Here is a 56,457-nt window from a genome sequence, read left to right on the forward strand (position 1 = left end):
AGATTTCCCAATTAGTAAGACCCCTTGAAGACGACGAGGTTGATAGGTTCGGGGTGGAAGCACAGCAATGTGTGGAGCTGACGAATACTAATCGGTCGAGGGCTTATCCTACTACAGCTTAAGATAATTCATTATTTCGCATCCAGTTTTCAAGGCGCAAGCTTTGAATATATTCCCTGATAGCTCAGTTGGTAGAGCACTCGACTGTTAATCGAGTTGTCACAGGTTCGAGTCCTGTTCGGGGAGCCATATATAGAGAGGTGTCCGAGTGGTCGAAGGAGCACGATTGGAAATCGTGTAGGCTCTAACCGGGTCTCGAGGGTTCGAATCCCTTCCTCTCTGCCATAATTTTTTCTTACATAGCAGATCGCTACGTAATAAGCAAGGCCCGTTGGTCAAGGGGTTAAGACACCTCCCTTTCACGGAGGTAACAGGGGTTCGAATCCCCTACGGGTCACCATTTTTACAAAAAGAAATAAAAAAAAGTTCTTGCCAAGCTGACTTGAATGTGATATATTATAAAAGTCGCTCGAGAGAATATGGAGGCTTAGCTCAGCTGGGAGAGCATCTGCCTTACAAGCAGAGGGTCGGGGGTTCGATCCCCTCAGCCTCCACCATATAGATTTTACAATGACGCGGGGTGGAGCAGCTCGGTAGCTCGTCGGGCTCATAACCCGAAGGCCGCAGGTTCAAATCCTGCCCCCGCAACCAAAACTTTACCTTCGGTTATACCGAGAATTCGATGTGGAGCTGTGGTGTAGAGGCCTAACATGCCTGCCTGTCACGCAGGAGACCGCGGGTTCGAATCCCGTCAGCTCCGCCATTTAATCAAACATCAGGCTCGGTAGCTCAGTCGGTAGAGCAGAGGACTGAAAATCCTCGTGTCGGCGGTTCGATTCCGTCCCGAGCCACCATCTTTGATGGTTGGAATAATTCATATGCCGGTGTAGCTCAGTTGGTAGAGCAACTGACTTGTAATCAGTAGGTCGTGGGTTCGACTCCTATCGCCGGCACCATTTTACGGAGGGTTAGCGAAGTGGCCAAACGCGGGAGACTGTAAATCTCTTCCTAACGGTTCGGTGGTTCGAATCCATCACCCTCCACCATTTAGGGGCATAGTTTAAAGGTAGAACAAAGGTCTCCAAAACCTTTGGTGTGGGTTCAATTCCTGCTGCCCCTGCCAGATAATTTTTTAAGTGAATATGGCGGTCGTGGCGAAGTGGTTAACGCATCGGATTGTGGCTCCGAGATTCGAGGGTTCGATTCCCTTCGATCGCCCCATTATTTACTTGAAAGAAGATTTACTGTTGGGGATTAGCCAAGCGGTAAGGCAACGGACTTTGACTCCGTCACTCCAAGGTTCGAATCCTTGATCCCCAGCCATTTATGCGGAAGTGGCTCAGCGGTAGAGCATCGCCTTGCCAAGGCGAGGGTCGCGGGTTCGATTCCCGTCTTCCGCTCCATAATATGGTGGCGCCATAGCCAAGTGGTAAGGCAGAGCTCTGCAAAAGCTTTACCCCCAGTTCGAGTCTGGGTGGCGCCTCCACAATTATTTCAATAAGATGTGCCCTTAGCTCAGCTGGATAGAGCGTTTGACTACGAATCAAAAGGTCAGGAGTTCGAATCTCTTAGGGCACGCCATATTTACAAAATGCCGGTGTGGCGGAATGGCAGACGCGCGCGACTCAAAATCGTGAGGGAAACCGTGGAGGTTCGAGTCCTCTCACCGGCACCATATATTGAAATGATTGCGCTGATCGTACTTTGTACAGTCAGCGTTTTTTGATTATAATCAACATTTATGAACACCCGGCGGACCAACTTCCGCCGGGTGTTTTTTTGTTTATATCGATTGGTGTATGACCATACTGATTACTATCAAATACGGGTGAAGTGATGCAGCATGAGCCAGATCGATATTTCAGCGATTAAAGAAAAACTCGGAAATAGCAACGATATTGTTTTTAAGGAATTCCAAATCGAATATGCCGACAGGTTACGGAAAGTTCATTTGTTTTATGCGGATGGACTTGTAAATACGGGATCCGTTCAGGATTTTATATTGGAGACTTTAATGGTGGAGTTTCCGACGCTTGATACAAGCCAGCATCCTGTTCTGGACTTGTTGACTGCGGGGGACGTAGAAGAAGTGACATCGACGGATACGATGTATTATAACCTGTTTTCCGGTCATGTCATTCTTATATGGGATAGCACTAAAATATTGTCGATTGCCATGAATGGGATTAAAGACCGCGCTGTATCAGAAGCAATGACGGAAACGGTAAGCCGCGGTCCCAAAGAATCGTTTACGGAATCGATCCGCACAAATACGGCATTAGTCCGAAGGAAGATAAAGAACCCCGATTTGTGGCTGGAGAATATGCGGATCGGGAAAGTGACTCAGACCAGCGTCTCCATGATGTATATAAAAGGGATTGTAACCGATAAGATCGTGGATGAGGTGCGTGACCGATTATCCAGGATAGATATAGACGGGGTTCTGGAAAGCGGCTATATCGAAGAGCTGATTCAGGATTCCGCCTATAGTCCATTTCCGACTATGTACAACTCGGAAAGGCCGGATGTTATCGCTGCCGAACTTCTTGAAGGCAAGGTTGCGATATTCGTGGACGGAACACCTCATGTGCTTGTAGTTCCCGCATTGTTTATTTCTTTTATGCATTCGGCGGAGGATTATTACCAACGAGCCGATATAAGCTCGCTTATAAGGATTCTCCGCTTTATGGGGATTTTTATTGCTCTGTTAGGGCCTTCGCTTTATATAGCCATAACAACCTTCCATCAAGAGATGCTTCCTACTCAGCTGCTTATTGGTCTTGCGGCACAACGGGAGGGGATACCTTTTCCCGCTTTTATCGAAGCGCTAGTTATGGAAATTACGTTCGAGATTCTGCGCGAAGCCGGAGTGCGGATGCCAAGAACAATGGGGCAAGCCATTTCAATTGTTGGCACTTTGGTTATTGGACAAGCCGCTGTCGAAGCAGGGATTGTTTCAGCTGCGATGGTTATTGTCGTATCTATTACGGCTATATCAAGCTTTGTTGTACCCGCAATGAATATGTCAATCTCCATCAGGATGATCCGCTTTGTGTTAATGGGTCTGGCCGCATCGTTTGGTTTATACGGGATTATCCTGGGCATTTTTGCGCTAGTGCTTCATTTGTGCAGTCTTCGCACCTTCGGAGTACCGTATATGAGCCCGTTTGGACCGTTTATTGCGGAGGATACGAAGGATACCTTATTCCGCCTGCCGCATTGGGCCATGCGGAAACGCTTGCGTTTAATAAATCAGAATAATGTTACCCGGGGCAACAACAAGGCTCCCGGACCGAAGCGTTAGTCGAGAATAAAGGCAGCGAGATGAGGAATTGCGATGATGCGAAGACTATTAGTTTCCTTATTGTTTGTTTCGATAGCTATGACGCTGACAAGCTGCTGGAATCGGCGCGAGCTTAACGATCTGGCTATTGCTGTGGCAATTGGAATCGATAAGGACGGGGAGAATCAATATCAGGTGTCGGTTCAGGTCGTAGATCCGGGAGAGGTTGCCGCAAATAACAGAACGATGACCCGGACTCCCGTTACGTTCTATCAGGCGAAAGGGAACACCATTTTTGAAGCCATAAGAAAAATGACTACAATATCGCCGAGACCTATTTATTCCGCCCACCTTCGGATGTTGATCATTGGCGAGCAGTTAGCCAAAGAAGGGGTTGGGGATGCTCTTGAGTACATGTCGAGGTATTATGAGCACCGCACCGATTTTTACATAGCGATAGCAAGAGATACAACCGCTGCAAGCACATTAAAAATTTTAACCCATTTGGAAGCTATTCCTGCCAATCAGATGTACTCCTCTTTGCTTAACTCGCAGAAGGAATGGGCTCCGACTGCATCCATTACGCTGGATCAACTCATAATGGATATCGTCAGCAAAGGCAAAGAGGCGATTGTCACGGGACTTCGCCTCAGAGGCGACCGGGAAACAGGGGAAAGCCGGGCAAACGTTGAACGCATTGCTTCGACAGCTTACCTGCAATACTCGGGCTTGGCTGTTTTTAGACAGGATAAGCTTGTTGGCTGGCTGAATGAAGCCGAGAGCAGGGGCTACTCCATTATCCACAACGATGTTCATAATACGGTTGGGGTTATTGAATGCCCCGACGGCGGGAAAATGACTATTGAGGTCATTCGCTCTAAAACGACGCCTAAAGCCAAGATGGTTAACGGAGAACCGGAAATGCATTTAGGGGTCCGTACCGAGGTCAGCATTGGTGAAGTGCTGTGTAAAATCGATCTGACTAAGAAGTCGTCTATTTATGAACTGGAGCATATAGGCGAGGAAACCATTAAGGGCTTTATAGAAAAAACAATCCATCAGGTTCAAGAGAAGTATAAGGTTGATATATTCGGCTTTGGAGAGGTCGTTCATCGAGCCAAGCCCGCCTATTGGAAAGGGGTCGAAGATAAGTGGGATACTGTCTTTCAGTCGATGCCCGTCAAGGTGGATGTCGTGCTCAATATCCGACAGACCGGTACGGTCAATAATTCGTTTATGCAAGAAATGAAATAAGAAGGTAGCAGCTATGATGAAATATATATGGTTAATCGTAGTCGCAGCCGTAATTATTCTGATTGAAGTGCCGTCGATGCGGAAGAGAAAACTGATAAGGGATCTATGGGTATTCTCTTTTCTGCTGGGGCTAGGCATTGTTCTGGTGATTATGAGGTTCCTCAATTTGCATATTCCTAATCCGGTGAACGGGCTCGATTATATGCTGAGGCCTTTGGCCGAAGCCATTTTTCAATATCTAGGAGGGGGATAGCGGGGGATGCTTGAAAAAGGAAAAATAAGTCACCGGCAGCTGACCGTTCTCACGCTGTTGTACACGATTGGCACTTCTATTCTAATTGTTCCGTCTATCATGTCGGCGTACTCCAGACAAGACGGATGGATTGCGTGCTTGGTGGGAATAGGTGCCAATCTTTTAAGCATTTTAATCTACAGTGAGCTAGCTCGTCGTTATCCCTCTCTTAGCCTTGCGGAATATAGCGAGAAGATTCTAGGCAAATGGCTGGGAAAGGCACTTTCGTTGTTTTTCCTATCGTTTATCTTTTTGCTGTCTGCTTTGCTGCTTCGAGTCTTGGGAAATTTCATGACGACTCATATCATGCCAAACACGCCCATCGAAATTACCATTATTCTATTTATGACTGTGGTGGTTTACGCTGTTCGGCTTGGTCTTGAGACAACGGCTAGGGCAGCGGAGATTTTCTTGCCTTTTGTGATCGCCTTGTTTCTTTTTCTGGCTTTCTTCCTGCTGCCTCAGATTGAATTGGACCGAGTTGAGCCTATCTTTGAGGAAGGAATAAAGCCGATAATCCTGGGCGCGTTTTATTATTTCAATCTTCAGGAACAGGTTATTCTAATGATGCTGGTCCCTTATACGAACCGGCCTGAGAAAGCAAGAAGCGCCTTGGTCTCTGGAACGCTGCTGGGCAGCGTGGTTATTCTCGTCAGCGTTCTGCTGTCAACGCTGGTACTGGGAACGGAATTTACGCAGAGGAATATGTATGCCAGCTATACGCTGGCGAAGCAAATCAGCGTAGGGAACTTTCTGCAGAGGGTCGAGGCCATGCTGGCGATTATATGGTTGATCACGATTTTTTTCAAGACGGTGATTTGCGTGTATGCCGTAACGCTTGGGACAGCCCAGACGCTTCAGTTGAAGGACTACCGTACGCTGACCCTTCCGTTTGCCCTGCTGCTTGTGTTCTTGTCTCTTCTTGTCTATGACAATATCGTTAGCTTTATTTCATTTACGCCCAAGGTCTTTTCCGTATACGCGACCATCTTTATGGTTCTTATCCCGGTGGGGCTGCTTGGCATAGATGCTTTCCGTTCCGGCTTCAAGGGGAACCAATCATCATCGTGAGGTGCTGACTCTTGCTTAGGGTATGGCGCCTTTTTTGCATTTTGGACAGGATTCGACCCTTAAGGCGGAAGAGCGACTCGACCTAGGTCTAGCATAGAAACCGTCGGTGGTCCGTTTTAGAAAGCGCGGATTCGATCTACAATAGGAACATAAGCAAGAGAGCTTCACAAGAAGAGAATAAACAAAGCAATCTTTGAGAGGCGGTGGAAGAAGCAATGGATGGTAAAAAGGCGTTAGGCTTATTGCTTGCTGTTGCAGGCGGTATCATGGTACTAAAATTCTTCGGCATTCATCTTGGTGCATTGGTAGGTACCCTGTTCGCAATCGTATTAATTGGACTTGGGGTAGTTGCCTGGAGAAGCAATAAAAAGATAATCGGCGGTATTGTTGGCGCAATCGGTATTTTGATGCTGCTGCCGGCATTGTCCAAACTGATTATGCTGGGTATTGCGGTTGTGCTGATCCTGTTCGGTATTTCGATGGTGAAAAGCAATAACAATAATCGACATTTCTAATAAAAAAGTTGGGAGGGCCATACATGAGCATTATGCGGCGAGTGCGCGACATTACAGTTGCAACATTAAATGAAAGACTGGAAAAAGCAGAAGATCCGGTTCGCCTGATTGACCAGTTCCTCTGGTCGACAAGGGAAGAAATCATTCAAGCGGAGCGGCTGCATCAGCAATATCTGGCACATAGCAATCATCTGAAAGCGCAGTGGCTGCAAGCAGAGCAGCAGAAGGAAAAGCGCGAGCAGCAAGCGCTGACCGCGCTGAAAGCCGGCGAGGAGCAGCTTGCGAGAATCGCTCTTCACGAGAAGACAACAAGCGAAGAACGTTCGAATCAGTACCGCGAGCTGTATGAGCAAAGCCGTCAGAATACGATGGACCTGGAAGACCAGCTTCGCGAAATGCGAAGCGAATACCAGCTCGTCTATGACAAGCGCGAATATTACGCGGCAAGAATGGAGTCGCTCAGACTCCAGCAGCGCATGAATGCACGGTACACGGAGGGCGGCCAGGCGGGCGGCATTCAGCCTGGCTCGATGTTCCGCAGACTGGAAGACCGGATCGGCGATATGGAGATGGAGGCAAAAAGCCTGCATGATCTGCGCCGGATGGGCAAAGAGTTCATCAGCGAAGCAGGCAATCAAGTGCAATCCGTTATCGAACGCGAGCTGCAGCAATTAAAGAAGAAGCTTGAGAAGGAAGGATGGTCGTCTTGAAAAAACTGTACCGGTCCACCCGCGACAAGAAGCTGTTTGGTCTCTGCGGCGGACTCGCGGAAATGATCAATGTTGATGCGACCCTTATCCGTATCCTGCTAATCGTGGTTACCATCTTTACGAGCGGATTCGCAATCCCTGTCTACATCATCGCCGGCCTTATCGTTCCTAAGGAACCAACGTTTTATAACGGTCACGGCTTTGGACCCGGAGGGTTTGGAGGCGGCTACGGCGGCAGCGGTTACGGCAACGGCTATAACGGCGGTCAAGGCGGCCAAGGCGGATTTGGTTCCTCCTTCGGTGGTCCTTACAAAAACCCGCCGCAGGGACAATGGGACAACTTCTCGCAAGGACGTCCCGGCCAGCAAACCTCGTCGTCGCAATTCGATAGCATGATGGATGATCTGGAGAAAAAAGCACTCCGCAAAGAAATCGAAGAATTACGCGCCAAATTGGCTAAATATGAGAAGGGAGAGATTTAACAATGGGAATCTTTAAAAGAATGAAGGATCTGACTAAGGCATCGGTGAATGAGGTATTGGATAAAATGGAAGATCCGGTGGTTATGCTGAATCAATATCTGCGCGACATGGAATCGGAAATTCATCAAGCCGAAGTTACGGTAGCGAAACAAATGGCCAACGAACGCCGTCTGAAACAACGTCTGGATGAAGCGGTACGCAGCATCGCCGACCGTGAGTCGAAGGCAGAAGCAGCACTTCGCGCCGGCCAGGAAGAGTTCGCTCGCAAGCTGCTCGAGGAGAAGCTTTATTTCGACCAGAAAGTGAACGAATACAGCGATCTTCATGCACAAGCGAAAACGCAAGCAGAAGAGCTGATGCAGCAATTGCACGGCATGAAGGATGAGTTCTACCAGCTTCGCAACAAACGCAATGAGCTCGCATCCCGCGCTCAGATCGCTAAAGCGCAAAAGCAAATGGCTCAAATTTCTTCGAACCATACGATCGACAGCGGTACGGCGTCGAGAGGCTTCTACCGTATGGAAGAGAAAATCATGCAGCTTGAAGCGGAAGCGGATGTTCTTCGCACACCTTACTCTGCAGCATACACCGGTACTGGCACCAATACAGGATCCTTTAGTGCCGCTGATATGGAGAAAAAGCTGAAGGTTGACGAGCAGCTTGAAGCTTTGAAAAGCAAGCTGAACAAACCGGAAGAAGTATAAATCAACTAGAAGTATGCTAAGACGGAGGAGCGGACCTGGTAACCGCAAGGTCATTAAGCCTAGCTTAATGACCTTGCGGGAGACGGTCTGCTCTTCCCTGCGTACGTATTAGAAGGAGTTGGACCTGGATGGCTGAGGGACAAGCGAATGAGCACCATCGTGCGGAGAGGCCCAATAAAGAAGCAAGACGCAAAAATGTGACCGAGACCGTATTGTGGCTCATTATTATCGTGAGTCTTGTCATCATTGTGCTGCAGGCGATTGGTTACGTGCGGCTGTATACTTTCCAAGGCAAGTGGGCTATCTTAGGACTTACCGTAATCGGGGCAGCAATGGCAGCTGCAGCGATCGTCGGCTTTCTGCAGAATTCCAAGCTCAAGCAAGCGGTTGAACGGCTTAGCGAACAGCAGCGCAGACGCAGCTATCGGGTGACGCTGACTTCGGGGGAGGAGGAAGGCGGTGTTCCGGTGTCCGAACAGGAGCAAAGCGATGCGATCTGGACGGAGAAGGTCAAATTCTCGGCAGTTATCGAGGAACGACAACGGCTTGCAAGAGAGCTGCATGACGCGGTTAGTCAGCAGCTGTTCGCGATCTCGATGACGGCAACGGCTGTCAGCCGCACGATTGAGCGGGACTGGGAGCGGGCGAAAAGACAGGTACAGCTCATCGAGGAGATGGCTTCCGTAGCGCAATCCGAGATGCGCGCCCTGCTGCTGCATTTAAGACCCGTTCATCTGGACGGCAAAAATTTGGCTGCCGCTTTAACCGCGCTGGTGGACGAGCTTAAGCAAAAGGTTCCGATGACGATTGATCTTGATGTTGATGATTCGATTACGATGAAGCCCGAGGCGGAGGATCATTTGTTCAGAATCGCGCAAGAAGCCTTGTCGAATACCCTTCGGCATGCAAAAGCGGAAAGTATGGAAATTAAGCTGCATCGGAAAGGCCCCGAAGTACGTATGTTATTAAAAGATACCGGCATCGGGTTCGACCTGGAAGCGAAGAAACAAACCTCTTACGGATTATTAACGATGGAAGAGCGTGTGAATGAGCTTGGCGGCTATTTACATATGATCTCAAAACCGGGAGAGGGAACAAGCATAGATATCCGGGTTCCGATTGACGGCGAAATAGAAAAGTAGACAACCATGTACATGTTGAAGGAAGCGGTGAATAAGGTGGAACCGATCGAACAACTGAATGAACGGATTAAAGTATTGTTAGTCGATGATCATGAAATGGTGCGTATCGGACTGGCTGCGGTGCTCGATACGGAAGAGGGTATCGAAGTCGTAGGGGAAGCAAGCAACGGTTATGACGGAATCCGGCTGGCTCAGGCCTATAAGCCTGATATCGTACTTATGGATCTTGTTATGGACGGCATGGATGGCGTGGAAACAACGCAAAAGCTGCTTGAGCTGTATCCGGAGTGCAAGGTTATCGTATTAACCAGCTTTATTGACGATAGCAAGCTGTATCCGGTTATTGAAGCGGGCGCGTTCAGCTACCTGCTCAAGACGGCAAGAGCAACGGAGATTGCGGATGCGATCCGCGCAGCGGCGCGCGGCCAGTCGGTACTGGAGTCGCAGGTTGCCGCCAAGATGATGAACCGGCTCCGCAAACCGAAGCAGCCGGTACAAGCGGCGCTTCACGATGATTTGACGGAGCGGGAGATGGACGTTCTGAAGCGGGTAGCGCAAGGCATGTCCAATCAGGAAATAGCGGACGAGCTGTTTATCGGCGTGAAGACCGTCAAGTTCCACATTACGAACATCTTTAATAAACTTGGCGTTGAGGACCGTACGCAAGCGGCGATTTACGCGCATAAGCAAGGGATTGCGGAGTAAGAAGCAGGTTGGAGATCGGAGCGGGGCTTGCCTGAAGTTGAATTTCAGGGGAGCCCCCTTTTTTTGTTGACGGCTGGAGGGGAAGTCCAGTTTTTGCTAAAATAAGTTAAAGGCGGCGGTTAAGAAGCATTCCGCTAGAAGGAAAAGGCCAATACGTTGCCATCGAATTGTAGTAACAGCTATAGGGCTGCAGGAGCGGGATATCCTTGCGCAGCAAATCCAGTACTTTTGCGGAAAGAGGCTCTTCAAGCGCTTTGTGAAGACAAGCGAGCCAGCCTTTTGGACCGGTGAGCAGCTGAACAGAGGATTCGTTCATGCAGGACTCCGGAAGTTGGATCTGCCAGGTACCGTTCACAAGCATCAGTCCATATTTAACCGCGGCGGGATGGGACATGGCTTGTTCAAGAGTCGACCTAAGCTGCGGATTCAGGAGGGCTTCAGCCTCTTTGAGGAAAGCAAGCAGTCCGTTTACGGCTGCAGCTGTCTTTCGCAGCTCTTCCTCAATGACAGACAATGAAGGATTTTGCTTGATTGTTCGGGCGGAGAGCCGGATCTTGAGCTGGGCTTGTCTGCTGTGCCGAAGCCATCCTGCCGCCGTTTGGGCAGCATGACGGTAAGGGGCGCCCCAATCGAAGCTGTCAAATAAAGCAGATCCGGGAGGCAGCCTCGCAGGCTCTTCTTCTCGGAATGAACTTTTGCCGTAAGGCCGAACCGGAGCAGCGGCATAAAGCCGATCGGTTCGTCTGGCAGGCGTTATAGACATCATTCGCATTTAGACTGCCTCCTTTATGGTTGATATGTCAAGCATATTATGCTTTTGCGGCAAAGGCTGGCGAATGGTGTCTGTCAGAACAAAAGAAATAAAAAAGCAATAAGCGCAAAATCAAGCGTAATCAAATCGCGGAACGGATAGTACGGGCGAGGCTCGTAGTCGTAAGGGTCAAACGGGTAGGATTGCGTTTGCACGGGCTGCTCCGGCTTGCTTGATTTGCCTTGCGGACGGACCTTGGATTTAGGGCTTTTCTTGCTCTTCTTCGAGGATTGTACCGTTGCAGCCTCCGGCTCGTCGGCAGCGGAAACGTTAGGATCTTCGTTGAGCGTAAGCTTTCCGCCCGAGCATCTGCTCAGCATGCCGATATGCCTCGTTCCATCCTTCATAATGATATACACAGGCATGCCGCAAAATCGCGATACGATATCTTCCTCGAGAGGATAAATCTGTTCCATTCAGGCTCCTCCTTATGTTTACTTGCATTAGGCTTTGCAACCAGTGTATTCACCCAGAGGCGAATAGGTATGGTCAAACACCTAGCGGTAATAAATGGTCAAAGGGAGGTTATGGTCATCGCAGCGAATCGATTTGTTCAAAAGACGGCCGAGCAATCCAGCCGTAAGAAAGCGCGGCGCGCGGTTTTTTTGGCAGCAGTTGTTCTGGTAGTCGGCATGATCTGGGCAGTCTTCAACAGGGACCAGCTCCGGTCCGACGAGAATCCGGGCATCGTTGCCCATGATCTGGCGCTGCTATGGCAGTGGACGGACAAGCTCTACAGCAACGGCGCGGCCGATACCGAATGGACCATAAGATGGGATCTTGAAGGGGAAAACCTGGAGCAGGCGGAACAACAGCTTCAAGCGGATGAAAAGGGACAGAAGCAGGGAACACTGTCCATATTCCCGCTAACGTCGGATCATAAGGCCATGCTTGTATTTACGACCAATCAGAAGGCGGACAAGAAGCAGCTGCTTGCGTTCGTAAACCGTACGGAAGCCGTATTAAAGAAGGCGGGCGTTTCCTATTCCGGAGGTATGACGGTTCGCGGTAAGACGGAATACAATAACGCAGCGGAACGTCTGGCAAAGGCCGCGGGCGGCAAACGGATTGACCGGTACAAGGACGAGAGCGGAACGGTCAGCGAAGCTTACTACTCGGAAAAGCTCTTCTCTTCGGTGGAAGCGGGAGCGGGAAAGAAGGCGAATCTGCAAGTTGCCGAGCATCGCGAAACCGAGTCCGGGGCGCTTTCCTTAATCGTCGGAACCCCGTTAATAACGGGAGATTACACCGTTTCCGAAGCAGGAAACGATTAGAAGAAATATGATGGCTAATTAGTTTTTTTTATGATTGGATGAATAGCAGTTTAAGGATTAATATGCTAAACTACATAAATAAAAATAAAAAAATATATGGAAAGAATGAGGGAACTGACTGTTATGAACGTTGAATCATCAAATGCGCAAGGCGCTATTTATTATATCTTCGGGGCGACAGGCGATTTGGCGAAGCGCAAGTTGTTTCCTGCCTTGTTCAGCTTATATAAAGAAGGAAAGCTGTCTGAAAATTTCGCCGTTGTAGGCCTCGCGCGCAGAGAGCGCACAAACGAACAGTTCCGCGCCGACCTGTACGAGTCGATCGTGGAATTCTGCCGTTATAAAGCAGATGACGTAGAGCTCTGGAACCGCTTCGCAGAGCACTTCGAATATATGCCGCTTGATATTAACAACGTAGAAGCATTCCGCGGTCTGGCAACACTGTCCGATCAGCTGGATGCCAAATTCAATATTCCGGGCAACCGTCTGTTCTATCTGGCGCTTGCACCGTCGCTGTTCGGCCCCGTATCGTTCAGCCTTCGCGACGGCGGACTGCTCGAATCCAAGGGCTGGCACCGCGTCGTCATCGAGAAGCCATTCGGCTATGATCTGGAATCGGCGCAAAAGCTGAATGACCAAATCACGCAAGTATTCAAAGAAGAAGAAATCTACCGTATTGACCACTACCTCGGCAAAGAGATGGTGCAAAATATTCAAGTGATCCGCTTTGCGAATGCGTTTTTTGAGCCGCTGTGGAACAACAATCATATCGCAAACGTGCAGATCACGCTTTCTGAAACGGTTGGCGTAGAAGAACGCGGCGGTTACTACGATAAATCCGGCGCCCTTCGCGACATGGGTCAAAACCATATGCTTCAAATGCTGACGATGATTGCTATGGAGCCGCCTAGCCGCCTGCATGGCGAAGACATTCGCGACGAGAAGGTTAAAGTGCTTCGCTCCCTTCGTCCGTACAAATCGAGCGACGAAGTACGCAACCTGGTTGTACGCGGCCAATACAGCGAAGGCTCTCTCAATGGGAAAGAGCTTCCCGGTTACCGCCAAGAGGATTCGGTAGGCGAGAACTCCACGACGGAAACTTATTTTGCCGCAAAGCTGGCGGTTGACAATTTCCGCTGGGCGGGAGTACCGTTCTACATTCGCACAGGCAAACGACTTCCGGTGAAAACGACGGAGGTTGTTATCGAATTCAAATCGATGCCGCAAAACGTTTTGTTCGCGCAGCGTCATGATCTGCAGCCGAACTTGCTCGTTATTCGCGTTAACCCGATGGAAGGCATCTATATTAAAGTAAATGCCAAGACTCCGGGCGAAGACAATTCGGTACAGCCTGTAAATATGGAATTCTGCCAAAGCTGCCAAATCGGCATCAATACGCCGGAAGCTTACGAGCGCCTGATCCATGATGCCGTTCGCGGGGATTCGACGTACTTCACCCGTTGGGATGAAGTGGCTCAAGCTTGGGAATTCGTTGACCGCATCGCGGCTGCATGGCGCGAAGATTCGTCCGATCTGCAGCACTATCCTGCAGGCTCGTGGGGCCCGGAGAAAGCTGAAAAGCTGCTGGCGCAAGACGGCTTCAAATGGTGGCCGGTTAACGGGCAAGAAGAAGATAATGTGATTTGGGTATCGAATAGCGGCAAGTAATTTAGTACCAGCACACCGCTGACGGAGGGATACGCCTTTATGTTTAAGGTTTACGATATTTCGATGACCATCGAAAAGGGCATGCAAGTATGGGGCAACCATGACGGCAAGCAGCCTGAAATCATCTCCCAGCCTACCTCTCCAGACGGCGTTAACGAATCGCGCATCGATATGGATGTCCATTGCGGCACCCATGTCGATGCGCCTCTGCATATGCTGGAGGATGGCTCAACCATCGAGACGATTGGTCTTGAAGAACTTGTCGGCAATGCCCGGGTTCTGGACTTCACGGACGTGAACGACAGCATTACGAGAGAAGACCTGGAGAAGCACGGCCTGCAAAAGGGCGAGTTCATTCTTGTAAAAACGAAAAATTCATTTACGGATTCCTTTGAATCCGATTTTGTATTCCTGCGGGATGATGGCGCCCGTTACCTCGTTGAGGTAGGGGTTCGCGGGATCGGTACGGACGGACTTGGGATTGAACGCTCCCAGGCGGAGTATCCAACCCACCGGACGTTATTCCGCAACAATGTCATTATTATAGAAGGGCTTCGCCTGAAGGAAGTGCCGCCCGGCTCTTATTTCATGGTGATTGCGCCTTTGAAATTGACCGGTATTGAAGCGGCGCCGGCACGCGCGCTGCTGATCGGGAATGGATAAAGGAGCGTTGCTTCGCGGCGACGCCATGAAGGGAAGGCAAGCATGAGCCAAACATTAAGTAATGAAATCACACAGGAAGTAGATAAGCGCCGTACCTTTGCGATTATCTCTCACCCTGACGCCGGTAAAACGACATTAACAGAGAAGCTCCTCTTGTTTGGGGGAGCTATTCGTCTTGCAGGCTCGGTAAAAGCCCGCAAAGCGAGCCGCCACGCTACATCCGACTGGATGGAGATCGAGAAGCAGCGCGGTATCTCCGTTACGTCCAGCGTGATGCAGTTCGATTATTTGGGGCACCGGGTTAACATTCTGGACACGCCTGGTCACCAGGATTTCTCTGAAGACACGTACCGTACGCTGACCGCGGCGGACAGCGCCGTTATGCTGATCGACGTTGCGAAAGGCGTCGAGGCGCAGACGATCAAGCTGTTCCAGGTTTGCCGCAAACGCGGTATTCCGATCTTTACGTTTATTAACAAGCTGGACCGCGAAGGCCAAAGCCCATTCGAACTGATGGAAGAGCTGGAGCGGGTACTCGGCATTCGTTCGGTGCCAATGAACTGGCCAATCGGCATGGGCCGCGAGCTGTGCGGCGTATACGACCGGATGAAAAATCAGGTTGAGCTGTTCCAAGGCAATGACCACAGCACGATCGAGGTTCGCAAAGTTGAGGATTATAATGATCCGGTCATTCGCGAAATGGCTGGCGACTACCTGCATGATCAGCTCATACAGGACTTGGAGCTTCTTGATGTAGCAGGCGATCCATTCGACTTTGATAAGGTTCGGGCAGGCGAATTGACGCCAATCTTCTTCGGAAGCGCCGTGAACAACTTCGGCGTTCAAACGTTCCTTGAGAACTTCCTGGAACTTGCTCCAAAGCCGGCTCCGCGGATGAGTACTAACGGTTCGGTTGACCCAACAAACGAGAAGTTCTCCGGTTATGTCTTCAAAATCCAAGCCAACATGAACCCGGCGCACCGCGACCGTATCGCCTTCCTTCGGATTTGCTCCGGACGTTTCGAACGCGGCATGAGCGTCCGCCATGTTCGTGCAGGCAAAGACATTAAGCTGTCCCAGCCTCAGCAATTCCTGGCGCAGGACCGCGATATTGTCGAGACGGCTTATCCGGGCGATATTATCGGTTTGTTCGACCCGGGTATTTTCCGGATTGGCGATTCCTTGTCGCAAGGCTCCGAGGTCGTATTCGACGAGCTGCCTACGTTCTCTCCGGAGATCTTCGCCAAGGTTACCGTTAAGAACGCATTGAAGCATAAGCAATATCAGAAGGGTATTGACCAGTTGACCGAGGAAGGCACTATTCAGGTGTTCTACTCTGCCAGCGGCTTTGCTGACGAAACGATTCTTGGCGTAGTCGGCCACCTGCAGTTCGAGGTATTCGAGTACCGGATGAAGGGTGAATACGGCGTTGATATTCAGCTGCACCGCATGCCGTTCCAATTCGCGCGTTGGATCGTTGACGATAAGATTGATCCTTCGAAGTTCCGGATCAACTCTACCCTTGTGAAAGACAAAAAAGGCAATTACGTTGTTCTCTTCGAGAATGAATATGCGATGCGTACCGCGATGGATAAGAATCCAACGATGAAATTCCTGGAGACTGCTCCATAAGCGTAACTAGACTTAAAATAAAAGCCCCCGATCTCAATGATCAGGGGCTTTTTTGCGCTGCTATTGCCTATAACGGATAATTTGCTCAATCAAATCCCGTTCAACTTCCTTGTTGTACTCTTTGACCATGCGGGAGATCAGGAAGAGATCCACGATAACCCAAATGAACAAGGCAGCGGCAGGCAGGGCAAATAGGATGATGCTAATAATTAGAAAGGCCTTTTGTTCAGCTGCGGAAGCAATACTGAGTAATATATAGGCTGGAGTTGCGATGAGGAATAGAATCAGCTGGATAATCGCTGTCTTCTTGCGCTTCAGGTAAAAGCGGTGTACACCGAGGTGACCGCCAAGAAGCATCAGATAAGCGATAGCGGCTGACTTCTCGCTACTCCGCATCTCGGAATTAAAGACCATCAGTTCATTAAGCGTGAGGTCTTGACGATTCATGAAGACCTCCTAGAATGAGCCACTGTGAAAATGCTTGTGAGCCAAAATTTCATCAATAAGCTGACCTTCGACAGCGCGGTTGCGATCTCTTACCCATTGGTGCAGGAGGAAAGCATCGACGATCCACCAAATAGAGGTCACAATCACGCCGATAACGGAAATGGTAAGAATAAGCTGTGCAATTGCGGAGCCTGTACGCCCGAGATAGAAGCGGTGACCGCCAAATACGCCGAGGAAATACCAGAGCACATAAGCGATGATCATATTCTTGCCGCGATCCTTCACCTCTTGCTCCAGCAGAAGTAGCTCCCTTGCGTCGAGTTGGCTTTTTTGCGCGATGTTAAATGACATGTACTGCTCCCCTTTATCTAATTTGTAGTCCACCAGCTAAAGTATAGGGGTTATGTAAAAATCATACAACCCAAATTTTCGTAAAAATAGTGGAAATCTTTATTGGCTTATCCGGTTGACGAAGCAGCGCTTTCATGACATAATGTACGCGTGTACATTACAGATTTAACAGCAGCGAATGAAAGAAGCAATAAATGCAATAACAGGAGGCGCCGACTATCAGCAGGAAAGAAGTAGCGAAGCTGGCCGGTGTATCGGAAGCAACGGTATCCCGGGTACTTAACAATGTAGGGCCTATTAAGGAAGAGACTCGTATCCGCGTGCTGGAGGCCGCCAAAGAGCTGGGTTATGTGCCTAATGCGCTTGCCCAGCGTTTTGCCAGAAGGAAAAGCGGGAACGTTGGCGTCATTCTGCCGTTTGTGCCGAAGGTTCATCTGTTCTCGACCTATTACTTCGCGGAAATATTAAGCGGGATTGGCGAGGCGGCGAAAGCCTGCAACTATGATCTGCTGCTCATTTTCCGGGAGCCGGACAGTCCGCGTGATTACGCAAAGCTGTTCCGGACGCAGAAGGTGGATGCCTGTATCGTGCTTGGCGCTCAAAATGTTGCCGAGGAACGTGCCGCGTTAGCCGAGCTTAAGGAGGAAGGTTATCCATTCTGCCTCGTGAACCAGCGGTTTGACGAGGAAGGATACCTGACCGTTGATGCGGACCATGAGTCGGGAAGCTACACCGCCGTTCAGCATCTTATTGCAAACGGATTCAAGCGGATTGCCTTCCTGAACGGGCCAGAAGCCTTCTCGAGCAGCGGGGACAGGCTTGCCGGCTATAAGCGTGCGCTGGAGGAAGCGGGAATTCAGCATGTGAGAGAGAGAGTCTTCACCGGCAATTACAGCAGGAAGAGCGGTTATGAGGCAGCGACACGGATAGCAAATGGAATCAAAGGCGAACAGATCGACGCTGTCTTTGCGGCAAATGACCGGATGGCGATTGGCCTGATGGACGGCCTTCGGGAGCACGGCATTGAAGCGGGCAAGGATATCGGCCTGATTGGTTACGATGACTCGGACAGCTCGAGAATCGTAACGCCCAAGCTGTCGACGGTATCGGTTCCTTTTTACGAGATGGGACGAAAAGCAGCCATGAAGCTGCTGGCAACGGAAACCGAAGAGCCGGGGAATACGATTCTTCCCGTTCAACTCGTTAAGCGAGAAACAACCTAAAATACGTATTCGAGAGGCGGTAGTTAAAGAATGAGCAAACTTCGTGTCGGAATGGTTGGATATAAATTTATGGGCAAGGCACACAGCAACGCGTACCGCGCGCTGCCGATGTTTTTCCCGGAAACCGCGTTACTGCCTGAAATGACGGCGATCTGCGGCCGTGATCCGGTGGGTCTCGAGAAGGCGCGGACGCAGTTCGGCTGGCAAAGCAGCGAGACGGATTGGCGCAAGCTGGTCGCGCGCGAAGATATCGACCTGATCGACATTAATGCGCCAAGCGATGCTCACAAGGAGATTGCCATTGCGGCCGCTCAAGCGGGCAAGCATCTGTTCTGCGAGAAGCCCCTCGCGCTGACGCTGGAGGATGCAAACGAGATGCTGGTTGCCGCCGAGAAAGCAGGCGTGAAGCATATGGTTGGCTTCAACTACCGTTTTGCTCCGGCTGTCCAATTGGCGAAAAAGCTGATCTCGGAAGGCCGTATCGGTAAAATCCATCATTTCCGCGCCGTCTTCCTGCAGGACTGGATTCTTGATCCGGAATTCCCGCTGGTATGGCGCCTGAAGAAGGAAATCGCAGGTTCCGGCTCGCATGGCGACCTTGGCGCTCACTTGATCGATATGGCCCGTTTCCTCGTTGGCGAGTTCCAGGAAGTCATCGGGATGGAAGAGACCTTCGTCAAGGAACGTCCGGTGTCCGAATCGATGACGGGCCTTAGCGCAACAAAGAGCGGTGCGGATGCGCCTCGCGGCGAAGTAACCGTTGACGATGCCACTCTGTTCCTGACAAGGTTCGAGAATGGCGCGCTTGGCAGCTTTGAGGCGACCCGCTTTGCGGCAGGCCACCGTTGTACAAATGCGTTCGAAATTAACGGCAGCAAAGGCAGCATCAAGTTCGACTTCGAACGGATGAACGAGCTGCAGGTGTACTTCACGGAGGATGCCGACGATGTGCAAGGCTTCCGCCGCGTACTGGCAACGGATGCTTCCCATGCTTATATGGATGCCTGGTGGCCTGCCGGTCACACAATCGGTTACGAGCATACGTTCACCCATGAGGTTCATGAGCTGATGACGGCAATCGCGGAGGACCGCCAGCCGGTGCCAAACTTCCATGACGGCGTGAGATGCCAAGAGGTTCTTGTTGCGGTAGAGCGTTCGATTGCGGAACGTCGCTGGGTTGCTTTGAAAGAGTTCCAATAATTCTGCGGGCAGAGGAGACTAACGAAGACGATGAGAAAAGCATTGATCGTATGGGGCGGCTGGGACGGCCATCAGCCGAAGGAAGTTGCAGGTATTTTTCAAGACGTGCTGGCGAAGGAAGGCTTCGAGGTTGAAGTATCGGATACGCTGGACGCGTTTGCGGACGGGGAAAAGCTGAAGGGCCTCGATCTGATCGTTCCGATCTGGACAATGGATAAGATTAAGCCGGAGTATGTGCAAAACGTATCGGAAGCCGTTCAAAGCGGCGTTGGCCTTGCCGGCTGCCATGGCGGCATGTGCGATGCTTTCCGGGAAAACGTAGACTGGCAGTTCATGACCGGCGGACAATGGGTAGCGCATCCAGGCAATGACGGTACGGATTATGTCGTGAACATCAAGCATAGCTCCAGCCCGCTGACGGAAGGCATTGAGGACTTTGAAGTCAGCACGGAGCAGTATTACATGCACGTCGATCCGGCTGTTGAAGTGCTTGCAACAACCCGGTTCCCGGTTGTCGAAGGACCACATTCCCTGAATAAGGCGGTTGATATGCCGGTAGCCTGGACGAAGCGCTGGGGTGTCGGACGCGTCTATTACAACTCGCTTGGCCATCAAGCCAACATTATCGATATTCCCGTTGTCAAAGAAATGATGCGCCGGGGCTTCAACTGGTGTGCGGAAGGCAAAACAGCAGCGGTAAACGGAGGGACTCACGCTCATGCAAAAGCTTAAGGTCGGCGTTATCGGAACTGGCAATATCAGCAGCGCGTATTTGAACAACGGCACGAAATTCGATTCGATGGAAATTGTTGCTTGCGCCGATCTGGATGTAGACCGCGCGAGGGCAAAAGCCGAGGAATTCGGGATCCGCGGCTGCTCGGTGGAAGAGCTGCTGGCCGATCCGGAAATCGGAATGGTCATCAACCTGACGATACCGCAGGCGCATGCGGCGGTATGCCTGCAGGCGCTTGAAGCCGGCAAGCATGTGTACGTGGAGAAGCCATTTGCGGTTACCCGCGAAGAAGCGCAAGCGGTGCTTGAGCTGGCGGCACGCAAAGGGCTGCTTGTGGGAAGCGCGCCGGATACGTTCCTTGGCGGCGGTATCCAGACGAGCATCAAGCTGATCGAAGACGGCTGGATTGGCACGCCAATCGGAGCAACGGCCTTTATGATGTCGGGCGGTCATGAGACTTGGCATCCGGCTCCTGAGTTTTACTATCAGAAGGGCGGCGGCCCGATGTTTGATATGGGGCCCTACTATCTGACGGCTATGGTAGCGATGCTTGGACCTATCAGCCGCGTAACCGGCATGGCCCGCGCTTCGTTCCCTGAACGGACCATTACCAGCCAGCCGAAGTTCGGGCAAAAGATTCAGGTTGAGATTCCAACGCATGTCGCGGGTATCATCGAATTCGCAGCCGGCCCGATTGGCACGATTCTGCAAACCTTTGATGTAAAGGGCGGCTCGACCTTGCCTCGCATCGAAGTATACGGCTCCGCCGGAACGTTGCTTGTTCCCGATCCCAATACGTTTGGCGGTCCTATCCAATTCAAACGCGCGGGTTCGCATGAATGGTCGGAGATCCCGCTCGTGTATCCGAACACGGATAACGTACGCGGTCTAGGCGCTGCCGATCTTGCGAAAGCAGCGCTTACCGGACGCAAAGCGCGTCCAAGCGGCGAGCTTGCTTATCATGTGCTGGAAGCGATGCATGGCTTCTTCGATGCAGCCGAGCAAGGCGCGCATTATACGATGAAGAGCAGCTCCGAGAAGCCGGCGCCGTTTACGCTTGGTCTTCAGCCAAACAGCTTGGACTAATCCATTAAATATAAGCAATATGAGGTCGGCGGGTATCCCGCCGGCTTTTTTTCGCCTCAACCCTCTTATGAATAGAGTTAAATTATGGTATCTTTTGGGGAGAAGCATGAAAGGGGTTATGGCCTGATGATTGCTCAAACGCAAAACCGTCTGCTTATCCGAAATGGGATAGTTGTGCTTGAAGACCAGCTTGTTTCGAAAGCGGTCGCCGTGAAGGACGGTATCATTGACGCTCTTCTGGCAGACGAACATGCTATTCGGCAGTATGAGCTTCGCTGCGGAGATGAAGCTATAATTCCAATTGACGCGGCAGGGCGATATATTCTCCCCGGATTAATAGATATTCATAACGACGCAATTGAGAAGGAAGTGCAGCCGAGGCCCAACACATTGTTTCCGATCGAGATGTCGTTCCTGGAATTTGAACGCAAAATGCCGCTTCACGGCATCACCACGATGTACCATTCTTTGTCGCTTGGAGTCGGGCTGAGCTTGCGAGGGGATCATTTGTTGACCGGAATGGTCGAGTTTATCGATCGGTACCGGAGAGAGCGCTCGGTCATTCGCAACCGGATTCATTTGCGTTATGAGGTTTCTTATTTGGCGGGTTATCCAATCGTTGAACAGTATATCAAAGAACGAAAGATTGATTATTTATCCTTTATGGATCATTCTCCGGGTCAAGGGCAGTATAGGGCACCGGGTTCTTTCGAACGATATGTGATGAAAAATCAAGGCGTTGGCATCGAGGAAGTACAGGTTATTGTGGAAGAGCTGCTTATGCGCCGAAATCAGATTGATTGGGAGAATCTCCGCGAGCTAAGCCGTTTGGCTGAACGGCAGGGCATTCGATTGGCTTCTCATGATGATGATTCGGTTGAACAGGTAGAGCGTTCGAGGGGCTTTGGCGTTTCCGTAACGGAATTTCCAATTAATATGGAAACAGCCCGTTATGCCGCCAATTCAGGCCTATTCGTATGCGTGGGAGCGCCTAATCTCGTCAGGGGAGGATCCCATGATCATAACCTGCGCGCATTGGATGTTATTAAGGAAGGAAAGGCCGCTATTATCTGCTCGGATTATCATCCGTCCTCTTTATTGAAGGCTATCTTTATGCTTGCAGAGCAGGAGGTGTTGGATTTGCCGGCGGCTGTACGATTGGGGACTCTTTACCCGGCGCAGGCGCTTGGCATTGCCGATCGTTACGGAGCGATTGCGCCGGGTAAAGCCGCAGATTTAATTCTTGTTGATCAATACCAGGGTCATCCTTGGGTCACGCGGACGATCGTTGGCGGTAAAACGGTTTATACAGCGGATGTGCTTTAGGTTGCAGCCGGCTTCAGTTGCTGAAGCTTCGAATGCAAGGCATCAACGAGCCTTGACTGCTCCTCGGCGGATATTTCTTTCCAGATCAGCTCGAATAATACGCCAAGTCCGGGGAGCGTTTTTTCCTCATTGCCGATGGAGTCTTCAATAACGTCCTTTATTTCTTCTTTTGTATTGTTTCCGACGTTCTTGATAATGGCTTGACGCAAATCCAGATTAATCAATCGGATTCCCTCCAAGTCTTCTTTGAATTGTACTCCCTTACTGTTTCCGAATCAGGCGATTTTCATCCGGGCGTGGTGGATATGCTATAATATTCAGGATTAGGCAATGTCGTAAGCGCATCTTGCATGCTTTGAAGGGAGTAGGATGAACGAAATGGCCAAAAAACAATTTGCAGTCATCGGAATGGGGCGTTTTGGTTCCAGCATCGCCAGTTCGCTAACGGAAATGGGCTTTGAGGTGCTGGCCATTGATTCGAGCGAAGACCGTATTCAGGATGCCATCAATAAAGTCACCCATGCAGTCTCGGCGGATTCAACGGATGAAGAAGCGCTTCGTTCTCTTGGCATTCGTAACTTTGACGTTGTCGTGGTTGCGATTGGGGAAGATATTCAAGCAAGTATTCTCACTACGCTGATCCTGAAGGATCTTGGCGTGAAAACGATTGTTGTTAAAGCGCAAAACGAACTGCACGGCAAAGTATTAACCAAGATCGGTGCGGATAAAGTAGTCTATCCGGAGCGGGATATGGGCCTGCGCGTCGCTCATCATTTAATTTCTCCTAACATCCTGGAGTATATTGAAATATCGGAGGATCACAGCATTATTGATCTGAAAGCGCCTGAAGCGATGATCGGGAAGAGCCTCAAGCAGCTCGACATCCGGGCGAAATTCAAATGCAATGTGATGGCGATCAAAACGAATGGACAAATGAACATCGCTCCTTATCCGGATGATCTGATCCGTTCGGAGGATGTCCTTGTTATCGTTGGAAGAAATTCGGATTTATCCAGTTTGGAAATAGCTTATTCGGAAGGCTGATCGGAATTATGAATCATTTATTATTAACCTCTATCCAAAATGAACGCGTGAAGCAGTGGGCTTCCTTGCTGGATAAAAAATATCGGGACCGGACAGGCCTTTTTATTATCGAAGGCGTCCATCTGGTGCAGGAAGCCTTCACATCCTCCGCTGACGTGCAATGCGTCGTATATAATACGGAGCGCGGCATCCCGCATGAGCTTGGGCAGTTAGCCCGGGAGGGCAAAGCGGAATGGGTGCAGGCAACAGCGCAAGTCATGGCGAAATGCACGGGAACCGATACGCCGCCGCCGGTGTTCGCCGTGCTGGAGAAATTGAAGCGAGACGATACCGCTTTGTTCCGGAATAACAGCCTTGTAGTTGTCCTTGACGGAGTGCGAGATCCGGGCAACGTCGGCACCATTATCCGCAGCGCGGATGCGGTTGGCGCCGATGCGGTTGTGCTGGGTAAAGGCAGCGTAGATTTGTATAACCCGAAGACGGTGCGTTCGACGATGGGTTCGCTCTTTCACCTGCCGATTATTGAGGCGGATCTTGCGGAGCTGCTGCCAGAGGCGCAAAGCAAAGGAATCAAGCTTGTCGGGACAAGCCTGCAAGCGACGCACACTTGCTATACATATGATTGGACGGCAGGCACTTGGCTCCTGATGGGCAATGAATCGGAGGGACTGTCCGAAGCGGTAAGGCAGACGGTTGATGAATCGGTTATTATTCCGATGGAGGGCGAAGCGGAGTCGCTGAACGTCGCGATGGCCGCGACGGTGTTGTTGTATGAGGCTTTGAGGCAGCGGAAATATCCTGCAAAAATAAACCCGCAGTTGTGAGTTGTAATTCAGTTTGTCACTAGCTGGAACGTATTTTGTCACAAGAGAGACGGTTCAAATTAAGCGAAACTTCATAGTTAATAAGGAGTTTCTGTCATTTAAGCGGATAGATATTAATCAATTTGAGAACAAAAAAATAACAATTATATGAACATATGTTCTGTTTTTTTGATGAGGGGACTGGAGACGGCTTTAATCATACGTCACCCAGCCTATCTCGGCCAAGGTCAGGTTGCGGATGATTCGCTCTGCAACATCGATCTGATGCCGACTCTGCTGACCTATGCAGATATTCCTGTTCCGGATGGCATTGATGGGAAGAGCTTCTGGGATCGGATCGCGAGCAGGACGGAACAGCCAGTGCGTGACCATTTTTTCTCGGAGCTGACCTGGCATGATCTTTACCACCCAATGCGAGGCATTCGAACGGAGAAATACAAGTACATCCGTAACTTTGAAGACGGTCCATCGGTCTATTTGCCGCTGGATATACACCGGAGCTTGTCCGGACAGGATGTTAGGGAAGCCTATTACATTCCAAATGTTCCAGAGGAACTGTACGACCTGGGGATTTTCCGCTGGAGACTCGTAATCTGGTTCATGATGATACCATGAAGGATGTCCTGTTGGAATTAAGAAGCAAGGTTGAAGTATGGATGAGCCGTAACGAAGACCGACTTCTGCAGGGCAAGGTAGAAGGTATCGCCGCCCCCGAATGGAACGAACAATTTGAGAATGGAACTGCCTATCGGAAAAGAAATAACGGATAATAAAAGCTTTTTAATTATGCTCATGCATCTGGGGTTCCTTGGGGAACGCCAATGAATAAACATATAGTTTAACAGCCCCCCATTGACAGAATAACGATGGGGGGCTGTTCTGTAATTACAATCAAGGCAGCTTAAACACGGTCGGATCAGGATTAACCCGTATGAACTGAGAAATAAATTGCAGCAGATAAGCAAGTATATTCTCCGGATCGATGCCCCACTGCTTTTGGATGAGATGTCCGCGTGTAGCCATACGGGACATCATGCTGATAACGGTATTTTGAATCATCGAATCAAGGATAATCGGATCGAAGGTAGGATGAATGGAGCCGTCGCGTATACCTTCTTCGATTACAGATTTCAACTTCTCTCCACGGCTTTCCATGGAGTGGCGGTAGCGTTTGCGAAGGTCCTCGGATGGAAAGGCATTACGGTAGAAGTGGTCGAACAAAGCGATAAACCGAAGATGTTCCGGCTTGTCGTGATACAACTGGAACCAGCCGTATATGAGCTGTGTTAGTTTCTCCGCGCCGTTCTTACCGGCATCACCGCCAACCTCAAAATATACGGAGATCTCATTCATAATTTTGATTTGAATTTCAAAGACAATCTCATGAATGGAATTAAAATATTTATACAAGGTCACCCGGCTGACACCTGCCGCAGCACCAATATCAACCATGGTTACAAGGGCCATATCCTTCTCCAGAAAGGTCGTTCTGGCCGCCTCCAGAATCTGATCCCGCCGTTTAACACGCAGATCATCTAATTCTTCTTCCCATTTCTTCAACCCTAATCAGCCTCTTTTCCTTCTCGGTTATACCGTCCTGATGAATTATAACATGGATAATGTTATATTGTACCTTTTCATCCCGAAGAAATAAACATTATGTTTATGGGTATTTACAACCTGTAAACTACAGTTGTATAATGAATTGGAAGATAATAACCGACTATTCAGATAGAAATTGTATCTACCGGTCCTCCGGAGACACAATGCGAGTCATTGCATGCTGTGCGATTACTTGTATTGTGTTTTTTTGTTACCTGGATGATCGGCAGAGAATGAATGGAGGGTTATCAAATGGGTTTTTCTTTATTAAGCGCAGGTAAAAACAAAAAGCTCCTTTCGATTGCATTAACCGCGATGCTGTCGTTCTCGGTGATCGCAGGGTGCAGTAGCAACAGCAGCAATAACGGAGATTCTTCGGCAGCTGCGCCGTCAGGCAATGAGTCGGCTAAGCCGGAAGCAGCTTCATCAGGTTCAACAGCGAAAATCTCCTACCGGCTTGGCGATATTGTTAATCCTGAGCAGGTAAACAACTTTAATCCTTTCCTGAAAACAGGAAATTACCGGCCATTGTTTGATTATATTTACGATGCACTGTATTACTTCAATCCGGTTGAAGGCAAGCTGATCAACCGGTTAGCGGCTGACCAAGGCACTTGGTCGGACGATCAAAAAACATTTACAGTCAAGCTTAATCTGAAGGCCAAGTGGCATGACGGTCAGCCATTTACAGCCGATGACGTCGCTTATACTTTCCAAGTGCTGAAGGAGCATCCGGTGCTGGACTCCTACCAGCTGTGGAAGGAGACTCGTCTTAGCCAGGTAACAGCCAGCGGGCCTGATACTGTTGTCTTTCAATTGAACAGCGCGTTCCCGTCCTTGCCTAACTACTTATCCACTGTACAAATCGTGCCAAAGCACATTTATGAGAAAGAGGATCCGGAAACGTTCCTCAATAAGCAGCCAATCGGTACAGGCGCCTTTGTATTCCGCAATATTAACGAGAGCGCTATTCTGCTTGACGCAAACAAAGAGTTCTACCTGGGTGCTCCGAACATAACCGAGCTCATCATCCAGCGATTCAAGGATTCGCCAGCCGTTACGCTATCTCTGCAAAAAGGAGAGATTCAGGGGACAACAGGCACGATTGCGATGCCAAGTCTGCCTAAGCTGCTCGAAAATAAGGATAATAAGCTCCAGCAGTTCCCGGGCTTGTCCTCATATGCTGTCATTATTAATAATGAGAAGCCTGGTCTGAGCGACCCTGCCGTACGCAAAGCGATTCAACTCGCGGTCAACCGTAAAGAGATCGTCGAGAAAGGGGAGATGGGCGCTGCAACTATAGGCAACCCAGGCTTCTTATCTCAAGGCTTCGGCAGTCTCGTAGACGCGAGCCTTACGGATAAGCCGGAGCTTCAATTCAACATCGAGCAGGCGAACAAGACACTGACGGATGCGGGTTATTCGAAGAACAACAAAGGAATTTATGAGAAGGATGGTGTCAAGCTCTCCTTTACATACTACATGGCCGCCAATGCACCGGCTCAGAACAAAGAGGGAGCCATGGTTACAGAATGGCTTAAGCAGGCGGGCATTGAGACAATGATCAAATTAGCCACATGGCCTGAATTAACCAGCTTAGCTACAGCCGGCAATTACGACTTGATTCAGAATGGAATTACGGTTCCACCGGATCCGCAAGCGGCTCTTGAAGTGTTCCATAGCAAAATGACCGCTCCAAGCGGGCAGAATACGCCAGGTCTTAACTGGGCGAGATTTCGTGACGAGCAGATTGATGCTTGGCTTGATCAGGCTGCATCGGCAAGCGCAGATGAGAGAGGCGAGCTGTACAAGAAAGTACAGGCGCGTATTGCCGAGCTTGTTCCGGTTGTAACCATGTACAGCACAGGTAAGATTCCGTATAGTGAGACAGCCTTTACAAATTACGATACTTCGGTGCCTGCTACATCCGTTATTTCTCTAGAAAAGCTGACAAAGAAATAAATAGGAGCATGAACAATGAGAATTCAACTGTCTTATGTGGTTCGGAGAGTGGCTTTTGCTTTCGCCACTCTCCTCGCTGCCATTATTTTGAATTTCATATTGCCGCGTCTAATTGGCGGTGACCCGGCTGAAATGATCGCTTCGCAAACAGCGCTTGGTTCAGCGGAGGTAGCCGATGAGCTGCGCAAGCAATTTGGACTCGACAACCCAAGCCTGGTTCATCAATTCAGCAACTACATCGTACAGCTTCTTCATGGAAATCTGGGCATTTCCTACTTCAATTATCCTGTTCCGGTGAAGGAAGTCATCTGGAACGCTCTTCCCTGGACGGTTGGCATCGTTCTGATTGCAACCCTCCTCAGCTATTTCATTGGCTGGCTTATTGCTGTCAAAGGCGCGCTGAAGCCTGGTTCCTGGTTCGATCAAACAGCGCTTGGCGTCAGCTTCTTCATTAACTCCGTTCCGTATTTCTGGGTCGGAATTCTGCTTATTCTGCTGTTCGCCTACAAGCTAGGCTGGTTCCCGATGGGGCAGGCCATTCCGGTTGAGTATGATACGCTCACGCCTTCCCAGCAATTCCGATCTATTGCTTATCATGCCGTGCTGCCTATTGCTTCAATGGCATTAGCCTCTGCAGCCAGCCATATTCTCGTATTGCGGAACAACTTGATCCGCGTGCTGTCGGAAGATTATATGGTGCTAGCGCGTGCGAAAGGGCTGTCTTCCAGAAGACGTGTATTTCATTATGGAATCCGCAATGCATTTCTGCCTTCTTTTACAGGCTTCATGCTGTCGCTTGGCCATGTTGTAGGAGGGGCGATCACGATGGAGATTGTGTTCTCTTATCCGGGTCTTGGCATGCTTACCTACAACGCGATTCTTAATCATGACTATCCTCTTATTCAAGGCACATTCCTCGTTATTGCGGTGTCGATTATCGTGGTGAACCTGATAGCGGACCTCATCTATCCGTTTATAGATCCCCGCGTTAATTTGAACTAGGAGGCTGCCGGACATATGAAAAATAAATCAAATCAAAGATTGAATAACAAGCTGCTGGCGGGACTGACGATATTGTTCGTCTTCATCCTGCTGGCTTCAGCAGGGAAGCTTATTGCTCCCTATGCGAAAAATTATATAGAGTTCGAGGCTTGGCTTAAGCCTTCCGGCACTCATCTGCTGGGAACAGACAGTTACGGGCAGGATGTGTTCTCCCAATTAATCTATGGAACGCAAACGTCCGTATGGGTAGGGATTCTGGCGGGTGCTATGACGACGGTTATTGGCGTGCTGGTGGGACTCATTGCAGGCTATTACCGCAGATGGGTAAGCGATGCATTGATGTTCCTGGTCGATCTGCTGCTTATTCTTCCAATCATGGCCCTTATGATTATTCTTGCGTCTTTCCTGCCGTCAATGGGACTTAGCAGCATCATTCTCGTTATTGGTCTATTAAGCTGGCTCTACATGGCACGCAGTATTCGCAGCCAGACGTTATCGGAGCGGCAGCGGGGGTATGTGGAAGCAGCCAAAGTGGCAGGGATGAGTAATTTCACGATTATGGTGAAAGAAATATTGCCTAATTTACTGCCGATCATCGCGGCGAACTTCGTTAGTGTAACGACACAGGCCGTCCTTGCTGAAGCGGGACTCAGCTTTCTAGGCATTGGCGACCCGAGAAATGTAAGCTGGGGTACGATTCTGGCACTCGCTCATACGAATAACGCCATCATGTACGACGCTTGGTGGTGGATTATCCCGCCTGGTCTTGCCATTGCGTTATTCTGCTTCGGATTCGTACTGCTTGGCAACGGCATATTGGAGCGCTTCCGTTCCAAGCGCGGCGCCCAGCAGCAATTCACCTAGGAGGTTTGGGCTGATGAGCTTATTGGAAGTAAAAGAACTTCAGGTCGAGTACGACTCGCCGAGGGGACCCGTTAAAGCCGTTGACGGTGTAAGCTTCTCGATCGCGCGGGGAGAAATCTTCGGGTTGGCGGGAGAGTCCGGCTGCGGCAAATCAACGACAGCTTTCGGAATCTGCCGTCTGCTGCAGCCTCCTGCCCGGCTTGCCGGAGGGAGCATAGAGTTTGACGGTAAGGAGCTTACGCAGCTATCGGATGCGGAATTTATTCGTTACCGATGGTCCGGCATGTCTGTCGTGCTGCAAAGCGCCATGAGCAATCTTAATCCCGTTATGCGGATCGGGGCTCAGCTGACGGATGTTATTTTATCCCATGAACCAAAAACCTCGCCTCGTGATGCCTTTGAGCGGGCAAAATCGCTTCTTGAACTGGTTGAGCTGCCTGCGGGCAAGCTGAGCAGTTATCCCCATGAGCTATCGGGCGGTATGAGGCAGCGTGTTGTTATTGCGATGGCTCTGGCGCTCGAACCGGATCTCATTATTATGGATGAGCCGACGACGGCGCTTGATGTGCTTACCCAGAAGGCGATTGTTACCCGTATTATGGAGCTTCAGAAAGAGATGAATTTCTCTGTCTTGTTCATTACGCATGACCTTCCGTTAATGCTTGAAATATGCGACCGGATAGGCATTATGTATGCCGGCAAAATGGTAGAGATCGGGAGTAGCGAGCAGCTACTTACAAATCCGAGACATCCATATACGCAAGGCTTGCTCCGATCATTTCCTTCGCTTCATGGACCAAGAACAAGAATTGCGGGTATTCCCGGGTCGCCTCCAGATCTTAGAATCAAGCAGACGGGATGCCGGTTCCAATCCCGATGCGCTTTTGCCAGCGAAATCTGTGGTTCAATGATTCCTCAGGAGCTAGTTGATGAGAAAGGCATGGTCGCATGCCATCTTTATGGAAAGGAGGTGACGGCAGATGAGCTTCATTATGCAGGCGGACAACGTAAGTAAGACGTTTGGATCCGGATCCTTCCTTAACCGGAATACGGTAGAGGCAGTTAGCGAGGTTTCGTTTGCTCTGAATAAGGGCGAAGTGCTGGCTATAGTCGGAGAGTCCGGCAGCGGAAAAAGCACTCTCGCCCGTATGCTCGTTCATTTGATCGAGCCAACAAGCGGTCAAATCCGCTTTGAGGGCCGTGACTTGAGTAGGCGTTCTATGGCTAGGAAAGCAATCGCTAAAGATGTACAGATGATCTTCCAGGATCCATTCGAAACGATGAATCCGAATCAGCGAGTATATGAGATCATCGGCCGGCCGCTGAAACTGCATGGTGGCAAAGGGGATATAAAAGCAAAGGTCATCGAATTGCTTCAAAAAGTAGGGTTAAACCCGGCTGAGATGTATTTAGATAAATATGCCTCCCAACTTTCAGGCGGTCAGAAGCAGCGGGTGATGATTGCTCGGGCTCTTGGCATTGATCCCCGTGTGCTCATTGCAGATGAACCGACTTCCATGCTGGATGTATCGGTTGGCATCGACATTATGAATCTTATGCTTGATTTAAAGCAGGACTTCGACCTGTCATTGGTCTGGATTACACATAATCTTGGCAGCGCCAGATATATGTCTGACCGCATTCTTATTATGTACAAAGGAAGAATTGTGGAGAGCGGCAGCACCGAGGAGATCATTGCCAATCCTAAGCATGCTTATACGAAAGCGCTTCTTGAAGCATCTCCTGATCCGTGGAGACGCTGGAAGGATGCTGAACATAACCGGATGAGGCAGTAAGAGTGGAGGCGAATGCATGAAGAGGCCTAATATTATTATTATTTATTGTGACGACTTGGGCTACAGCGATCTGGGCTGCTATGGCTCGTCTTTTATTAAGACACCTTATCTGGATCAACTGGCAGAGGAAGGGATCCGGTTCACGAACTGGTATTCCAATTCGCCTGTTTGTTCACCTTCGAGAGCATCCCTTCTTACTGGTCGTTATCCTGCCCGAATCGGTGTAGAAAAGATTTTAGGGGGCAAACGAGGTACTATTGGATTGCCTGCGCGGGAAAAAACGATTGCTTCAATGCTTAAGGAGCAAGGATACCGTACTGGTTTGTTTGGAAAATGGCATCTTGGTGTTCATCAGGATCATAGTCCCAATGCTCATGGGTTTGAGGAAAGCTTTGGCTTTCTTGCCGGCTGTGTCGATTATTATTCACATATTTTCTATTGGGAGCAGGGTAATGGCGTTAATCCGGTTCATGATCTGTGGCATAACGGGCAAGAAGTGTGGAGCAACGGAGAATATTTAACCGAGTTGATCACGGACAAAGCGACAGCCTTTATTGTGGAACAAAATAAGGATCAACCGTTTTTGGTATATGTGCCATACAACGCCCCGCATTATCCAATGCATGCACCGCAAGAGTATATTGACCGTTATCCTGATCTGCCAGCGGACAAACAGATCATGGCGGCGATGATCAGTGCCGTCGATGATGGTGTCGGCCGAATTGTAGAGACTTTAAAACAAACCGGTCAATATGAGAACACCGTTATCTTCTTCTCGAGCGATAACGGACCTTCTACCGAGTCCCGCAATTATTTGGATGGGACGGAGGACCTTTATCATGGAGGTTCAGCCGGAATCTTCCGCGGGCATAAAGGAAGTCTGTTTGAAGGCGGGATCCGTGAGCCTGCTCTTATGAGCTTCCCTGCCCGCTGGAGCGGTGGCAGGGAAGTGAAGGAACCTTGCGTGATGATGGATGTCGTTCCTACCTTATTGGAACTCGCAGGCATCGACCACCCCGACCATCACCTCGACGGGAAGAGTATCGTTCCACTGCTGGAACATGAGCAGGGACATCATGACCGGATTTATTGGTCATATGAGAACCAGTTGGCCGTCCGTGAAGGAAAATGGAAGCTTGTATTAAACGGCAAGCTGGACTTCAGCCGAACCGCCGCTGATACAGTCCATTTATCCGATCTGGAGGCTGATCCTGGCGAGCGTGTTAATGAATCGGAGCAGTATGCACAGAAGACAGCCGAGCTGAAGGAAGCCGTGTTGAACTGGTACAGTGGATTCAGCCGGGGGACAGTTCATGAATAAGAAGAGCGGCTGCTGCTGTGCGCAGCAGCAAGAAGTAAGGCATGCGGACACTAACCGGAGCGGGTTATCAGATCTTAAACGCCGGCTGGAAGCGGGGGAGTCAGAGATGGTCCTGCTGCAAGGTGGATCCTTTCTTATGGGTACAGATGATGAGGAAGGCTTTCGTGCTGATGGGGAAGGTCCGATCCGCGAGGTGACGCTTGATCCATTCTATATCTCGCCGCATGCCGTGACGAATGCGCAGTTCTCAGCATTTGTAAAGGACACCGGTTATATAACCGATGCGGAGAGATATGGCTGGTCGTATGTGTTCCATCTATTTGTTACAGAGGAAGCCAAGGAGAATGTTCGCAGTGTTGTGCAGCGAACACCATGGTGGTGGGTCGTTGAGGGAGCAAGCTGGCATCAACCGGAAGGCACAGGCTCTCATGTGGAGGAACGTCTGGATCACCCGGCTGTACATATATCCTGGTATGACGCCGATGCTTATTGCCAGTGGGCAGGCGAGCGATTACTGACGGAGGCGGAGTGGGAATATGCGGCACGGGGAGGACTCGTCCAGAAGCGTTACCCGTGGGGCGACTTGCTGAAGCTTAACGGCGAGCATCACTGCAACATTTGGCAAGGGGCATTCCCGGTGAAAAATAACGCCAGTGACGGTTATAACGGGACTGCGCCGGTCGATGCTTATTCTCCAAACGGATATGGCCTATTCAATATGGTAGGAAATGTATGGGAATGGTGCTCAGACTGGTTCCATCCTTTATCGCCCTTGCATGATGTTAGAGTTAATCCTCAAGGACCGCGGTCAGGAACGAATAAATCGATGCGGGGCGGTTCTTATCTCTGCCACAAATCATATTGCAATCGTTACCGGGTGGCAGCCCGTAATTCGAACAGCCCGGACAGCTCTTCGGGCAATGTCGGTTTTCGCACGGCGAAGTCCTTAAAATAACCGTAAAAGGGGAGAGTAATCTTCAATGAAAGCAGTTATGATCATGTTCGACTCGTTAAACCGGCATATGCTTCCGAACTATGGCTGTGACTGGACGCATGCTCCGAATTTTAAACGCTTATCCGAGCTGACGGTAACGTTCGACAATTGTTATGCAGGCAGTTTGCCTTGCATGCCGGCGCGAAGGGAGCTTCATACGGGCAGGTACAATTTCTTGCACCGGAGCTGGGGACCACTTGAACCGTTTGACGATTCGGTCATTGATGTCTTGCGAAAGAAAGGGGTATATACCCATTTATCGACCGACCATACGCATTATTTCGAAGATGGCGGTGCGACCTATCATACCCGGTATAACACATGGGAATATGCCAGAGGTCAGGAAGGGGACCCGTGGAAGGGCCATGTAGAGGATCCTAATATTCCCGAGACGCATTCGGGTCCGAAGATCGGCAGCCTATGGCGCCAGGATTGGGTGAACCGCATCTACCAGGATTCCGAAGAGAAGCAGCCTATGCCGATTACTTTCCGGAACGGGATTGAATTTATCGAGAAGAACCGGGAGCAGGATCATTGGTTCCTGCAGATCGAGACGTTTGATCCTCATGAACCGTTCTTTACTCAGCAGAAGTACAAGGATCTTTATCCGCATGAGTATGAAGGGAAGCATCTCGACTGGCCGGATTACGGCAGATCGACAAATACGCCGGATGTGCATCAGCATGTCGTGTATGAGTATGCAGCGCTGCTCAGTATGTGTGACGTCTATCTAGGGCAAGTGTTGGATCTGTTTGATCGCCATGGACTATGGGAAGACACCCTGCTGATCGTAAATACGGATCATGGATTCCTGCTTGGCGAGCATGAGTGGTGGGGGAAGAACATTCAGCCGTTCTATAATGAAATTTCGAACCTGCCTCTATTCGTATGGGATCCCCGCTACGGACGGAAGGGCACGCGTTCGGATGCACTCGTGCAGACCATCGATATTCCAGCTACGTTGATCGATTATTTCGGGGCGGAGCATCCTCAGGATATGCTCGGACAGTCGATCTCGGAGACACTTCGCACACAAGGAGAGCCTGCCCGTGAAGCAGTCTTGTTCGGTATGCATGGCGGACATATTAATGTAACGGACGGACGGTATGTTTATATGAGAGCCCCGCAAACCTTTGATAACGGGCCGCTGCATGAGTACACCCTTATGCCGACGCATATGCATAACCGGTTCCATGTGAGTGAGCTCAGCGATTTGCAGCTTAGGGAACCGTTCTCCTTTACCAAAGGCTGCCGAACGCTTGTCATCAAGACGCAGACTTATTTGAATCCACATCTGCATGGAACGCTTCTGTTTGACCTTCTGCAAGATCCGAAGCAGGCACAGCCTATTCAGGACGCTGCTGTAGAAGCACGTATGATCAAGCTGCTCGCCCAGCTGATGCGCCAGCATGACGCTCCGGCGGAGCAGTATGAACGTGTGGGAATCCCAGTTGATGGAATGGTTGATGAAAAGACGCTGCAACAGGAAAAGGCGGCAAGAAGGCAGCGGATTCATATTGAACTAGGTTTGAATGAGCAGTGGACGGATAAAGGACGGCATGTTTTCTTTGCTGTGAAATGCCTTGCTCCTGGTGCTATGCGCGAATCTCTTGAGAGTGGACTCGCGGCATATATTAAGCAGCATTCAATTGTAACGATCGATGAAGCTATAATAACGGATTGGATTACCTCGTTGGGTCCGCAATCCCAGCCGTTAATTCGAGCTTTAAAAGCAGTGGTTTAATTTATTTGAACTATTTATGAGGCAGCCTTCTGGCTGCCTTTTTTGGCGACATCGTAAAGGTAAGGGCAGTTCGTGTTCCCCGGTTAACCGGATGACCCATCTACTATTAAATAACCTATCCTGAATAGAACACGCGTAGTTTGACTAGTTGAACTCCCATGAAAATTAAATTAGCTCAAAACCAGTAAAAGAGCATAAGAAAACAGACCCAGCATAACGATTTACATCAAAATGCTAAGGATACCGCTTTGTACAGATTAAGACACGTGTTATATGCAGTAGCGACACGATGTGCCTTTGCTTCATATCATCTGTTCACAAAAGCTTGATAAGCACTAAAAATGAAATATTAGAGAATTTTATCTCCAGGGCCCAAGAGTTGCTTGTTAAAGTTTATATGGAGATGCCTTTAAATAAAGATAGCTATTATATACTTGGTAAATCACTTGAGTCCTGATTTTGAAAAAAAACTTCTCGATGTAATCTAGTAAAGTGAGCATTCTTATTGAAATCTTCAAAGGATATTACATACGCTTTGTGACAATTGTCATTCTGTTAGTGTCATACAGACCTTACAAAAGGTTATGACAAACTAAATTACAACTCACACTGGCATTGCTCGGTGTTAATACCGATCGATCGTCCAGTCTTTTTCTTTGTACTTAGGCAGCTAGGCGATTGGAGCAGTAACACCAGCGGAGTTTTTTTCATACGTATATGTCATGAACGATTATCGGCATATGCCCAGCAGCTTGGGCTGATGTCGTTTGCATTTCCTATTTTGCGGGGTGCTGATGATCATTACATGAACATATAACGGAGGCTTATAACGATGAATGAATTTAAAAACCAGCTTCAAAATCTGAATACGGATGCGTTTAAAGCGAGCAGTATGAAGCCCAATGCAGGTCAAGGTCAAGTGGACCCTAATAATGCCCGTCTATGTATAGGCTTTTGCATCGGATTCTGTATCGGATTTTGTTCATGCGGCGGTTGCGGCGGTTGCGGTGGCTGCGGCGGTTGTGCTAGATGCTTTGCATGCGGTGGCTGCGCCCGTTGCGGTGGCTGTGCCCGTTGCGGCGGTTGTGCCCGTTGCCGCTAAAAGTTATCTATTGAATAGAAAGCTTCAAGACACCTCTGCAAACGCTTTTGGTTTGCGAGGTGTCTTTTTATGCCTATGCGGGCATGACGGACAAGTGGCCTTACATACCTTTATAAAGGAAGTCATGCTGCGTTTAAAAGTTAGATTTCATAATAAGGAGGAATGAAATTTGGATCCTTCTACGCGCCTAAAAGTAAGAGGAGATACTTTTTTTCTCCCCAGCTCGGACGGAAGTGTCTTTTTCCGCAACAATATCGGTTCATTTCGGATGGAAGGCAGCACAATCGATCAATGGATTGAGAACTTAATACCCGTATTTAATGGCGAGCATACGATGCATGATTTAACGGAGGGATTGCCGGAACAGCACCGTAATCATGTTTATGAAATTGCGCAAATATTGTATGCGAACGGTTATGTCCAAGATGTAAGCCAGGATCGTCCGCATCAGCTGCAAGAGAGTATTGTAAAGAAATATAACTCTCAAATTGAATTTTTGGACAGCTTTGACGGGTCAGGGGCATACCGATTTCAATTATATCGACAGTCGAGCGTGCTTGTTGTTGGAACTGGCACTTTTTTGGTTTCTCTTGTCAAATCTTTATTTGAATCCGGCTTGCCTCAATTCGACTTTCTGGGCTTGAACTTGGAAACGGCGAATCGAACACGGATTGCGGAGTTGGAGCAGCATTACCGCAAGTTTGATTCAGAAGTCAAGGTGGACGAGATCAGCTTGCCGAACAATTCGGATGTGGACTGGTCTTCGGTCGTAGAGCCTTATACCGCTGTATTTTTTGTCTCGGATCAAGATGGAGAACCGAATCTAAGATTGCTTAATGAAATTTGCCGGCAAAAAAACAAGGCTCTTCTGCTGGCAGTTATTTTAGAGCAAGCTGGTCTAGCGGCTCCGTTCTCGTATTCCAATTCGGAAGGCGATTGGGAATCGGCATGGCGCAGAGTCCATCATTCCGCGATTTATAAGGATACGGATGTTCATACTGCGTCGTCCGTTGCGGAAGCGCTGCTCGCGAATGTGATCGTCTTCGAATGGTTGAAGACAGCGGCAGAAGTAACAAAACTTGAGAAGAACAATAAACTTTTTCTGCTTAATTTAGAGACGTTGGAAGGGAATTGGCATTCGTTTCTTCCCCATCCATTAGTTAATGATCACCGATTCATCAAGAGGATCGAGGATGCCGAGCTCCAAGCGGGAACGGACGCAGGGAAACGAGATTCAAGCGAATTGCTGTCTTTCTTCAGTCAGCTAACATCAACGGAGACAGGCATCTTCCATATTTGGGAGGAAGGGGAGCTAGGACAGCTTCCGCTTTCGCAGTGCCGTATTCAGCCCGTTGATCCGCTGACCGTTGGTCCTGCGCTTCTGCTTCCTGAAACGATATGCAATGGATATAAGCATGAAGAGGCGCGAAGGGAAGCGGGTCTTAGGGGAATCGAGGCTTACGTGTCGCGTATGGCGAATTTTGATGAGATTGCTCATGTAGGTGCCGGTGAGACGATTGAGGAGGGCGTTTGCCGCGCTTTGCAAAAGTATTTAATGAATGCACGGATAAAGTTGCATGAAACGCATACACCGTCGATCTCGCTGGTGAAGCTGAGTCATATAGGCGATGAACGATGCCGTTATTATATGAATGCCCTAGCAACGATGCAAGGAGCACCAACGTTCGGACTAGGCGAGGAGGTATTAGGTTTTCCTGTTGTATGGCTGCAAGCAAATGGCCGGTGGTACGATGCCGTTGATCTTAATGTAACTCGGGCACTTCGGAGCGTGTTAATGATTGGGCTGTTTGATGCTCAAAATAAAGCCGGTCAAATGGAGGGGAACGGGCACTATGTTGAATTAGATGTAAAAGAATCTAAAGTGGACTCAATTTCAATACCCGCTTGCGATCCATTCGAGCATCGAGAGGTTATGCAGATGGCCATACGGCAATTGAATCGCATACACAAGCGTTTGCACGTATTTGACATAACTCCGGAACCTTTTTGGAGAGAGGGACTGGCGGGCGTATACGGCGTCTCGCTTCGAGAGGTGGTTGAAGAATGAGCGCTATTGTGGCGATTGTTGGCGCAGGTCAGCTTGCGGACTATGTACACGATATTTTATCTGCAAGTTGTCTGCTTGTAAGGGTAAATGAACCGGCTTCCGAGTTGCCGGAAACGACTGAACTAGCGCTCGTGCTTAGTGATGGCAACGATGCATATTCACATCTTACCGCAGAGAACGTTTTCAAGAAATCCGGTACTCCATGGCTGCGAGGATATGTAGCATTTGGAGAAGGCATTATTGGCCCGCTTGTCGTTCAAGGGAAGGCAGGCTGCTCACAATGCGCCGATTTGCGGCATTTAATGGCCGGAAATGACCGGAGGGACATGTGGGAGCTGCGTCAGTTCTTGCATGGAGAAGTTTTCCCTGATATTTGGTCTTCTCGCAGCGGATTATTGCATATGGCTCATCTTATTGCAGCAGAGGTCCACCATTTTCTTAACCGTCATACGGCTCATCTTGAAAATCATATTAAGCTCGTACACTTGCAAACGCTCAACAGCTCGGCTCATTTTTTTTTACCGGATCCGCAGTGTGCCGTATGTGGGAATATACCGGATGACACTGCCATAGCTTCGCAAATAAAGCTGCAGTCCAGCCCGAAAATCAGCGAAAACAGCTACCGCACCCGTTCAATGGCGGAGTTGAAGCCCGTTCTATCCAAAGATTATCTGGACAATCGCAGCGGCCTCTTGAACGCAAAAATGATTGACCTGATGTCGCCATTTGCCGACGCCAGCATCATTTTACCGATGTTCTCTGGGGATGAAGGCTGCGCAGGGCGTACGAATTCTTTTGCGGTCAGTGAAATGACAGCGATATTGGAGGGATTGGAACGTTATTGCGGCATATCGCCGCGAGGAAAGAAGACGGCGGTTCATGACAGTTACAATCATTTAAGGGAGATTGCGCTGGACCCCACTCGGGTTGGAACGCATGATAAGGCACAGTATGAGCGGCCGGATTTTCCGTTCCAACCATTTGATCCAAACAGGAAAATCGATTGGGTGTGGGGATATTCGTTCTTGCGGGAGAAGCCGATTCTCGTGCCGGAGCTGCTCGCCTATTACAGCTCCGGCTGCGGTCACGGCTTTGTATATGAAACCTCAAATGGCTGTGCTTTAGGAGGAAGCTTGGAGGAGGCTATATTTTACGGCATATTGGAGGTTGTGGAACGGGATTCTTTTCTAATGACGTGGTACGCGCAGCTGCCGCTCGTTCCTTTGGATCCCTACTCCTCGGGTGATCTAGAAATGAATTTAATGGTGGAGCGGCTGCGCGATGTCGTCGGTTATGATGTGCATGTGTTTGATTCGACGATGGAGCACGGCATTCCAAGCGTGTGGGTGCTTGCCAAAAATAGAACAAATCAAGGCATCAATATGATTTGCGCCGCAGGGGCCCATCTTGATCCCGTGAGGGCGGCCAAAGGCGCAATTCATGAGATAGCGGGTATGCTGCTTGCGTTTAACGAAAAGTTAGAGGTGAACCGAGGGCAATATGAACAAATGCTGCAGGATCCTTTTCTCGTTCGGCAAATGGAGGATCACTCCATGCTGTACGGCTTGAAGGAAGCAGAAGAACGCCTCAGCTTCCTGCTCGATAATGATCGTCCGGTCCTTTCGTTTAAAGAAGCTTTTAAACCAAGGGCACGGCATGCGGATTTAACCGACGAATTAAACCTGTTGATCAAGACTTTCAGTAATCTCAATCTAGAGGTAATTGTTGTTAATCAGTCAACGCCAGAGACGCTGAGAAATGGACTTCATTGTGTGAAGGTGCTCATTCCCGGCATGCTTCCCATGACGTTCGGCCAACACCTTGTCCGCTTGACTGGGCTAGAGCGGGTGCTGCGCATACCGGCAGAGCTGGGCTATGTGAAGGAGCAGCTTAAGCTAGAAGAACTTAATCGTCATCCGCATCCGTTTCCGTAAGTAGTTTTGTGCGGGACTTAGGAGGAGGAGAAATGAGTCTCAAGAAATTTTTGTTCCAGCTGCAATACGAGCCCGACAAAACGAAACCGCAAGACGTGGAGGTGGATTGGGAGAACGCGCCTCTGCCGTATAAATTATATCGTCGTTTGCCTGTATTTCCACTGGCATCCGATGTTCCGCTGCAACTAACCGGCAATCGGGGGCAAGAGAAACCAACCCTTCGGGAGATCGGGTATTTCCTGTGGTACACCTTTGGTATTGCACAGCTTAGTCAATCTGTTATGGAGCAATATACGGGTGAGAAATGGGAAAGCGCATTGCATCTTTGCAGACGATTTGTTCCTTCAGGCGGAGGTCTATATCCGAGCGAATTGTATTTGTATTTGAAGCTGGAGGAATTGCCTTACGGTATTTATCATTATGATGCGGCTCATCATCGTTTGATTTTATTGCGTGAAGGCCAATTTGATTCCTACGTGGGTAAGGCCTTGGGCAGCCGCTGCGACGTAACAAGCTGTTTCGCGGTTGCTTTTGTATCGACTATATTTTGGAAAAACTTTTACAAATACAATAATTTCTCGTATCGTTTACAGGGGCTGGACGCGGGATTATTAATAGGCCAGCTGCATGAGGTGGCGAAGCGCTTCGACTTTGAGTCGGGGGTGTATTTCCAATTTCTTGACCGTGCCATCAATCATTTGCTTGGTTTGCCTGAAGCAGAGGAAAGTGTATATGCCGTAATTCCTCTTGCGGTAGATTCAAGCATGGAATGGTTCGGCCATGACATTAACAATAACTATCCGATGACGTCGGCAGAGTTATGCAGGGAGCTTCCAATCCTTACGCACGATCGCTTTATGCGTTCAAAAAAAGTATTGGACTACCCAATGCTGACCAAGATGAATGAAGCATCCATAATGGATTCCGCGCTTTTATTCAATCAGCTTGGAAGGAAGCAAGAGGCAGTCCCTCAAACCGATGTTCATGTTTTGCCCCAAGTCAATAGACTGACGTATGATTTAGCAGAAGTATGCAGGCAGCGTTACTCGCCAGAACATGAATTTGTATTGGAAGCAGTGAGTCAGTCGGATTTAGCGGCACTATTGCAAGAGGTAATGAGATCCTGTAGCTATCGAAATGATTTGGATGTTACGATCCAAAGTCCAAGGTCTCGAGTAAAACTATTCGGCTGCTTTTATGGCGTTGAAGGAATTCGCGATGGTGCCTATCATTACAATGAAATAGCGCATACGTTGCAGCTTGTTAGGGCCGGTGATCAACGGTCATGGCTACAGAATGCGATGTCGTTGGATAACTTGAACTTATTCCAGGTGCCGCTGACTTTTCATGTGGCGGGTGATCTGGGACATCTTCACGCCGAGCTTGGTTACCGCGGTTATCGGATTCAACAAATGGAAACGGGAATGTTGGTGCAGCGCTTGCTGCTCGCTGCTTGCGCATCCGGAATGGAAGGCCGTCCGCTGCTAGGATTTGACGTTAGTTCCATGAATGAACTTTACGGATTAACTCCGTTCGGGCAAACGACTTTAATCCAAATCCCCATTGGCCCCTGCCGGAGTCGTTCACGGCTCGAAGGCAGCTTATCACAATAATGGATTTCCGAAATAAAAGGCAGATTGAATGTCATGACCATTCAATCTGCCTTTTATAAATTAAGGCTGGTGAACTTTCTTCTGGGACTCACCGACTGGGTGATGCAGGTGATGATGCACATGCACCATATGCATCATAGGATGGAACCAAGCATGATGATAATCTAACGTTTCGAGCTCCCATCCATCGTGATGATGATCGAAAGGCATGTGATCATCCCACATTTCATGTGTCATCGGATGATAATCATGCATCATTGGATGGTAGTAATCCATCATGGGATGGTAGTCATGCATGTGGTGATAGTCGTCGTACAGGTAAGGAAAGTGATGCATGTGGCTAAATTCAACGCCGTAAGGGTAGGAAGGGGAAACAGCCTGCTCATGAACGGTTTGAGGTCCCCAATTAGGCTGGTTTGGACTTGATTGCAATTGTGGGCTCCAATTGGCCTGATTTGGGCTTGATTGTATCGTTTGAGGTCCCCAATTGGACTGATTCGGACTTGATTTCATTTGTTGATAATACTCGGGCTTAATGGCCGATTGTGGCACATAAGGTTGATTGCTTATCATGGTGCGCCTCCTTTTGATTATACACTACAATATGCTTTGAACGAAAAAGGGGCACTTATCCCTATAAATTGGGCGATGTAGATGCTGTGAAAAATAATTTATTTTTACAACGCATAAATTTCCAGCGACTCCACAAAATAATCTCACATCCAAGAAGGAGTTGACTATTATGGCTAACCAATCCAACAATTTAGTTGTACCGCAAGCGAAAGAAGCTTTGAACCGCATGAAATACGAAATTGCTACTGAGCACGGCATTCCGCTCTCCGAAGGTTACAACGGCAATCTAATGACTCGCGAAGCGGGTACGATTGGCGGCAACATTACGAGACGCCTTGTTCAAATGGCAGAACAAACTTTAAGCGGAGCACAATTCTCCAATACAAGAAGATAGCAAGCAACACAGTCATTCCCCTCCATCTCGCACATGACTTACCATCGGCTAGCAGTAATGACGATGATATAATGGTGAGATGAGAGGGGAATGTTTATGTTTATCTCGCCTATGCAGCCTATGAAAGCTGAGGAGCCCTTCAACTCAGAGGAATTTTTATTTGAACCCAAATTGAACGGTCATCGTTTAATCGTTTCTTTTATCAACGGACAAGTGAATATGTACACCAGGAACAACAATGAAGTGACAAGACAGTACCCCGAGCTGTTTAATGTTCCGGTTGATAGCGGTACGGATGCCGTTTTTGACGGGGAAGTCGTGAGGCTTAGGGAAGACGGAACGAATGATTTCGAAGGACTTATACAAAGATACCGGATTGGCAAAATAACTAAAATAAAAGACGCTTCCAGAACGCATCCCGTTCAATATTACGTCTTCGATATTTTATATTTAAACGGAAAAAGCTTGACTCATCTGCCTCTTGTCAAACGAAAAGAGATTCTTGCCCGGATCCTTAAACCAAGCGGTTATTATCACGTAACCATGTCCATTGAGCATGAGGGCAAAGCCTTGTTTAAAGTAATGGAAGACAAAGGTCTGGAAGGCATTGTAGCCAAGAAGAAGAATTCCGATTACGTGAGCAAAAGATCCGAGAATTGGCTCATGGTCATTAACTATCAATACCTTGAGGTTTCCATTAGCGCCTACAGGCGTAAAGAGTTCGGATGGCTTGTCGAGCATGAAGGACGAACGGTCGGCTGTATTGAAGGGACGATTTCAACGGAGGACAGGAAAGCTTTTTACCTGCTTGCCCAATCCCTTATTACCGGACAAGACAGACACTTCGTATATGTAAAACCCGTACTTAAAATAAGGGTAAGGTTCCGTAACTGGACCTCGAATCATATGCTTCGGACCCCTGAATATGCGGGACTTTCCGGAGAACTAAAAAAGCCTCTAAGATAGACGATATCTTAGAGGCTTTTTGCTGCTGATTTAAGCGTTGCTATATCTTTTCTTTCCTGCCTTCGATGAGTATGGTCAAGCTGACAAGCGTAACGAATATGGTGGCGCCCATATCCGAGAGAATGGCAATCCATAAGGTCAACCAGCCCGGAATGGTCAGCAATAATGCAATGAGTTTTAAGCCAAGGGCAACGATAATGTTGAAGCGAATAACGCGATTAACCCGCTTGGCGACTGCGACAGCTGCGGGCAGCTTGCCTAAGTGATCCTGCATTAGTACAATGTCGGCCGTCTCGATTGCGCTGTCCGTGCCTTTCCCCATAGCAATACCCAGCTGGGCCGAAGCGAGAGCAGGGGCATCGTTAATGCCATCCCCGATCATGGCCACGATTCCCTTTGAAGACAGCTCCTTGATGTGATGGACTTTGTCTTCCGGCAGCAAACCTCCATAGAACTTCGTGACGCCAACTGCCGCAGCTACCTTCTCAGCCGTTTTCTGATGATCCCCGGTAAGCATGACCGTGTTCCGAATGCCTAATCTGTGCAGAGAGGCAATCACGCTTTTGCTTTCTTGGCGGAGCTCATCGGCAATTCCGAATAGCCCAAGTATTTGATGTTCATCCGCTACCAAAACAAGCGTTAAGCCATCTTCTTTAAAGAGGTTGATTTGCTTTTGAATCGGTTCGGGTATTGTGAAATGCTCTATGCTTTTTTCATTTCCCAGCCAATAAGACTCGCCATTCACTTTTGCTTTTATTCCGCGGCCTGTAATGGTTTCAATTTCATCCGGGTCAGGAGGGGCGATGTTTCTATCGGCCAATTCCTTCATGATTGCTTTGGCCAGCGGGTGAGAAGAGGATTTTTCGATAGCGCCGGCTACTGCCAAGAATCGTTCTTCATCATAAATCTCTAATTGCGCGACATGCGGCTCGCCTTTCGTTAACGTACCGGTTTTGTCAAAAGCAAGCGTATTAATCTTACCAAGCTGCTCCAGAAAGACGCCGCCTTTAACGAGAATACCGTTTCTCGCGTTGCGCGTAATGCCGGACACGATTGCAATGGGCGAGGATAGGATGAGCGCGCATGGACATCCAACGATTAGGACCGACAATCCCTGATAAAGCCATGTGATCCAGCTGCCTTGAAAGAGAAGGGGAGGGATCACGGTTACCAGTGCCGCAACAATCATAATAAGCGGAGTATAGTATTTGGCAAATTTATTAATAAACAACTCCGTTGGAGTTTTCGTTTCCTGAGCTTCTTGAACGAGATGAAGAATCTTCGCCAAGGACGAATCGTTATAGGCCTTTTCAATCTTAACCATAAGCAAACCTTCATTGTTAATACTGCCGCCAAAAACAGGCTCACCGGCTTCCTTCTCGATCGGGAGGGACTCGCCTGTTATAGCAGCTTCGTTCACGGAGCTCTTCCCTTCCCATACAACGCCGTCGGACGGGATTTTTTCGCCTGGTTTGATTTTAACCAGATCTCCGACTTGCAAGGACGATATAGGGACAATGCTTTCTTGGCCGTTTTCCAGCCTTATGGCTTCCTTAGGGGCCACTTGCAGCAAGGTTTCCATCGAACGCCGGGCTTTTTCCATGCCATAGCCCTCAAGAAGTTCGTTCAAGCCGAATAAGATTGCAACTAATGTTGCTTCTTTCCACTCGCCAATCGCAACCGCACCAACTAATGCGATAGTCATTAGCGTATCGATGTTAAACCTCAGCTTTATCAGGTTTTTTAACCCGCGGAAAAAGGTCGTATACCCGCTAATAACCGTGGCAATTAAATAAAGGATAATAACGGACGAATTCGCCAGAACGCCATCCAAAAAGATTGCAGCCACATAAATGACACCGGAGGCGATAAGGAGCTTTAACATTTTGTTTCCATCGCCATGCTGATGCTCATGCCCATGATCATGAGCACCATGTGCGTGGTTATGGCCATCGTGATTATGATCGTGACGATCCGCTTGCTTGTTTAACTGCTCGGAGATATATGCCCCATCTGACTTAAGAATGCGATTGACCTCTGGCATTGAGATATCGGGACTAACCTTTAACTTGCCTGAATTGTAGCTAAGCGTCGTATCCTCGCCGTGATCGAGCTGCTTTATTTCATCTTCGATTCTTTGCGCGCAGCCGGCACAGGAGAGTCCTTTAATGCGATATTCATTCATAGGAGCTTCCTTCTTTCATTACATGAATACTTGCTCATATATTATGTTGCGTAACCGGATTTGTCAAACCTATTCTGCCCAAAAGAAGGAAATGTTTCTCGATTGCCAAACGAAGAATAAGGATATGAAGCTTTACAGGTACGCTGATTATCGCCGTTTGGATTGCACTAGCCGTATTGTGCGGTTTGTATTTGATTCGATTTATCTAACATCGTCTGCGTATTTAATGTTGCTGAAATATAAATAATAACATGGTTACCTAGTTCTAATTTAAAAGCAAAAAAGAGGTGACCCATGCAAAACCTGCAGCAAGAAATCAAAAGCCAAGTGGAAGGAAATAAGAATAATCCATTAACGTCTGCCGAAATCGGGAAGCTATGGGCGACTTTTATGGGAAACAGCATGGCCAAGTGCGTGCTCAGCTATTTTCTGCAAAATGTGGACGATCCGGATATTCGGAATGTTTTGGATGAAGCGCTTCGGCTGGCCAGTCGATTCACCGCGACGGTGACGGATATTTTCACGCGGGAAGGTCATCCGATTCCGATCGGGTTCACGGAAGATGACGTAAATTTAGATGCTCCCCGGTTGTATGCCGATGAATTCTATTTGCATTACTTGAAGTATACCAGTAAAGCGGGAATGAGTATTTACGGAATAGCAGTACCGTTAATGAGCCGACCCGACGTCCGCGAATTTTTTACCGATTGCCTCCAATCAACAATTCAATTAGTCAATGACGTTAACGATTTGCTGGATGCGAAAGGACTTTTGGTCAAGCCGCCTTATATACCCGTTCCGGACAGAATCGATATTGTAAAGAAACAGCGGTATTTGGATGGTTTCTTCGGCGATATTCGTCCGCTTCAATCGCTGGAAATTACCCATATTTACGATAACGTTCAAAATAATGCGACGAGCTGCGCAGTATTGGTAGGCTTCTGCCAAGCCGCCAAGCTTGAGCAAGTTAAGAATTATTTTAAGAGAGGGAAGCAAATCGCACTGAAGCAATACGATATTTTGACCCGGCTCTTGCACAAAGAAGATTTGCCGACCCATCCGCTTATGAATCATCTCGTTACCGATTCAACCGTATCGCCATTTTCGGATAAAATAATGCTTTCCCACAAAATGGACATGTTTGCCATGCGGGTCCGAACATATGGCAACGCGTTGGCCTTTAGCGCAAGACATGACGTGTCCGCCGCATTCGCAAGAATGATTGTCGAAGTAGGAAATTACGTCGAGGATGGAGCAAATACAATGATCGATTTGGGCTGGATGGAACAGCCTCCTCAAGCGGCGGATCGCAATGCCCTAACAATGGGGTAGAATATGGCCAAAGCGTCCCGCATCGAGGCGTTATTATGGAGTATCGCTTTACCTGGATTCGGTCAGCTCCTTAACGGTAAATATGTAAAGGGCATCCTGCTGATCGCCTTGGAATTTCTTATTAACTTGAAGTCCCATTTGAATTGGGTTATTGTAGCAAGCTTTCACGGCGATATTCCAACGATCGGGCAAACAAGCATGGAGTGGCTTATGTTCTACCCTTGCGTGTATATGTTCGGAATTTGGGATGCCTATAAGGATGCAGGGGAAGAACTCAAACCGAATGCTGCATTCCCTTTCGCTTTCGGAGCGTTTTTCGGGACGATTGGCGTTGTTTATTCAAAGGAATTCCTGGGAGCCGTCTGGCTTGGTTTATTAGGAATCGGTGTCGGCGTTATAGTCGGAATAGGCCTGTACTCTTTCCTTCGAAACCGTTTAAATGATTCTATGAAAAATCAAAAAACCTGACTGCAAAAATTAGCACGTCCCGTTTAAAGTACTCTCTCCAAACCAAAAGGAGGGAGTATTTTTTTATCCAAAAAAATCTTCAGAAATTCTTTAGAAAGATCCCCAGTAGGAACTAAGTTCTTTTTTTTACACTAATGGTGTTGATTCAAGGATCGAACGAAAGAAAAGGAAGTGGAGTAAATGACGCGAAATCAGCCATTGATGTTTTTGAGGAAATTCATGGGGAATCCGAAGTATGTGGGCAGCGTAGTTCCAAGCTCGCGCTATTTGGCCAATCGCATGGTGAGTGCAGCAAACTGGCAGCAAGCCAGAACAATCGTTGAGCTTGGATCAGGTACAGGAGCAATCACGCATGCTATTGCGGAGAGAGTAGATCGTGGACATCAGGTCATTCTTTTTGAAAAAGATAAAGATATGGGAAGGAAGCTTCAAAATGATTTTCCTCAATTTATTAGGGAAACGAATGCTCTGCATTTAGTTTCTCAATTGAAGAAGCATAATATTAAAGAAGTAGACTATATTTTCAGCGGATTGCCTTTTTATAACTTTTCGCCAACGATGCGGTTACAATTGATGAATCAATGCAAGGAAGCGCTCAGACCCGGCGGTAAGCTTATTGCCTTCCAGTACTCGTTACAATTGAGAGAACTATTATCACAGCATTTTGAGATAGAGAGTATATCATTCGTTCCCTTGAATTTTCCCCCGGCATTTGTGTATGTTTGTAGGAAATAGGAATTAACGCGGAGGTTAAGATGAGCGTAATCTTGATTGTTGATGATGATACGGAGATACGAGATGTTATACATGTGTACTTAAGGAATGAAGGGTACTCCGTCATTGAAGCCTGTGACGGTATAGAAGCCCTTCAAGCCCTTTCGCAACAGGATGTGCAGCTCATTATTTTAGATGTCATGATGCCGCGAATGGATGGGATAAAAACATGCATGAGGATAAGGGAAAAGTATACGGCTCCAATCATTATGCTGTCGGCAAAAGAAGGAGATATCGATAAAATTATGGGGCTATCTACTGGGGCGGATGATTATGTAACGAAACCGTTTAATCCGATGGAGCTTATCGCCCGCGTTAAAGCTCAATTAAGACGTCAGAATCTACTGGTATCCAGAGAAGCAGCCCAAGATAACATAACCATCAATGAGCTTGTCCTCAATATCGCGGAGCATCATGTATCGATTCGAGGGAAAGAAGCCATGTTAACACCGCTTGAGTTTGCGATATTAACTCTTCTTGCCACCAACCAAGGCCAAGTATTTAGCGCGGATAAAATTTATGAGTCAGTGTGGAAAGAGCGTACCGGTTATTCGGATAATACGGTAATGGTCCATATCCGAAATCTAAGGGAAAAGTTGGAGCTTGACCCAAGGAAACCCGAATATATTAAGACGGTTTGGGGTGTTGGCTATAAAATGGACAAATAAACGATTGCGATTAAAAAAAAGTATTCGTTATTCTTTCCTGTTAGCTGCGGTTCTGACGGTAATGTTGTCCTATATGCTGAGTATATACATTGTCGGATTTGTTGGCCGATTAATTGATCTAACTACAACAAAGGGAAAGGTAGAATATGTTCCTTTATTAATCATTGTTTCTCTCGTCGTGTTCATGGTTATCTTTCTTTTCTTGTTCTACATGCTGACCCAGCGTATTATAAAGTACTTTTCTGTTCTTTCTGAAGGACTCAGCATTATTTCCGTCGGCAAATTTGATTTTCGGGTACCCGTCCGTCGGGGAGATGAATTAGGCGAACTAGCCATGAACATAAACAGGATGGCCGAACAACTCGAACGCCAAAAAGAAAATGAGAAAGAGAACGAGGTTGCAAAAATGAACCTCATTACAGGCGTTTCCCATGACCTCCGTACACCACTTACGAGCATAATTGGCTATCTTGATTTGCTTCGGAAAAATTCCTTCCAAGATGAAAAGGAACATGACCGCTTCGTTAATAATGCATACAGCAAGGCCGAACAACTGAAAAAGCTAATCGATGATTTATTTGTCTATACGAGATTAACGTCCGGCGACTTGAAACTGACCAAACAGCATGCGGATATGCGCGATTTAGTGGAACAAGTCCTATTTGAGTTCATACCAATTGCAGAGGAGCACCGGCTTACGATTAGGTCTCATATCGAAATAGACGAGGCCATCGTATTTATCGACCCGGAACAAATGGCGCGCATCTTAGATAATTTGCTAATGAATGCGTTAAAGTACTCCATATCGCCAAAAACAGTCGATGTTCATTTAACTTCTAGCGATTCCTTTGTTTATTTGACTATTGCGAATGATGGAGTAGTGATCACGAAAGAACAGGAAGCCAAGCTGTTTGAACGCTATTATAAAATAGGGCAGGTTGTAGACCATCAGAATGTACAAATTGGTACCGGATTAGGCTTAGCGATAGCACGGCAACTTGCGGAATATCAAGGTGGCCATCTCTCCCTTAATTATAAGGAAGGACATTACGCCTTTACTCTAAAACTTCCTTTTTCCTTTAAATAGGAATGAGGGTATACGCATTATTTGGTGAAGGAGGCGGGATAAATGCTCTATATATTTACCGGGTTGCCAGGCACCGGGAAAACAACATTATCGTCAGCTTTGGCCAGGGAGTTACGGGCCGCATATCTCCGTGTTGATGTCGTAGAACAGGCTATGCGGGAGGCTGGAATGATGGTTGACGGGCCTGAGGGTTACATGGTGTGTTATGCGATTGCATCGCAGAATCTCCGGCTAGGTCTTGACGTAATAGCGGATACGGTCAATCCCATCGGACTAACGCGGGAGGCTTGGCGCAGCGTGGCGCAATCTCTTGAAACCCCGTTTGCGGAAATCGAAGTGGTCTGTTCTGACGAACGCGAACACCGGCATCGAGTCGAGACACGCAAAGCCGATATTTCCGGCTTTGTTCTACCTACATGGGAGCAGGTCAGGAACCGGCAGTACGACCCTTGGGACCGGGATCACATCGTCATCGACACCGCTCATCAAACGGCAGCGGAAAGCTTTAAGACGTTATGCGAACTGTTGGAGAGGGAGCGTAGAAAACTTTAAACCCATAGATCAAAGCAACAGCAGCCGGATAATATGTCCGGCTGCCGTAGTAATCGACTATAGGCGAATTCAATGTTTTTTAAAACTTATTCGGAAACTGCTTAATAATTCCTTCCGTTAGAATGTCCGCCATATGGATCATATGCGTCTCATTCTTATCCGTCGTCGCTATATCCGCCTTCCAATCCCCTTTAAGACAGTCCAGTACGATCTCCGTAATGTACTGAAGGTGAGTGTACAGCATATCTTGCAATTCTTTAAACGACCAGTTCGGATTTGCACTGCTTAAAAATGTGGCTATATCATCCGCGTTTTTATGCCAGTCTGCCTCTAATTTCTTCACTTCGTCTTGTTTGTTAGCTTTGGCAGCCGCTACGATTTTTCCTGCGATCACAATATGTTCTCTCAGTAAATCAGCAAGCTTATTTCCGGCAGCTTCCCCATAGTAAGGTTTAATCACATTGCCGATGTCCTGCTGGTTCCTCAAGAGTCGGTCTAATACGTCTTGTTGATCATAACGATTCGATATTGCGCTAACGATGTAGCTTCTTGTCCAAATCGTATGGTCGATCCAAACCCTTTGCATATCCGTTTTCAATTGTACCATTTGAGGAGTAATGCATTCCGCTTTCTGCTCCTTAGCCGCCTGAGCGGATACACCTATCGGATTCAAGGTAATAACGAGCCCAAAGGTTAAAAGCAATGCCAGCATCCATTTGATTTTCACGTTTATCTGCTCCTTGTGCATATGAACTCATACAACCTGTATTATTATGGATATATTAACCATCATTATGCACAGGGTATCTTACTTACAATAAAATTATCGCAGCACAAAAAACAGCTGGCCAAATGGCCATCGCTGCCTCGACTTCTCATTTCACTTATTGCAAGGCAGCAATCTCTTTGGCGTATCGCTTGCTGGCATCCAGAATATTCCGGCTTAATTCAGGGTCGTTAACCGAACGGGCTAACAGCAATGCGCCAACCATGGCGCTGACGATAGCCATGCTTTTTTGATTGTTTTTCCCGATCATTTCCGCTATGAAGCTGAAAAATCTGGTGACTTCCAACGTAAACGCTTCTCTAATTTCTTCCGAAGAACGGGAGACTTCGCTGGAGAGCGTGGGAAGGATACAGCTTATTTCGGTCTGATCCCGGTGTGTCGTGCTCAAGTAATAATCGATGACGGTTTGTAATTTGGCATCCTCAGTCTTCCGAACCGTAGCTCCCTGCAGAAGATTAATCGTCTCTTCAATCGCTTTCCGGCACGCTTCGGCCACGAGTTGATCTTTATTTGCGAAATGGGCATAAAAGCCGCCATGCGTTAAGCCTGCCCCCTTCATAATTTGAGGAACGCTAACTTCTTTGATTCCTTTCTGGCGGAATTCATTAGCGGCATTTTGAACAATTTTCTCGCGGATGATTAGTTTATGGGCTTTCGTATACGGCATGCCAATCAACACTCCTGTAAATATGATAATCTTAATATAATTATATCGTAATTTTTTGGTTTAGCAATGTGAAATCGCTAAATATATGCCTTATTGACTCATTCTAAATATGATGCTAATAATATATTATGGACATCATATTTAGTTCTCAGGAGGAGGTCGTCGAAATGGATAGACAAAAAGAAGCGGATGTTTTAGTCATTGGCTCAGGGCCGGGAGGTTATGCAGCTGCCGTACGGTCAGCTCAGCTTGGAATGAAAACAATCGTGGTTGAACGCGGCCAAATAGGCGGGATTTGCACGAATGTGGGCTGCATCCCTTCCAAAGCGTTAATCGCGGAGGCGCATCGTTACCATTCGCGCAGGTTATGGAGCCGTTCGGGCTCCGCAGATTCCTTTGCGGAGGCCCAGGCTTTTAAAGAGGCAATCGTTAACAAGCAGTCGGGCGGCGTTCAATACCTCTTACGGAATGCAGGTGTAACCGTTCTGGAAGGAGAGGCAAGCTTTATTGATGACCAAACGGTCAGGATCAAACAAACGGAGACAGAGCAGATCATCGCTTTCAAATATGCAATCTTGGCGACGGGCTCTCGTCCGATTGAGCTGCAGGCATTCCCCTTTGGCAATCGTGTTTTGTCTTCGACGGAAGCTTTGTCGCTTGCCAGCATACCAGCAAGCTTGGTTGTAATCGGGGGCGGATATATCGGGATTGAATTAGGACAGATGTACGCCAAATTCGGCAGCAAGGTCACTATTCTAGAAGGGGGACAGCAAATCTTGCCAGGGTTCGAAGCAGATCTGGTTGCTCCGGTATTGAAGCAAATGAATGCTGACGGGATGAACGTCGTAACCGAAGCCACTGCTGTTAGAGCAGAGCAAGATTCGGAAGGCTTAACGCTTCATTATGTCAAAAATGACGGGCGCCACGCGATTCGAGCGGATTATGCGCTGGTAACGGTAGGAAGAAGGCCAAATACGGACGGAAGCCTGGGCCTTGATCGAATCGGATTGGGGATCACGAGCAAAGGTTTGATTGAGACGGATAAGCAATGCAGGACCGAGGTGCCTCATATTTTTGCAATCGGCGATATTACCACAGGTCCATCGCTTGCCCATAAAGCCTCCTACGAAGCTATGGTTGCAGCCGAAGCCATTGCCGGACTGCCAACAATGGTTGATTACAAAGCGATCCCGCTTGTCGTGTTCTCCGGGCCGGAGCTGGCAAGCGTCGGATTAAGCGAAACAGATTGTAAAGCAAATGGGATTCCGACGGTTGTCGGAAGGTCTTCATTTGGAATTAACGGAAGGGCCTTGGCAGTCAGAGCGGCGGAAGGGTTCGTAAAAGTGATCGCCCATGCGGAAACGGGAATCATTATGGGAGCCCAAATGGTTGGAGCAGAAGCTTCCACCCTCGTATCCGAGCTTAGCCTTGCCATCGAGATGGGGGCGACGGCTGAAGATTTGGCGCTGACGATCCATCCTCATCCTACATTGGGCGAAGTGCTTATGGAAGCAGCGCAGAATGCCGTGAAGAGATTGGCGAAAAAATAACCTTTTCCAACCGCCAAGAATTTGGCGGTTTTTTTATGCCCAGCTATTCCGTTCTACTTTTCCTAAACTCCTTAGGCGTAAGCTCGAGATCCTTCTTAAATGCTTGGATAAAATGGTTCACATGATTGAAGCCTGCTCTGCTGGCTATTTCGGTTATCGTATATTCCGTCGATTGCAGCAGCTCGCAGCTTTTGTTAATGCGGTACTTAACCAAGTAGGAGTAAGGAGTCATATGAATGCCGGTTTTGAAGCTGCGCGTACACTCCGATACGCTTAAATGCGCGGCATCGGCAATCTCCTTCAATGTGATCGGGTTTGAATAGTTCTGATGGATAAAGCTTAACATCAATTGCAGCCTCTCTTGCTTCAGCCGGTTATGCTTAGAGGATTCTTCCGACGGCAGGGAGATATTCGAGATCAGAATCAACCATAACTGAACGGTTTTGATCGACACCTCATATTGCCACCCCCAGCTTTTTTTGATCTCGAATTCCTTTTTCATGGACCAGAGAATCTGCAAAATCTGCTTTTGCCATTCCGTATCGCCTTTAATCTCGAAGGACAATAGATAGGAGTTAGTAAACGGAAGGACATAGTTTTTTTCCATGGCACTGTCGGAATAGAAGGCAAGCAGCTTCTCCGGGAAGTTAAAGCTGACATACTCGCCTTCGGCGGTCAGATGAGTCACGATGTGAAGGACGCTTTTGTTGATGAAAATAGCCTGTCCCGTATGCAAATGATAGTCGATTCCGTTAATCTGGATCGTTAAATTCCCTTTGGTCGCGAGCGTAATCTGCAATTCCTCATGCCAATGAAGATCGTTAAAGCCTCGGCCTTCCGGAATGGAGCGATGGATCGTATGCGTGTACATAATGTACGGAAAGGTCTCGTCCGGAAATCGTATAGCCTCATATAGTTGTTTTCCCACACTCATGCTCCTTTGTTGACGATATTTCGATATAAATGAAAGATATTATTGCACAAAATAACCATCCGCGGTGATATTATTATATCCAGCTTAGGCTTACCCTTACAATTCCCGTGCACGGGGAATTGTCTATTTGCTTGGAGGAACCATGCTTAAATTAACGAAATCTTCTTTGCCGTCTCATCCGTTTATTTTGTTGTTTATCAGTATTTTATCTGTTTCGGTTTCGTCGATCCTCATTAAATTCTCGGATACGCCAACTTCCGTGGCGGGGATGTACCGCTTGTTTATTACCGTTATCCTCATGCTCCCTTTTGTGCCTTGGAGGCAGCTTCGCTTCATAAAGCTGAATAAAAAAGATTGGAGTCTCGTGGTCCTGGCCGGAATATTATTAGGCCTTCACTTTTTGTTCTGGATGGAATCCCTGGTGCATACCTCGGTCGCAAGCTCCATGGTCATCCTGGCCTTACAGCCGTTATTTGTCATGATTGGTTCCTACTTATTGTTTAAAGAGCAGGCTAATCTACTTACGGTTTCTTGCTTGATTGCGGCTCTTTTTGGTTCCATCCTGATCGCGTGGGGAGACATAGGCGTATCGAAAGATGCGTTAATCGGGGACGGTTTATCGTTAATCGGTACGTTAGCCGTGTCCGGCTACTTGCTTGCGGGGCAGAAAGTAAGCAGCCAAATCGATGCCAATATGTACAGCATTATCGTTTTTTTCATAGGCGGCGTCGTTTTGTTTATCCATAATTTGATGAACAACTACTCTTTCACGGATTATAACTCGTCCGATTGGATTTACTTCTTGCTGCTTTCGATTATCCCGACTATTTTTGGGCAATTTTTATTTAACGTACTGTTAAAATCCATCGGGGCCACTACCGTATCGGTAGGCATTATTGGGGAGCCGGTTCTTGCTATTATTCTCGCTTACCTGCTGCTGGGAGAAAACATTTCTTTATTTCAGCTAGCTGGCGGCATAATCACCTTATTCGGCATGGGCATGTATTTCTGGGCAAAA

At 48.4% G+C, this 56,457-nt stretch carries 56 protein-coding genes, 16 tRNA genes and 1 rRNA gene (1 of these 73 only partly in view); 61 read left to right on the forward strand and 12 right to left on the reverse strand.

The window, feature by feature from the left end:
* The 27 genes from WFK81_RS25275 to WFK81_RS25405 form a co-directional block, all read left to right on the forward strand.
* Positions 1-111: ribosomal RNA gene (locus WFK81_RS25275) — 23S ribosomal RNA — on the forward strand; the annotation flags it as partial.
* A gap of 62 nt (positions 112-173) precedes the next feature.
* Positions 174-249 (forward strand) — tRNA-Asn (locus tag WFK81_RS25280).
* A gap of 5 nt (positions 250-254) precedes the next feature.
* A tRNA-Ser gene (locus tag WFK81_RS25285) sits at positions 255-345 on the forward strand.
* A gap of 40 nt (positions 346-385) precedes the next feature.
* Positions 386-460, forward strand: a tRNA-Glu gene (locus tag WFK81_RS25290).
* 81 nt (positions 461-541) lie between these two features.
* Positions 542-617: transfer RNA gene (locus tag WFK81_RS25295), tRNA-Val, on the forward strand.
* Positions 618-634: 17 nt separating this feature from the next.
* Positions 635-711: transfer RNA gene (locus WFK81_RS25300), tRNA-Met, on the forward strand.
* Positions 712-746: 35 nt separating this feature from the next.
* Positions 747-823, forward strand: a tRNA-Asp gene (locus WFK81_RS25305).
* A gap of 15 nt (positions 824-838) precedes the next feature.
* Positions 839-914 (forward strand) — tRNA-Phe (locus tag WFK81_RS25310).
* A 26-nt stretch (positions 915-940) separates the two neighbouring features.
* Positions 941-1,016: transfer RNA gene (locus WFK81_RS25315), tRNA-Thr, on the forward strand.
* Positions 1,017-1,022: 6 nt separating this feature from the next.
* Positions 1,023-1,106 (forward strand) — tRNA-Tyr (locus WFK81_RS25320).
* Positions 1,107-1,109: 3 nt separating this feature from the next.
* Positions 1,110-1,183, forward strand: a tRNA-Trp gene (locus WFK81_RS25325).
* 22 nt (positions 1,184-1,205) lie between these two features.
* Positions 1,206-1,281 (forward strand) — tRNA-His (locus tag WFK81_RS25330).
* 27 nt (positions 1,282-1,308) lie between these two features.
* A tRNA-Gln gene (locus WFK81_RS25335) sits at positions 1,309-1,383 on the forward strand.
* 5 nt (positions 1,384-1,388) lie between these two features.
* A tRNA-Gly gene (locus tag WFK81_RS25340) sits at positions 1,389-1,463 on the forward strand.
* Between the two features lie 9 nt (positions 1,464-1,472).
* Positions 1,473-1,546: transfer RNA gene (locus tag WFK81_RS25345), tRNA-Cys, on the forward strand.
* 18 nt (positions 1,547-1,564) lie between these two features.
* Positions 1,565-1,641, forward strand: a tRNA-Arg gene (locus tag WFK81_RS25350).
* A gap of 12 nt (positions 1,642-1,653) precedes the next feature.
* Positions 1,654-1,735: transfer RNA gene (locus WFK81_RS25355), tRNA-Leu, on the forward strand.
* Between the two features lie 168 nt (positions 1,736-1,903).
* Positions 1,904-3,364 (forward strand): spore germination protein, encoded by a 1,461-nt coding sequence (locus tag WFK81_RS25360; RefSeq protein WP_336789487.1) that lies wholly within the window; start codon positions 1,904-1,906, stop codon positions 3,362-3,364.
* Between the two features lie 36 nt (positions 3,365-3,400).
* Positions 3,401-4,597, forward strand: a complete 1,197-nt coding sequence (locus tag WFK81_RS25365; RefSeq protein WP_336789488.1) for a Ger(x)C family spore germination protein — start codon at positions 3,401-3,403, stop codon at positions 4,595-4,597.
* 13 nt (positions 4,598-4,610) lie between these two features.
* Complete coding sequence (locus WFK81_RS25370; protein WP_336789489.1) at positions 4,611-4,850, forward strand: hypothetical protein; 240 nt, start codon at positions 4,611-4,613, stop codon at positions 4,848-4,850.
* Between the two features lie 6 nt (positions 4,851-4,856).
* Positions 4,857-5,960, forward strand: a complete 1,104-nt coding sequence (locus WFK81_RS25375; RefSeq protein ID WP_336789490.1) for a GerAB/ArcD/ProY family transporter — start codon at positions 4,857-4,859, stop codon at positions 5,958-5,960.
* A gap of 215 nt (positions 5,961-6,175) precedes the next feature.
* Positions 6,176-6,475, forward strand: a complete 300-nt coding sequence (locus tag WFK81_RS25380) for a LiaF transmembrane domain-containing protein (protein ID WP_336789492.1) — start codon at positions 6,176-6,178, stop codon at positions 6,473-6,475.
* A 23-nt stretch (positions 6,476-6,498) separates the two neighbouring features.
* On the forward strand, positions 6,499-7,185 hold the full coding sequence (locus tag WFK81_RS25385) for a PspA/IM30 family protein (RefSeq protein WP_336789494.1): 687 nt from the start codon (positions 6,499-6,501) through the stop codon (positions 7,183-7,185).
* Entirely contained in the window at positions 7,173-7,667 is a 495-nt protein-coding gene (locus tag WFK81_RS25390) for a PspC domain-containing protein (RefSeq protein ID WP_336789496.1), read from the forward strand. Before WFK81_RS25385 ends, WFK81_RS25390 begins: the two co-directional genes overlap by 13 nt.
* Before the next feature lie 2 nt (positions 7,668-7,669).
* Positions 7,670-8,371: a PspA/IM30 family protein gene (locus tag WFK81_RS25395; RefSeq protein WP_336789498.1), complete on the forward strand. Its 702-nt coding sequence runs from the start codon at positions 7,670-7,672 to the stop codon at positions 8,369-8,371.
* A 128-nt stretch (positions 8,372-8,499) separates the two neighbouring features.
* Complete coding sequence (locus WFK81_RS25400) at positions 8,500-9,513, forward strand: sensor histidine kinase (protein WP_336789499.1); 1,014 nt, start codon at positions 8,500-8,502, stop codon at positions 9,511-9,513.
* A 6-nt stretch (positions 9,514-9,519) separates the two neighbouring features.
* The gene (locus WFK81_RS25405; protein WP_442956100.1) at positions 9,520-10,218 is read left to right on the forward strand and encodes a response regulator; all 699 of its coding nucleotides are present in this window, start codon (positions 9,520-9,522) and stop codon (positions 10,216-10,218) included.
* A 106-nt stretch (positions 10,219-10,324) separates the two neighbouring features.
* On the opposite strand, the gene WFK81_RS25410 is transcribed toward WFK81_RS25405, so the two are convergent.
* Both WFK81_RS25410 and WFK81_RS25415 read right to left on the reverse strand, forming a co-directional pair.
* Positions 10,325-10,990 (reverse strand): hypothetical protein, encoded by a 666-nt coding sequence (locus WFK81_RS25410; protein WP_336789500.1) that lies wholly within the window; start codon positions 10,988-10,990, stop codon positions 10,325-10,327.
* 74 nt (positions 10,991-11,064) lie between these two features.
* The gene (locus WFK81_RS25415) at positions 11,065-11,445 is read right to left on the reverse strand and encodes a hypothetical protein (protein ID WP_336789502.1); all 381 of its coding nucleotides are present in this window, start codon (positions 11,443-11,445) and stop codon (positions 11,065-11,067) included.
* A 69-nt stretch (positions 11,446-11,514) separates the two neighbouring features.
* On the opposite strand from WFK81_RS25415, the gene WFK81_RS25420 reads away from it, so the two are divergent.
* The 4 genes from WFK81_RS25420 (at position 11,515) to WFK81_RS25435 (ending at position 16,266) form a co-directional block, all read left to right on the forward strand.
* Positions 11,515-12,303, forward strand: coding sequence for a YwmB family TATA-box binding protein (locus tag WFK81_RS25420; protein WP_336789504.1), 789 nt, complete (start codon positions 11,515-11,517; stop codon positions 12,301-12,303).
* A 123-nt stretch (positions 12,304-12,426) separates the two neighbouring features.
* Complete coding sequence (gene zwf / locus WFK81_RS25425; RefSeq protein WP_336789506.1) at positions 12,427-13,971, forward strand: glucose-6-phosphate dehydrogenase; 1,545 nt, start codon at positions 12,427-12,429, stop codon at positions 13,969-13,971.
* A gap of 39 nt (positions 13,972-14,010) precedes the next feature.
* A complete protein-coding gene (locus WFK81_RS25430) occupies positions 14,011-14,634 on the forward strand; it encodes a cyclase family protein (protein WP_336789508.1) in 624 nt (207 codons plus the stop codon).
* Between the two features lie 42 nt (positions 14,635-14,676).
* Positions 14,677-16,266 (forward strand): peptide chain release factor 3, encoded by a 1,590-nt coding sequence (locus tag WFK81_RS25435; protein ID WP_336789510.1) that lies wholly within the window; start codon positions 14,677-14,679, stop codon positions 16,264-16,266.
* A 60-nt stretch (positions 16,267-16,326) separates the two neighbouring features.
* On the opposite strand, the gene WFK81_RS25440 is transcribed toward WFK81_RS25435, so the two are convergent.
* Positions 16,327-16,713: a TM2 domain-containing protein gene (locus WFK81_RS25440; RefSeq protein ID WP_336789512.1), complete on the reverse strand. Its 387-nt coding sequence runs from the start codon at positions 16,711-16,713 to the stop codon at positions 16,327-16,329.
* A 9-nt stretch (positions 16,714-16,722) separates the two neighbouring features.
* Complete coding sequence (locus tag WFK81_RS25445; protein WP_336789514.1) at positions 16,723-17,064, reverse strand: TM2 domain-containing protein; 342 nt, start codon at positions 17,062-17,064, stop codon at positions 16,723-16,725.
* 218 nt (positions 17,065-17,282) lie between these two features.
* Between WFK81_RS25445 and WFK81_RS25450 the strand changes: the two genes are divergently transcribed.
* The 5 genes from WFK81_RS25450 (at position 17,283) to WFK81_RS25470 (ending at position 22,632) form a co-directional block, all read left to right on the forward strand.
* Positions 17,283-18,287, forward strand: coding sequence for a LacI family DNA-binding transcriptional regulator (locus WFK81_RS25450; RefSeq protein WP_336789777.1), 1,005 nt, complete (start codon positions 17,283-17,285; stop codon positions 18,285-18,287).
* 30 nt (positions 18,288-18,317) lie between these two features.
* Complete coding sequence (locus tag WFK81_RS25455) at positions 18,318-19,487, forward strand: Gfo/Idh/MocA family protein (protein WP_336789515.1); 1,170 nt, start codon at positions 18,318-18,320, stop codon at positions 19,485-19,487.
* Between the two features lie 30 nt (positions 19,488-19,517).
* Positions 19,518-20,219 carry a ThuA domain-containing protein gene (locus WFK81_RS25460; RefSeq protein ID WP_336789517.1) on the forward strand — a complete coding sequence of 234 codons (702 nt, stop codon included), beginning with the start codon at positions 19,518-19,520 and terminating at the stop codon, positions 20,217-20,219.
* Entirely contained in the window at positions 20,206-21,306 is a 1,101-nt protein-coding gene (locus WFK81_RS25465) for a Gfo/Idh/MocA family protein (protein ID WP_336789519.1), read from the forward strand. Before WFK81_RS25460 ends, WFK81_RS25465 begins: the two co-directional genes overlap by 14 nt.
* 126 nt (positions 21,307-21,432) lie before the next feature.
* Entirely contained in the window at positions 21,433-22,632 is a 1,200-nt protein-coding gene (locus tag WFK81_RS25470; protein WP_336789521.1) for an alpha-D-ribose 1-methylphosphonate 5-triphosphate diphosphatase, read from the forward strand.
* Here WFK81_RS25470 and sspI read toward each other — a convergent pair.
* Positions 22,629-22,856, reverse strand: coding sequence for a small acid-soluble spore protein SspI (sspI, locus tag WFK81_RS25475; protein ID WP_336789524.1), 228 nt, complete (start codon positions 22,854-22,856; stop codon positions 22,629-22,631). The two genes, WFK81_RS25470 and sspI, sit on opposite strands and share 4 nt — an antisense overlap.
* Positions 22,857-23,010: 154 nt before the next feature.
* Between sspI and WFK81_RS25480 the strand changes: the two genes are divergently transcribed.
* The 3 genes from WFK81_RS25480 (at position 23,011) to WFK81_RS25490 (ending at position 25,115) form a co-directional block, all read left to right on the forward strand.
* Positions 23,011-23,676, forward strand: coding sequence for a potassium channel family protein (locus tag WFK81_RS25480; RefSeq protein ID WP_336789526.1), 666 nt, complete (start codon positions 23,011-23,013; stop codon positions 23,674-23,676).
* 8 nt (positions 23,677-23,684) lie between these two features.
* Positions 23,685-24,500 (forward strand): TrmH family RNA methyltransferase, encoded by an 816-nt coding sequence (locus tag WFK81_RS25485; protein ID WP_336789528.1) that lies wholly within the window; start codon positions 23,685-23,687, stop codon positions 24,498-24,500.
* Between the two features lie 171 nt (positions 24,501-24,671).
* On the forward strand, positions 24,672-25,115 hold the full coding sequence (locus tag WFK81_RS25490) for a sulfatase/phosphatase domain-containing protein (RefSeq protein ID WP_336789530.1): 444 nt from the start codon (positions 24,672-24,674) through the stop codon (positions 25,113-25,115).
* 17 nt (positions 25,116-25,132) lie between these two features.
* On the opposite strand, the gene WFK81_RS25495 is transcribed toward WFK81_RS25490, so the two are convergent.
* Together WFK81_RS25495 and WFK81_RS25500 are read right to left on the reverse strand one after the other, a co-directional pair.
* Complete coding sequence (locus WFK81_RS25495) at positions 25,133-25,294, reverse strand: hypothetical protein (RefSeq protein ID WP_336789532.1); 162 nt, start codon at positions 25,292-25,294, stop codon at positions 25,133-25,135.
* Positions 25,295-25,391: 97 nt separating this feature from the next.
* Positions 25,392-26,060: a TetR/AcrR family transcriptional regulator gene (locus tag WFK81_RS25500; RefSeq protein ID WP_336789534.1), complete on the reverse strand. Its 669-nt coding sequence runs from the start codon at positions 26,058-26,060 to the stop codon at positions 25,392-25,394.
* Positions 26,061-26,354: 294 nt separating this feature from the next.
* On the opposite strand from WFK81_RS25500, the gene WFK81_RS25505 reads away from it, so the two are divergent.
* The 12 genes from WFK81_RS25505 to WFK81_RS25565 all read left to right on the forward strand — a co-directional run bounded on the left by WFK81_RS25505 (position 26,355) and on the right by WFK81_RS25565 (position 42,502).
* Positions 26,355-28,064, forward strand: coding sequence for an ABC transporter substrate-binding protein (locus WFK81_RS25505; protein ID WP_336789536.1), 1,710 nt, complete (start codon positions 26,355-26,357; stop codon positions 28,062-28,064).
* A 15-nt stretch (positions 28,065-28,079) separates the two neighbouring features.
* Entirely contained in the window at positions 28,080-29,066 is a 987-nt protein-coding gene (locus tag WFK81_RS25510) for an ABC transporter permease (protein WP_336789538.1), read from the forward strand.
* 15 nt (positions 29,067-29,081) lie between these two features.
* Positions 29,082-29,930, forward strand: coding sequence for an ABC transporter permease (locus WFK81_RS25515; protein ID WP_336789540.1), 849 nt, complete (start codon positions 29,082-29,084; stop codon positions 29,928-29,930).
* 13 nt (positions 29,931-29,943) lie between these two features.
* On the forward strand, positions 29,944-30,945 hold the full coding sequence (locus WFK81_RS25520; protein WP_336789541.1) for an ABC transporter ATP-binding protein: 1,002 nt from the start codon (positions 29,944-29,946) through the stop codon (positions 30,943-30,945).
* On the forward strand, positions 30,911-31,726 hold the full coding sequence (locus WFK81_RS25525; protein ID WP_336789542.1) for an ABC transporter ATP-binding protein: 816 nt from the start codon (positions 30,911-30,913) through the stop codon (positions 31,724-31,726). The genes WFK81_RS25520 and WFK81_RS25525 overlap by 35 nt, the downstream gene beginning before the upstream one ends.
* A 16-nt stretch (positions 31,727-31,742) precedes the next feature.
* Complete coding sequence (locus WFK81_RS25530) at positions 31,743-33,047, forward strand: sulfatase-like hydrolase/transferase (RefSeq protein ID WP_336789544.1); 1,305 nt, start codon at positions 31,743-31,745, stop codon at positions 33,045-33,047.
* Positions 33,040-34,002, forward strand: a complete 963-nt coding sequence (locus WFK81_RS25535; RefSeq protein WP_336789546.1) for a formylglycine-generating enzyme family protein — start codon at positions 33,040-33,042, stop codon at positions 34,000-34,002. Before WFK81_RS25530 ends, WFK81_RS25535 begins: the two co-directional genes overlap by 8 nt.
* A 25-nt stretch (positions 34,003-34,027) precedes the next feature.
* Positions 34,028-35,785, forward strand: coding sequence for a sulfatase-like hydrolase/transferase (locus WFK81_RS25540; protein WP_336789548.1), 1,758 nt, complete (start codon positions 34,028-34,030; stop codon positions 35,783-35,785).
* A 1,007-nt stretch (positions 35,786-36,792) separates the two neighbouring features.
* Positions 36,793-37,053 carry a hypothetical protein gene (locus WFK81_RS25550; protein ID WP_336789788.1) on the forward strand — a complete coding sequence of 87 codons (261 nt, stop codon included), beginning with the start codon at positions 36,793-36,795 and terminating at the stop codon, positions 37,051-37,053.
* A gap of 3 nt (positions 37,054-37,056) precedes the next feature.
* Entirely contained in the window at positions 37,057-38,955 is a 1,899-nt protein-coding gene (locus WFK81_RS25555; RefSeq protein ID WP_336789551.1) for a putative thiazole-containing bacteriocin maturation protein, read from the forward strand.
* Complete coding sequence (locus tag WFK81_RS25560; RefSeq protein WP_336789552.1) at positions 38,952-40,889, forward strand: TOMM precursor leader peptide-binding protein; 1,938 nt, start codon at positions 38,952-38,954, stop codon at positions 40,887-40,889. The genes WFK81_RS25555 and WFK81_RS25560 overlap by 4 nt, the downstream gene beginning before the upstream one ends.
* 32 nt (positions 40,890-40,921) lie before the next feature.
* The gene (locus WFK81_RS25565; RefSeq protein ID WP_336789554.1) at positions 40,922-42,502 is read left to right on the forward strand and encodes a SagB family peptide dehydrogenase; all 1,581 of its coding nucleotides are present in this window, start codon (positions 40,922-40,924) and stop codon (positions 42,500-42,502) included.
* Between the two features lie 60 nt (positions 42,503-42,562).
* Here the strand turns inward: WFK81_RS25565 and WFK81_RS25570 are convergent, their stop codons facing one another.
* Positions 42,563-43,075 (reverse strand): hypothetical protein, encoded by a 513-nt coding sequence (locus WFK81_RS25570; protein ID WP_336789556.1) that lies wholly within the window; start codon positions 43,073-43,075, stop codon positions 42,563-42,565.
* A 169-nt stretch (positions 43,076-43,244) separates the two neighbouring features.
* On the opposite strand from WFK81_RS25570, the gene WFK81_RS25575 reads away from it, so the two are divergent.
* Together WFK81_RS25575 and WFK81_RS25580 are read left to right on the forward strand one after the other, a co-directional pair.
* Positions 43,245-43,469, forward strand: a complete 225-nt coding sequence (locus tag WFK81_RS25575; RefSeq protein ID WP_132313092.1) for an alpha/beta-type small acid-soluble spore protein — start codon at positions 43,245-43,247, stop codon at positions 43,467-43,469.
* A gap of 96 nt (positions 43,470-43,565) precedes the next feature.
* Positions 43,566-44,435 (forward strand): ATP-dependent DNA ligase, encoded by an 870-nt coding sequence (locus WFK81_RS25580; RefSeq protein ID WP_336789558.1) that lies wholly within the window; start codon positions 43,566-43,568, stop codon positions 44,433-44,435.
* 40 nt (positions 44,436-44,475) lie between these two features.
* On the opposite strand, the gene WFK81_RS25585 is transcribed toward WFK81_RS25580, so the two are convergent.
* Positions 44,476-46,620, reverse strand: a complete 2,145-nt coding sequence (locus WFK81_RS25585) for a heavy metal translocating P-type ATPase (protein WP_336789560.1) — start codon at positions 46,618-46,620, stop codon at positions 44,476-44,478.
* Positions 46,621-46,914: 294 nt separating this feature from the next.
* Between WFK81_RS25585 and WFK81_RS25590 the strand changes: the two genes are divergently transcribed.
* The 6 genes from WFK81_RS25590 to WFK81_RS25615 all read left to right on the forward strand — a co-directional run bounded on the left by WFK81_RS25590 (position 46,915) and on the right by WFK81_RS25615 (position 51,501).
* The gene (locus WFK81_RS25590) at positions 46,915-47,952 is read left to right on the forward strand and encodes a DUF3231 family protein (RefSeq protein WP_336789562.1); all 1,038 of its coding nucleotides are present in this window, start codon (positions 46,915-46,917) and stop codon (positions 47,950-47,952) included.
* A 3-nt stretch (positions 47,953-47,955) separates the two neighbouring features.
* On the forward strand, positions 47,956-48,420 hold the full coding sequence (locus WFK81_RS25595) for a hypothetical protein (protein WP_336789563.1): 465 nt from the start codon (positions 47,956-47,958) through the stop codon (positions 48,418-48,420).
* A gap of 180 nt (positions 48,421-48,600) precedes the next feature.
* Complete coding sequence (locus tag WFK81_RS25600; protein WP_336789564.1) at positions 48,601-49,155, forward strand: class I SAM-dependent methyltransferase; 555 nt, start codon at positions 48,601-48,603, stop codon at positions 49,153-49,155.
* A 20-nt stretch (positions 49,156-49,175) separates the two neighbouring features.
* Entirely contained in the window at positions 49,176-49,862 is a 687-nt protein-coding gene (locus WFK81_RS25605; protein WP_336789565.1) for a response regulator transcription factor, read from the forward strand.
* A gap of 4 nt (positions 49,863-49,866) precedes the next feature.
* Positions 49,867-50,949 (forward strand): HAMP domain-containing sensor histidine kinase, encoded by a 1,083-nt coding sequence (locus tag WFK81_RS25610; protein WP_336789567.1) that lies wholly within the window; start codon positions 49,867-49,869, stop codon positions 50,947-50,949.
* Between the two features lie 42 nt (positions 50,950-50,991).
* Positions 50,992-51,501: an AAA family ATPase gene (locus WFK81_RS25615; protein WP_336789569.1), complete on the forward strand. Its 510-nt coding sequence runs from the start codon at positions 50,992-50,994 to the stop codon at positions 51,499-51,501.
* 79 nt (positions 51,502-51,580) lie between these two features.
* On the opposite strand, the gene WFK81_RS25620 is transcribed toward WFK81_RS25615, so the two are convergent.
* Both WFK81_RS25620 and WFK81_RS25625 read right to left on the reverse strand, forming a co-directional pair.
* Complete coding sequence (locus WFK81_RS25620) at positions 51,581-52,228, reverse strand: glycosyltransferase (protein WP_336789571.1); 648 nt, start codon at positions 52,226-52,228, stop codon at positions 51,581-51,583.
* Positions 52,229-52,385: 157 nt separating this feature from the next.
* The gene (locus WFK81_RS25625; protein WP_336789573.1) at positions 52,386-52,955 is read right to left on the reverse strand and encodes a TetR/AcrR family transcriptional regulator; all 570 of its coding nucleotides are present in this window, start codon (positions 52,953-52,955) and stop codon (positions 52,386-52,388) included.
* A gap of 167 nt (positions 52,956-53,122) precedes the next feature.
* Between WFK81_RS25625 and lpdA the strand changes: the two genes are divergently transcribed.
* Positions 53,123-54,505: a dihydrolipoyl dehydrogenase gene (lpdA, locus tag WFK81_RS25630; protein ID WP_336789575.1), complete on the forward strand. Its 1,383-nt coding sequence runs from the start codon at positions 53,123-53,125 to the stop codon at positions 54,503-54,505.
* A gap of 43 nt (positions 54,506-54,548) precedes the next feature.
* Here lpdA and WFK81_RS25635 read toward each other — a convergent pair whose 3' ends face one another.
* Complete coding sequence (locus tag WFK81_RS25635) at positions 54,549-55,433, reverse strand: AraC family transcriptional regulator (protein WP_336789577.1); 885 nt, start codon at positions 55,431-55,433, stop codon at positions 54,549-54,551.
* A gap of 148 nt (positions 55,434-55,581) precedes the next feature.
* Here WFK81_RS25635 and WFK81_RS25640 point away from each other — a divergent pair, with 148 nt between their 5' ends.
* A protein-coding gene (locus WFK81_RS25640; protein ID WP_336789579.1) for a DMT family transporter crosses the window boundary here: on the forward strand, positions 55,582-56,457 show its 5' portion. It continues 36 nt past the right edge of the window; 876 of the gene's 912 nt are visible here — the first part of the coding sequence; its start codon is at positions 55,582-55,584; its stop codon lies beyond the right edge, outside the window.

The organism is Paenibacillus sp. MMO-177, from assembly GCF_037147795.1.
Lineage (GTDB): Bacteria > Bacillota > Bacilli > Paenibacillales > Paenibacillaceae > Pristimantibacillus.

Excerpts from the sequence above, each read along its gene's own strand:
- WFK81_RS25470 (WP_336789521.1), top strand. The coding sequence starts at position 21,433 with ATGATTGCTCAAACGCAAAACCGTCTGCTTATCCGAAATGGGATAGTT.
- WFK81_RS25360 (WP_336789487.1), top strand. The coding sequence starts at position 1,904 with ATGAGCCAGATCGATATTTCAGCGATTAAAGAAAAACTCGGAAATAGC.
- WFK81_RS25575 (WP_132313092.1), top strand. The coding sequence starts at position 43,245 with ATGGCTAACCAATCCAACAATTTAGTTGTACCGCAAGCGAAAGAAGCT.
- WFK81_RS25525 (WP_336789542.1), top strand. The coding sequence starts at position 30,911 with ATGAGCTTCATTATGCAGGCGGACAACGTAAGTAAGACGTTTGGATCC.
- WFK81_RS25495 (WP_336789532.1), bottom strand. The coding sequence starts at position 25,294 with ATGAGCATAATTAAAAAGCTTTTATTATCCGTTATTTCTTTTCCGATA.
- WFK81_RS25505 (WP_336789536.1), top strand. The coding sequence starts at position 26,355 with ATGGGTTTTTCTTTATTAAGCGCAGGTAAAAACAAAAAGCTCCTTTCG.
- WFK81_RS25605 (WP_336789565.1), top strand. The coding sequence starts at position 49,176 with ATGAGCGTAATCTTGATTGTTGATGATGATACGGAGATACGAGATGTT.
- WFK81_RS25455 (WP_336789515.1), top strand. The coding sequence starts at position 18,318 with ATGAGCAAACTTCGTGTCGGAATGGTTGGATATAAATTTATGGGCAAG.
- WFK81_RS25585 (WP_336789560.1), bottom strand. The coding sequence starts at position 46,620 with ATGAATGAATATCGCATTAAAGGACTCTCCTGTGCCGGCTGCGCGCAA.
- WFK81_RS25445 (WP_336789514.1), bottom strand. The coding sequence starts at position 17,064 with ATGTCATTTAACATCGCGCAAAAAAGCCAACTCGACGCAAGGGAGCTA.
- WFK81_RS25590 (WP_336789562.1), top strand. The coding sequence starts at position 46,915 with ATGCAAAACCTGCAGCAAGAAATCAAAAGCCAAGTGGAAGGAAATAAG.
- WFK81_RS25385 (WP_336789494.1), top strand. The coding sequence starts at position 6,499 with ATGAGCATTATGCGGCGAGTGCGCGACATTACAGTTGCAACATTAAAT.
- WFK81_RS25395 (WP_336789498.1), top strand. The coding sequence starts at position 7,670 with ATGGGAATCTTTAAAAGAATGAAGGATCTGACTAAGGCATCGGTGAAT.
- WFK81_RS25440 (WP_336789512.1), bottom strand. The coding sequence starts at position 16,713 with ATGAATCGTCAAGACCTCACGCTTAATGAACTGATGGTCTTTAATTCC.
- WFK81_RS25510 (WP_336789538.1), top strand. The coding sequence starts at position 28,080 with ATGAGAATTCAACTGTCTTATGTGGTTCGGAGAGTGGCTTTTGCTTTC.
- WFK81_RS25480 (WP_336789526.1), top strand. The coding sequence starts at position 23,011 with ATGGCCAAAAAACAATTTGCAGTCATCGGAATGGGGCGTTTTGGTTCC.
- WFK81_RS25515 (WP_336789540.1), top strand. The coding sequence starts at position 29,082 with ATGAAAAATAAATCAAATCAAAGATTGAATAACAAGCTGCTGGCGGGA.
- WFK81_RS25435 (WP_336789510.1), top strand. The coding sequence starts at position 14,677 with ATGAGCCAAACATTAAGTAATGAAATCACACAGGAAGTAGATAAGCGC.
- WFK81_RS25520 (WP_336789541.1), top strand. The coding sequence starts at position 29,944 with ATGAGCTTATTGGAAGTAAAAGAACTTCAGGTCGAGTACGACTCGCCG.
- WFK81_RS25370 (WP_336789489.1), top strand. The coding sequence starts at position 4,611 with ATGATGAAATATATATGGTTAATCGTAGTCGCAGCCGTAATTATTCTG.
- WFK81_RS25390 (WP_336789496.1), top strand. The coding sequence starts at position 7,173 with ATGGTCGTCTTGAAAAAACTGTACCGGTCCACCCGCGACAAGAAGCTG.
- WFK81_RS25380 (WP_336789492.1), top strand. The coding sequence starts at position 6,176 with ATGGATGGTAAAAAGGCGTTAGGCTTATTGCTTGCTGTTGCAGGCGGT.
- WFK81_RS25405 (WP_442956100.1), top strand. The coding sequence starts at position 9,520 with ATGTACATGTTGAAGGAAGCGGTGAATAAGGTGGAACCGATCGAACAA.
- WFK81_RS25530 (WP_336789544.1), top strand. The coding sequence starts at position 31,743 with ATGAAGAGGCCTAATATTATTATTATTTATTGTGACGACTTGGGCTAC.
- WFK81_RS25565 (WP_336789554.1), top strand. The coding sequence starts at position 40,922 with ATGAGTCTCAAGAAATTTTTGTTCCAGCTGCAATACGAGCCCGACAAA.
- WFK81_RS25375 (WP_336789490.1), top strand. The coding sequence starts at position 4,857 with ATGCTTGAAAAAGGAAAAATAAGTCACCGGCAGCTGACCGTTCTCACG.
- WFK81_RS25535 (WP_336789546.1), top strand. The coding sequence starts at position 33,040 with ATGAATAAGAAGAGCGGCTGCTGCTGTGCGCAGCAGCAAGAAGTAAGG.
- WFK81_RS25410 (WP_336789500.1), bottom strand. The coding sequence starts at position 10,990 with ATGCGAATGATGTCTATAACGCCTGCCAGACGAACCGATCGGCTTTAT.
- zwf (WP_336789506.1), top strand. The coding sequence starts at position 12,427 with ATGAACGTTGAATCATCAAATGCGCAAGGCGCTATTTATTATATCTTC.
- WFK81_RS25540 (WP_336789548.1), top strand. The coding sequence starts at position 34,028 with ATGAAAGCAGTTATGATCATGTTCGACTCGTTAAACCGGCATATGCTT.
- WFK81_RS25460 (WP_336789517.1), top strand. The coding sequence starts at position 19,518 with ATGAGAAAAGCATTGATCGTATGGGGCGGCTGGGACGGCCATCAGCCG.
- lpdA (WP_336789575.1), top strand. The coding sequence starts at position 53,123 with ATGGATAGACAAAAAGAAGCGGATGTTTTAGTCATTGGCTCAGGGCCG.
- WFK81_RS25365 (WP_336789488.1), top strand. The coding sequence starts at position 3,401 with ATGCGAAGACTATTAGTTTCCTTATTGTTTGTTTCGATAGCTATGACG.
- WFK81_RS25465 (WP_336789519.1), top strand. The coding sequence starts at position 20,206 with ATGCAAAAGCTTAAGGTCGGCGTTATCGGAACTGGCAATATCAGCAGC.
- WFK81_RS25485 (WP_336789528.1), top strand. The coding sequence starts at position 23,685 with ATGAATCATTTATTATTAACCTCTATCCAAAATGAACGCGTGAAGCAG.
- WFK81_RS25400 (WP_336789499.1), top strand. The coding sequence starts at position 8,500 with ATGGCTGAGGGACAAGCGAATGAGCACCATCGTGCGGAGAGGCCCAAT.
- WFK81_RS25415 (WP_336789502.1), bottom strand. The coding sequence starts at position 11,445 with ATGGAACAGATTTATCCTCTCGAGGAAGATATCGTATCGCGATTTTGC.
- WFK81_RS25430 (WP_336789508.1), top strand. The coding sequence starts at position 14,011 with ATGTTTAAGGTTTACGATATTTCGATGACCATCGAAAAGGGCATGCAA.
- WFK81_RS25625 (WP_336789573.1), bottom strand. The coding sequence starts at position 52,955 with ATGCCGTATACGAAAGCCCATAAACTAATCATCCGCGAGAAAATTGTT.
- WFK81_RS25595 (WP_336789563.1), top strand. The coding sequence starts at position 47,956 with ATGGCCAAAGCGTCCCGCATCGAGGCGTTATTATGGAGTATCGCTTTA.
- WFK81_RS25420 (WP_336789504.1), top strand. The coding sequence starts at position 11,515 with ATGGTCAAACACCTAGCGGTAATAAATGGTCAAAGGGAGGTTATGGTC.
- WFK81_RS25600 (WP_336789564.1), top strand. The coding sequence starts at position 48,601 with ATGACGCGAAATCAGCCATTGATGTTTTTGAGGAAATTCATGGGGAAT.
- WFK81_RS25560 (WP_336789552.1), top strand. The coding sequence starts at position 38,952 with ATGAGCGCTATTGTGGCGATTGTTGGCGCAGGTCAGCTTGCGGACTAT.
- WFK81_RS25570 (WP_336789556.1), bottom strand. The coding sequence starts at position 43,075 with ATGATAAGCAATCAACCTTATGTGCCACAATCGGCCATTAAGCCCGAG.
- WFK81_RS25490 (WP_336789530.1), top strand. The coding sequence starts at position 24,672 with ATGAGGGGACTGGAGACGGCTTTAATCATACGTCACCCAGCCTATCTC.
- WFK81_RS25580 (WP_336789558.1), top strand. The coding sequence starts at position 43,566 with ATGTTTATCTCGCCTATGCAGCCTATGAAAGCTGAGGAGCCCTTCAAC.
- WFK81_RS25615 (WP_336789569.1), top strand. The coding sequence starts at position 50,992 with ATGCTCTATATATTTACCGGGTTGCCAGGCACCGGGAAAACAACATTA.